The sequence below is a fragment of the Pseudomonas sp. GM79 genome (assembly GCF_000282495.1).
Classification (GTDB): domain Bacteria; phylum Pseudomonadota; class Gammaproteobacteria; order Pseudomonadales; family Pseudomonadaceae; genus Aquipseudomonas.
Genome location: NZ_AKJE01000004.1, coordinates 1 through 57671 on the forward strand (window position 1 = coordinate 1; position 57671 = coordinate 57671).

A 57671-nucleotide genomic window follows, 5' to 3' on the forward strand; every position below is an offset into this window, starting at 1 on the left:
TGGCATCCCGGGGGGGGGGGGGCGCGGCGACGGAAGCATCTTTGGCCGCGGGTGAGTTGTGGGGACTGGTTGACCTTTTCGCGGGAAAGTCGGATCGCCGCACTGCTCGCTCCTACAGGGGATGTGGACTGGCCTAAGATTTACCAAACCCCAGATGCAACAAAGCCCGCACTTGGCGGGCTTTGTCGTTTTCGGATTGGTGGAGCCGGGGGGATTTGAACCCCCGTCCGCCAGTACTCCGCTGTCGGTACTACATGCGTAGCCGTGTCTATTAAGTTAACCCTCAGCGACCCGACGGGCAGGGTGCTTTGGGCGAGTTGTGTAAGTTTTAGCCGCTTCGTCCACAACGTACTGCACGGCGATTCTGTTCTATATGACAATCACTTTGGGTTTACAGACATCCCCTGATGATTGCTGGACCCGAAGGTACCAGGAGGGAAGGGCTAAGGCTGCTTACGCAGCGAGAGCGTATTCCCCGTAGGTTTCGTCATTGGCAACTATAGAAAGTTGCAACAGTGGATTTACGAGTTCTGTTACCAACTCGGCATGCACCTAAAGTTTCGCAACCGGCGTCGAATCCTAAACGGCCCCGAACCTGCAGTGTGTAACCAGCAGGCAAGCGCAGTGTACGCCAATGCGCGCGGCGAGTCGACCTTCTGTCCGTGCTTGCGTGTCAGGGCCTCTGGTCAGGCCCTACTGACCGTGCGCGTGGCTTTGAATGTCCTGAAGCGCCTGCTGCGTCAGGGATACACACTCTCTGTCATTGTTCGCAGCGTGAGCCGCCTTGGCTTGTTCGGCTTTGGTGATGACGACACCTTTGGTGGCTGCGTCCAGCGTGGCTGTGCTGGACAGCTTGCTGTTGACTTCCTGCAGCTTCATTACGCATTGATCGCTATCGTTTGAGGCGTATGCGGAGGAGGCCAGCATTGTTGCAGCGATGAGCAGTCCAGCCAGGGCGGAACGCTTCATGGGTATCTCCTGGAACGGGGGTGGGGATTGGGCCACGCTGATTGGGGCTTAACAAATGGACTGTGATGGCGTGCAAGGGTTCTGTTTTTGCTGGCGATGGGGTGAAAGATTTTTCCGGGAGGCGGGTGCGAAAAAGGGACAAGAAACGCCTGATGTTCCGCAAGCTTAGGGATCTGAAGGCCAACCCGAAGGTTGGCCCTCAGTGGTTATCAGCCTTTATCGCCTTTGCCCGCGTTCTGTATTTCCTGCAAGGTTTGAGTGGTTTCGGAGATGCATTTTTTGGTGCCTTCCTCGGTGTTTTGCGCCTGGTAGGCCTTGGCCTGCTGGACACTGGCCTCGACGCGCGCACTCATTTCCGGCGCCAGGGTCTGGGTCTTGGCGTTGGCGATGGCTTGCAGGTTGGTTGCACAGAGATCATCGCCGGCGGCAAACGAGGAGGAGGCCAGCATTGAGGCAGTAACGAACAGACCTAACAGTACTGAGCGTTTCATGGGTATCTCCTTGAACTGAGGGGCCAGGCATCGCTGGCCATCAGGACGGGCTGCCAATTTTGGGAAAGGTCCCGCGTTTGCGGGACTTGATCGGTGGACTGCGACGGTGCGTCAGGGTTCTATTTTTCTTCAGGTCGCCCTGGCCTGGGTCACCCGATCCACCAGATAGACCAACCCGTGGTAGTCAATTCCGCCGTGTTGCGTCAGACCAATCTCACAGGTGCGGCTGGTGGAAATCCCTTCGCTGCATTGCTGTACCGCGTCCTTGAGCGTGCGCAACGAATGAGCATTCAATTCCGGGGTGGTGAAGCCCTTGTCTCCGGCAAAACCGCAGCAGTGAATGCCTTCCGGGATGACCACGTTTTTACTGCACTTGCGCGCAAGATCGATCAACGCCTGGCTCTCGCCGAGATGCTGAGTGCTGCACGTGACGTGCACCGCGATTGGCGCTTCCTGGGGGGTGAAATCGAGACGATCCATCAAGTGGGTGCGGATGAAGCGCACCGGGTCGTACAAGTCCAGTCGCACGTCGCCCAGGTCCTGAACCAGCCGCAAGGTGCAGGGGCTGGTGTCGCAGTAGATTGGATCGAGCCCGCCACGACTGGCGTGCAGCAGTGCGCCGATCAGTTCCTGGCGCTTGTGTTCGGCTTGTTCGGCGTAACCCTTGGAAGCGAATGGCTGGCCGCAGCAGAGGTTGTCCTGATTATCCGGAAAAACTACCTGGTAACCGGCCTTTTCCAACAAGCCACGGGTTTTTTCGTACAACGACATTTGCTCTTTATCACCCGCCGCCGGGCCCATGACCCGCGACACGCAGGCCGCCAGGTACACCACCCGAGGCCGCTCGTCCGACACTGTCGGGCTGAAGCGAATGGCCCTTTCCGGCTGCGGCATGGCGTTGGTCCATTGCGGGATTTGACCCTTGGATAACCGCGTCAGCGATGCCGAAAGCTTTGCCAAACGTGGTGCCCCCAGCAGCATCCGCGCACCGTTGGCCACGTGCAGAGTGAAGCGCGCGCCTTGCAACGCGGTGGCGAAATTTCCTTCAATCCAGTTAGCGGTTTTCGTATGCGTTGCCTGACGGCTGCGGAGTTTTTTCACCAGTTCGCCAGTGTTGATTCCTACAGGGCAACGTTGTGCGCACAGGCCTGTGGCGGCGCACGTATCGATGCCTTGGTATTCGTAAGCGGCTTCGAGCTCGGTGGTGTTGACGCCTGCGCGCTTCTTGGCCTGGATATCTCGCCAGATCACGATGCGCTGGCGTGGGCTCAACGTCAGGCCTTTCGATGGGCACACCGGTTCGCAGAAGCCGCACTCGATACACTTATCCACAATCTCATCGGCGGCCGGCAACGGCTTCAGATGTTTGAGGTGGATCTGCGGATCGTCGCTGAGCACCACGTCCGGGTTGAGAATGCCGTTAGGGTCGAGCAGGCGTTTGAGCTGCCACATCAACTGGTAAGCGTCGCTGCCCCATTCCAGTTCGACGAAGGGCGCCATGTTGCGACCGGTGCCGTGTTCAGCCTTCAGCGAGCCGCCGAATTCAACGGCCACCAACTGCGCCACGTCGTCCATGAACGCCTGGTAGCGTGCGACTTCTTCCGCACTGTTGAAGCCTTGGGTGAAGACGAAGTGCAGATTGCCTTCCAGGGCGTGTCCGAAAAGGATCGCTTCGTCGTAGTGATGTTTGTCGAACAGCTCGATCAAGCGATTCACGCCGATGGCCAGTTGGTCCACCGGGAAGGTGACGTCTTCGATAATCACCGTGGTTCCGGTTTTGCGCACCGCGCCGACGGCAGGGAAGGTGTCCTTGCGGATCGCCCAGAGCCGGGCGTTTTCCCCCGGGTCTTCGGTGAAGTCGACTTGCTTCTCCACCGGGAAGCCGGTCAGCGACGCCATGATTTGCGCCAGCTGTTCCTGAAGCAAAGAGGACGAAGCGGCGCGGGATTCGATGAGCAGGGCGCAGGCATTGTTCGACAGGTGCTGTACGAAAGCCGGCATGCCGGGTTTGTCCTGCACCGAGCGCAGGCTGCGACGGTCCAGCAGTTCCACCGCCGACACCGGTTGGCTTTTCAGCACGGTTACCGCGTTGCAGCAGGTTTCTACATCCGGGAACACGATCAGCGCCGACGCCTTGTTCGGGTGGTCGATCACCGTGTCGTAGGTTACCGCGCTGATGAACCCGAGCGTGCCTTCGGAGCCCACCAGCAAGTGGCTCAAGATATCCACAGGCTCGTCGAAATCCACCAGCGCATTGAGTGACAGCCCGGTGGTATTTTTCAGACGGTATTTGTGGCGAATTTTCGCAGCCAATTCAGTGTTTGCGCGGGTCTCGCGGCCCAAAGTCGCCAGTTGTTCCAGCAACTCGGCGTGGCTCTCACGGAAGGCCATCACACTGGCGGCATCTTCGGTATCGAGACGGCTGCCATCAGCCAACACCAGGCGAATGCCGGCCAATGTGTGATAGGTGTTCTGCGCTGTTCCGCAGCACATGCCACTGGCATTGTTGGCGACGATGCCACCGATTTTGCAGGCGTTGATTGACGCCGGGTCTGGTCCGATCTTGCGTCCGAACGGTGCCAGCCAGGCGTTGGCCTGGGCGCCAATTACGCCCGGTTGCAGACGGATTTGCGTGCCCTCACCTCGGATTTCGCGACCGTTCCAGTTATCGCCCAGCACGATCAGCACCGAATAGCTGATGGCCTGGCCAGACAGGCTGGTGCCGGCGGCGCGGAAGGTCACCGGGACCTGATCCCGTTGCGCCAGTTTGAGCAGCGCCACCACTTCGTCTTCGGATTCGACGCGTATCACCAGTTTCGGAATCAGCCGGTAGAAACTGGCGTCGGTGCCGAAGGCCAAGGTCGACAGCGGATCGTCGAAACGTCGTGCCTGAGGAATCAGTTGCTGTGCATCTTGCAGGAAAGCTGCCGGTAGACTCATTGGTCCTCCAGGATCAGAACGACCAGGTCTTTCGGGCCGTGGGCGCCGTAAGCCAATACTTGCTCGATGTCGGCAGTCTTCGACGGGCCGGACACCAGCAAGGCGTTGGTCGGCATGCCCTGGGCCCATTCGAACTCCTGCTGCACCTGATAAAAGTTATCGCGGATTTCACTGGCCTTGAGCAAGGCAAAATGCACCGGCGGCACCAGGCTCATCAGGCGCGGTTCTTCTCGCGTCGGCCAGAGAATCAGGCTACCTGTCGCGGCGATTGCGCCGAGGGTGGTGGTCAGGCTGGCCGGGGTGTCGTTGAACAGCTCGGCTTTCCACTCCTCGACCGGACAGTCGTAGGCTTTGAGCGCGGGCAGGCCAGAATTTTTCGCCCAATGCTGAGTGATGCGTTGACCGTGAGGTGTCGTCGGCGCAACCAACAGGCTGGGCAACTGGCGATCCTGCAGCAGTTTCGCCAGCAATTGGGGCCAGCCTTCTCCGGACGTCAGATGAATTTCGGTGTGCACCGCTTCCATCAGTTTGCGCAGTTGCGGGATGCGTTGTTCTGGCGTGTAGGTGTAGGGCTCGGTCACCAGTTCGACATCGAAGTTGTCAGGCACAGGCGTGGTGCCCGTCAGACTGGTGCGCAATTTGGCGAGGATATTTTGCTTGGCGCTCATCAGCGGTCTCCCTGTTTGGCCAGATGCTCGCGGGCCATGTCATGCAGTGAGCGGGCGGCGGGTTTCGGTGCGCTGTGGTTCTGGGTCCATGGACCGACGTTGCTCGGCGTCAGCGCTCGCAGGCGGGTGGCGAAGAAGCCGAACAGGCGATAGAGCGTTGGCGAGCTGTTGAGCTTCGCCCAGGCGTTCCAGATAAATCGTTCTTTGCGCGAGTACTTGCTGCCCTGGCCACGCATGACTTGATTGGGGCTGTCCGGGGCTTTGACGTTCTCTTCCCGTAGGCGACGCAGCAATGCGGGGATCGGAATTTTTACCGGGCAGACTTCACCGCAAGCGCCGCATAACGAAGACGCGCTCGGGTGGTCGGGGACTTTCGCCAGGCCGACCATGTGCGGGGTGATGATTTTTCCGATAGGCCCAGGGTAAACCTCCCCATAGGCATGGCCGCCGATTCGGGTATAGACCGGGCAATGATTCATACAGGCGCCGCAGCGGATGCAGTTCAGGGTCTGGCGCAATTCGCTGTCGGCAAACGCCTGGCTGCGGCCGTTGTCGAGCAATACCAGGTGCACTTCCTGCGGGCCGTCGAGTTCATGTTCCTTGCGCGGGCCGGAGATCATGTTGACGTAGGTGGTGATCGGCTGGCCGAGAGCCGAGCGGGTCAGCAGTGATAGCAGCGGCACCACATCGCGCAAGTTTTCCACGACTTTTTCGATGCCGGTGACGGCGATGTGCACCGGCGGCACGGTGGTGGTCATGCGCCCGTTGCCTTCGTTTTCCACCAGCAGCAAGGTGCCGGTTTCGGCCACTGCGAAGTTGACGCCGGAGACGCCGATGTCCGCTTCGAAGAATTTCTGCCGCAAGACCTTGCGACCGATCTGAATGAGTTGGTCAACGTCCTTGGTGTATTCCACGCCAAGTTTGTCGTGGAACAAGGACGCGACCTGACCGGCATTCTTGTGGATCGCCGGCATAATAATGTGTGAAGGCTTCTCGTGGTCGAGCTGGACGATGTACTCGCCCATGTCCGATTCCAGGCATTCAATGCCCTGTTCAGCGAGGAAGTGATTCATTTCCATCTCTTCGCTGACCATCGATTTGCCCTTGATCACTTGCCGCCCCTCGTGAGCGCGGATGATCGAGAGGACGATGCCATTGGCTTCGTCCACCGTTTCCGCCCAGTGCACTGTCACACCGTTGCGGGTCAGGTTCTGTTCAAGCTGCTCGAGCAGGTCGGGCAACCTGGATAAAGCACGGGCGCGGACAGCATTGCCCAGCACTCGCAAATGTTCTCTTTCATGGGCATCGCTGAAGGACGCTGCCCGTTTGCTCATCAGTGAATCCATCGCGCTGCGAAAGTTGTTTCGCAGTTGCGTGTCAGCCAAAGCCTTGTGAGCCCGGGCACGAAAGTCTTCTTCTACGGCAACCGTAGGAATAATCGTGGAAGTGCTCATTGAGCACCTCCGGTACGCTGCCACAGGAAACTGGCCAGATGCTGACCGCGCAACGCTTCCTGCTGTTTCTCCAGCGAGCCATTGATATTCATCAGGCAACCGCAGTCGGCACTGAGTACCTTGTGCGCACCGGATTCCTTCAACGACCGGGTCTTGTCAGCCACCATCGCGCCGGAAATATCTGGCATACGGACGCTGAAAGTCCCACCAAAGCCACAGCATTCACTTTCGTGGCTATGGTCGACTCGCTCCACGTTGCTTAGCTGCGCCAACAACTCACGGCCGTGCAGGTGGGTGTTCATTTCTCGGCGTGCCGAGCACGACGTGTGCAACGCCACTTTGACCGGCTCGCCGCTGTCCTTGAGCTGCACCTTGCAGACAAACAGCAGGAACTCCGCCAGTTCATAAGTCCGGGCGGCCAGGGCCTGGACCTGCTTCAGCGTTTGCGGCTCATCCTTGAACAAGTCGGCGTAGTGTTCGCGCAACATGCCCGCGCAGGACCCCGATGGCACCACCACCGGATAATCCCCGGCAAACAGCGCCAGTTGCGAGCGCGCCACGGTCCGGGCCTGTTCGGTGTAGCCCGAGGTGTAGGCCGGTTGCCCGCAGCAGCTTTGCCCTTGCGGGTAGTCGACACGAATGCCTTCGCGTTCCAGCAGGTGGATCGCGTCCATCCCGGCTTCCGGGTAGAACAGATCCACCACGCAAGTCCCGAACAGGTAGACCCGTGACGGTTTTTCGCTGGGGTATTGCCGAGGCTCGGGCAGTGGCGGGGCGACGCGGGTCGCATTCGGCACAGCGTTGTAAAAAAGCTCGCTCATCAGGCGTGTCTCCGGGTGGTCCCGGTTATCCGTCCGCTGAGGCTGCTGAATATAGTGAGGGAAGCTTTCAGCAGCCTTGCAGACCCGGTTGTGAATAGCTGACGCCGGGGGCGTAACCCGGCGTCGGTTTTTTCCGTGTCGCGTGTAGTTCTTAGTGCACCAGCATGCCGGTGAACCAGTAGGCCTGAGCCAACGTGATCAGGCCGACGATCGTTGCAAAGAATAGGCTGTGCTTGAGGGTAAAGCGGAACAGATCCGATTCCTTGCCCACCAACCCGGTCGCGGCACAGGCCACGGCGATCGATTGCGGCGAAATCATCTTGCCGGTCACGCCGCCGCTGGTATTCGCCGCCACCAGCAAGGTGTCGTTGACGCCGATCTGGTGCGCGGTGGTTGCTTGCAGTGAACTGAACAGTGCATTGGACGAAGTATCGGAACCGGTCAGGAACACGCCGAGCCAGCCGAGGAATGGCGAGAAGAACGGGAATGCCGCACCTGTGCCTGCCAGTACCAGAGCCATGGTCGATGACATGCCCGAATAGTTGGTGACGAAGGCGAAGGCCAGCACCATACCGATGGACAAAATCGGCCAGCGCAGTTCGTAGACGGTCTCTTTGAAAGTGGTAAGACCAATTTTGAGATTGATCTTCAGCACCAGCATCGAGATCAGCGCAGAGAAGAAAATCGCAGTGCCGGTCGCGGAAACCGGATCGAGTTTGAACACCGCCGGAATCGCCGTCGGGGCGGTCACGATCGGAGCGACCTTGATCACCATTTGATCCAGATGCGGGATCGCGAAGTTGAACACCCAGCTATACATCGAGCCACCCGCAGCGAACATCGCCTTGAACGGTTTCAGCGTCCAAATGGTGACCAGTACGGTGAGGATCAGGAACGGCGACCAGGCTTTGAAAATTTCCCCCAGGCTGTAAGGCGAAGCCACGGTGGTGCGCGGTTGGCCGAAACCACCGTGGCTGGCCACCACGGAAGCCGAGACGGCGCCGACGATGTGTTGGCCGGCGGCGCGTTTTGGTTGCCAGATTTTCAGGAACAGCGTCAGGGAAATCAGGCTGGCCAGTGCCGAGGTGATGTCTGGCAGTTCCGGCCCAATGAAGTTCGAGGTGAAGTACTGAGTGACCGCGAAACTCAAACCGGCCACCAGTGCCGCCGGCCAGGTTTCCCGAACGCCGCGCAGGCCGTCCATCATGAACACCAGCCAGAACGGCACGAACAGCGACAGCAATGGCAGTTGGCGGCCGGTCATGGCGCCGATCTTGAACGCGTCGATGCCGGTGACTTGCCCGGCGACGATGATCGGAATCCCCAAGGCGCCAAAGGCGACCGGCGCGGTGTTGGCGATCAGGCACAGGCCCGCGGCGTACAGCGGGTTGAAGCCCAGTCCCACCAGCAGCGCGGCGGTAATCGCTACCGGTGCGCCGAAACCGGCGGCGCCTTCCAGGAAGGCGCCGAAGCAGAAGCCGATCAGCAGCACTTGCAGGCGTTGGTCGTCGGTGATCGACAGCACCGAGCTGCGGATCACTTCGAACTGGCCACTTTTGACCGTCAGTTTGTAGAGAAATACCGCCGCCACGATGATCCACGCAATCGGCCACAAGCCATAGGCGAAGCCATATCCGGCTGCCGCGAAGGCCATATCGACCGGCATCTGGAACGCGAAGATTGCCACGGCAATCGACAGCGCGAGGGTAATGCTGCCGGCCACGTGGCCTTTGAGGCGGAACACGGCCAAGGCCAGGAAGAAAAATACGATGGGGATGACGGCCGCGAGTGCGGACACGCCGAGACTGCCGAGCGGGCTGTAGAGCTGTTGCCAGGTTTGCATATGGGGTGGCCCCTAATTGTTGTTGGTCAGGCACTGGTCAGCGTTCTTGGTTAATTGGTAATACCAATTTACAATCGCTGTTGGCTAGGGTAAAAGCCTTGTATGCGGTGTGTCAATTTGCCGCCCTAAAACTTTTGTCGAATGAGCGGTGCAGAACGCATCTGATCTGTTCGATCAAACGTCGTCTGGTAGGTGCTGGTACAGCGCCAATAGGCCAGAATAGAGAGCCCGGCGAGCCGCCGGGATCGTGGAGAATTGAGTGATGGGGTTTGATCAGATTCGGCAGCGCCGTTTGTCTGACGATATTGTCGAGCAGCTTGAGGGGATGATCCTCGAGGGCACATTGAAGGCTGGCGAACGCTTGCCGGCTGAGCGCGCGTTGGCCGAGCAGTTCGGCGTCTCACGCCCTTCGTTGCGCGAAGCGATTCAGAAACTGACGGCCAAAGGGCTGCTGGTCAGTCGTCAGGGCGGCGGCAACTACGTGGTGGAATCCCTGGGCTCGACGTTCAGCGATCCTCTGTTGCATCTGCTGGAAAGCAACCCTGAGGCCCAGCGCGATTTGCTGGAGTTTCGTCATACGCTGGAAGCCTCCTGTGCGTACTACGCGGCATTGCGCGCGACTGATGTGGATCGCGAGCGGCTGACGGCGGCATTCGACGAGTTGCAGGACTGCTATTCGCGTCATGACGAAGTGAGTCGGCTGGAAGAGGGTGCGGCGGACGCAAAATTTCACTTGGCAATCGCCGAAGCCAGCCATAACGCGGTGTTGCTGCACACCATTCGTGGACTGTTCGACCTTCTCAAGCGCAACGTGGTGACCAACATTGGCGGCATGTACAAACAGCGTTCAGAAACCCGCGACATGCTGATCGCGCAGCACAGAGAATTGTATCTGGCGATTATCGAAGGGCGGGCAGAGCAGGCGCGGGAGGTTTCCAGTCGGCACATTTTGTATGTGCAGGAAGTGCTGGAAGAGGTGCGTCAGGAAGTGCAGCGCGTGGCTCGGGCAGAGCGGCGCAAGGGGATGTAATCAGTTAGTTCTGTGGTGATTGGACGATTGCATTCGCGAGCAAGCCCGCTCCCACAGGTTCCAGGTCTGCCACATAAATGTCGGCATCCACGGATAATGTGGGAGCGGGCTTGCTCGCGAAAGCGATCTGAAGGCGAAAGAACTAGTCTTCCTTGCCTTTGTTTCGCACCGCCCGCTGCAACTCACGACCGGCGTCGCGCTCGCGTTCGGTATCACGCTTGTCGTATTCCTTCTTGCCCTTGCCCAGAGCGATCTCGCACTTGACCATGTGCTTGCTCCAGTACCAGGACAGGCATACGCAGGCGTAACCTTTTTGCTGCACGGCAGCGGCCAGCTTTTCCAGCTCCCGCCGGTTGAGCAGCAATTTTCGGGTGCGGGTCGGATCGGCGATGACGTGGGTGCTGGCAGTCATCAGCGGCGTAATGTGGCTGCCGAGCAGCCAGGCTTCGCCATCTTTGAGCAGCACGTAACTGTCAACCAGTTGTAGCTTGCTTGCCCGCAAACTTTTTACTTCCCAGCCGGCCAGGACCAGACCAGCCTCGAACTTATGCTCGATGAAGTAATCGTGTCGCGCCTTTTTGTTCTGCGCGATGGTCCCTGTTGGGTGTTTCTTCTGTTTAGCCATAGGGGCGGCATTATAGGGAGTTGCAAGCGAGTCGGCTACGGTGACGCTACGTGCTTGAGCAGGTTGATTGAATCCCGGACAATGCGGCCTCTTTTTTGAACGCTTGGGCGTGATAACGATGTCGACAGACAAGGTTTCTGTCCACGGCAGTTGGGCTAGCCGCTGGGTCTTCATACTCGCCGCGACCGGTTCGGCCGTGGGTTTGGGTAGTATCTGGAAATTCCCTTACATGGTCGGCGTCTACGGTGGCGGAGCCTTCGTGCTGATGTTCCTGGCCTGTATCGCGCTGATCGGTGTGCCCGTGATGCTGGCCGAAACCCTGATCGGCCGGCGCGCGCGGCAGAGCCCGGCCAATGCCTTGAAGGTCCTGGCGCTGGAAGCGGGGCATTCGGCGAAGTGGTCCTGGGGGGCATTCGCCGGGATGATCACGGCGCTGCTGATTCTGTCTTTCTATAGTGTGGTCGGCGGCTGGTCGCTGGATTACATCATCGACATGGGGCGTGGCGACTTCCAGGGCGCGACACCTGATCAGGTCGGCGCCTACTTCGGCAATGTGATCGCCGACCCATGGCGCCTGACACTTTGGCACACGATTTTCATGCTCCTCTCCGCTGTGGTGATCGCCAAAGGCGTGGTCGCGGGGCTGGAGCGCAGCCTGCGGATCATGATGCCGCTGCTGTTCGTGATGGTGATTGTCCTGCTGGGTTACAGCATGACCACCGGCCACTTCATGGAGGGCGTGCATTTCATGTTCGACTTCCACCCGGAAAAAGTGCTCGACGGCTTGCTGCCGGCCATGGGGCACGCGTTCTTCTCCCTGAGCGTGGGCGTCGGTTCGATCATGATCTACGGTGCTTATATGCCGAAGAGCTCGTCGATTTCCGGCACCATTGTCGGTGTGGCGCTGCTCGATACTTTCGTTTCCCTGGTGGCCGGTCTGGCATTGTTTCCGATTGTGTTCGCTGCCGGCCTGAACCCGAGCGAAGGCCCTGGCCTGATGTTTGTCAGCCTGCCATTTGCCTTTGGCAACGTAGCGTTCGGCCAATTGATGGGCGTAGTGTTCTTCGTGCTGGTAGCGATTGCGGCCTGGAGTTCGGCGATTTCCCTGCTCGAGCCAATGGTGGCTTACCTGGTTGAGCGCACGAAGATCAGTCGTGCCTGGGTTACCTTCTGGTTGGCATTCATCTGCTGGTTCGTCGGTCTGGGCACGGTGTTTTCCTTCAATATCTGGAAGCAAGCCAAGTTTTTCGTGAACGAAGGCGGGATGTTCCACCTCTATCAATGGGGAGCAGCCGGTGGTCTGGACTTCTTTGGTGTGATCGATTTCTTCACCTCGCGGATCATGTTGCCACTCGGTGGTTTGTGTTTCGTGGTGTTTGCGGGCTGGGTGATGGGGCGTGAAGCGGTGCGCGACGAATTGTCGATCCGCCGTCCGGTGCTGTTCGCCCTGTCCCTGTTCTTGATGCGCTATGTGGCGCCCATCGGCATTCTTGTAGTGTTTGCCGCTCAGCTGTGGAAGTAACGCTGACATGACGACACACATTCAACGTTCGGCCCTGCTGCCATATCCGGCACAAGCGCTGTATGACCTGGTCAACGACGTGGCCCGCTATCCGGAATTCCTGCCGTGGTGCTCGTCGGCGGAAGTCCTGGAAAGCACTCCTGAGCTTATGCGTGCCAGCGTCGGCGTGGCCAAGGGTGGCCTGAGTCAGCATTTCGTGACGCGTAATACCCTGGTGCCCGGGCATTCGATCGAGATGAACCTCGAAGAAGGCCCGTTCAGCCAGTTGCATGGCATCTGGGTGTTCAAGCCGTTGGGCGAGAAGGCCTGCAAGATCAGTCTGGACTTGTCATTCGACTATTCGGGGCCGCTGGTGCGTGCGACGTTGGGGCCTTTGTTCAATCAGGCGGCGAATACGCTGATGGATGCGTTTTGCCAGCGTGCGAAACAGATGCATGGTTGAGGCAATGATCAGGGTCGAAGTGGTGTATGCCGCTGTTGATCGTCAGGTATTGCTGACCGTAACGGTGCCGGTGGGTGCAACGGTGCGAGATGCGTTGCTCAAATCCGGCCTGAACAGCGAATTCCCTGAGCTGGATCTGGCCAGTTGTCCGGTTGGGATCTTTGGCAAAGTGATCGCTGAGCCGGCCAATCGTCCGGTTCAGGCGGGGGATCGCCTCGAGATTTACCGACCGTTGCTCGCCGATCCAAAAGAGGTTCGCCGGTTGCGCGCCGCCAAGGCGGCCGAGGCCAAAGCCCGGAATCAGTGATCCGGTTAAATACCAGACGATAAAAAACCCGGACATGCCGGGTTCTTTATTGCGTCGCAAATTATTGCGGCGAGGTTTCCAGCGGTTCTGGCGTCGGGACTGGAACGGTTTCCACGTTGTCCACATCCTTCTGGATCTGGTCCAGCAACGAACCTGGTTTGACCGGTTTTTCTGGCTTCGGCTTCTCGGCGTTTTCTGCAGGCGCGGTCACGGTAGTGCCACTGTCCTTGCCGAGAATGGCTTCGTCGCGGCTCACGCCCGGCATGAAATCGCCAGAGAGGCTGACAAGTTGATCATTTGGGTTGAAGATAACGCTAATGCGTTCCTGTTGGCGTTCACCGCCACCCGGTTGCAGGCTGTAGAGATAATCCCAGCGATCGGCATGGAACGTGTCGGTCAGCAGAGGGTTACCCATGATAAACCGTACTTGCCGGCGGGTCATTCCCGGGCGTAACTGGTCTATCATGTCCTGCGTGACGACATTGCCCTGCTGGATGTCGATTTTGTAAACCCCGGGGAATGAACAACCGGCGAGTGCGAGCAGTCCCACAAAGGTGAAACTGGTTAGCAAGAGCTTGGTGTTTTGCATCGGTGGGCGACTTCCACTATCTTGGCTGGGACAACGTAAACGCCGATCATACCCGCATTAAGAGAAGCTGCGAAGCAGCATCGCGAGAAAGCTGACCATGGTTGAAAATAGCGAACTACGCAAAGCCGGCCTCAAAGTGACCCTTCCACGGGTCAAAATTCTGCAAATGCTCGATTCCGCCGAGCAACGCCACATGAGTGCCGAGGATGTCTACAAGGCGCTGATGGAGGCTGGTGAGGACGTCGGTCTGGCCACGGTTTACCGTGTTCTGACCCAGTTCGAGGCAGCTGGCCTTGTGGTGCGGCACAACTTCGACGGAGGCCATGCGGTCTTCGAGCTGGACGACGGCAAGCATCACGACCATATGGTCAACGTCGAGACCAGTGAAGTGATCGAATTCTTCGACGAAGAAATCGAGCGGCTGCAGAAAGCAATCGTCGACAAGTATGGCTTCGAGATGGTTGATCACAATCTTGTGCTGTACGTACGCAAGAAAAAGTAAGCATGTCGCGCGAACTTCAGGTTCGCGAAACGAACGAAGGCGACCCCAGGGTCGCCTTCGTGCTTTCTGCAGTTCTTAAATTTTCGCGGTAACGACCATCTTTTTCGCGTGAGCCAGTGATTCCTTGGTGAGGTCGATGCCGCCCAGCATCCGTGCCACTTCTTCAACGCGATCGGTCTTGCTCAGTTTTGAGACGGCCGTATGTGTGGCGTCTTCACCGCGGACCTTGTGTACAAACAGATGTTGATGCCCCTGCGCCGCCACTTGCGGCAAGTGAGTCACGGTCAGAACCTGCCCACGCTCCCCGAGCCGTCGCAGCAACTGACCGACAATTTCGGCAGTCGGGCCGCCAATACCTACGTCCACTTCATCGAACACCAGGGTCGGTACGCGGGAGGTCTGTGCAGTGATCACCTGAATCGCCAGGCTGATACGCGACAGTTCGCCCCCCGACGCCACTTTTGCCAGGGCTTTCAATGGTTGTCCCGGGTTGGCGCTTACCAGCAGTTCTACTTGTTCGAGTCCATTGGGCAGCAGTTCGTCGCTGCTATTGGGGCGCAGCTCGATGGTGAAGCGGCCGCCGGGCATGCCCAGGCGCTGGATTTCCTGTTCTACGGCACTGGCCAGGCTGCTTGAGGCTTGATGCCGCAGGTCGCTCAGCTCCCGCGCCTTCTCCTGATAATGACGGGCGTAGGAGGCCAGCTCATCGCTCAGTCGTTCGATGGATTCGTCGTTGGCATTCAGGGTTTCGATTTCATCGAGTAGCTTCTGCTGCATCTCGGCGACCTCGGTCGGCTGGATACGGTGTTTGCGCGCCAGGGTGTAGATGGCATCGAGGCGCTCTTCCAGGTATTGAAGGCGGGCCGGATCGGCGTCGAAATTGTCGAGGAAACGGTTTAGCTCGCCTACGGCTTCTTCAACCTGAATCTGCGCGCTGGTCAGCAGGCTGCTGGCTTCGCCCAAGGCACCGATCGAATTGTTCACGCTCGATAGGCGATTAAGGCTGGCGGTGAGCGCGTTCAGTACGTTGCCGGAATCACTTTCGCTGCATTGTTCGACCACTTGCCGGCAAATGCCCAGCAGGGTTTCGGCGTTGGTCAGGTTCTTGTGTTCCTGTTCCAGCTGCTCCAGCTCGGTTTCGCCGAGGCCGAGGTTTTCCAGTTCTTCGAGTTGATAGCTGAGCAACTGATGACGAGCACGCTGTTCGTCGCCGGAGTTGGAAAGGCGTTCCAGTTCCTGGCGGGTCTGGCGCCAGCGTTGGGCGGCCAGTTGCACCTGGCGGGCGAGGTCCGTGGCGCCGGCATATTCGTCGAGCAGGCGGCGATGGGTATCGGTTTTGAGCAGGGATTGGTGTTCGTGCTGGCTGTGGATATCGATCAGCAACTCGCCCAGGGCCTTCAGGTCACCGAGGGGGCAGGGAGTGCCGTTGATGTAGCCGCGGGATCGCCCTTCAGCGGTGATCACTCGACGCAGAATGCACGGGCCGTCGTTCTCGAGGTCGCGCTCGGCCAGCCAGGCGCTGGCTTCCGGGATGTCGATCAGGTCGAAGGTGGCCAGGATATCGGCCTTGTCGGCGCCCGGGCGGACCACGCCGCTGTCGGCGCGATCGCCCAGGGTCAGGCCCAGGGCATCGAGCATGATCGACTTGCCGGCGCCGGTTTCCCCTGTGATCACGCTCATCCCGCGATCGAGTTCGAGATCGAGATGTTCAACGATGGCGTAGTTATGTACGGACAGGTGCACCAGCATAAAGGCCGCTCCCAGGCTTTAGGTCTGGTTATTTATACAGTGTTTTGTTTCAGGCTGACAATGCCCTCTCTTAGGTCGATTTGCTTGAATTGCGAAAATCCTTAGCGCAATGAGGAATGACAATGCAGCTGTTTTTTGTAGGGTTAATCATCAAATAGCCCTTGAAGCTGAATTTTGCGGCCCCATATACCGGGGCAGAAGCGCGAGTTGAGCTCGCGGACGATATTGGAAGGAGAAATCTATGGCTGACGAACAGACAGTGGATACGCAAAATCTAGACGCCAACCAGGGCCCCGAGGCTTCGGGTGAAGACCTGGCGGCTCGTGTACAAGTGCTCGAAGAGCAATTGGCTGGTGCGCAGGATCAGGCTTTGCGTGTAGCCGCCGATCTGCAGAACGTCCGCCGCCGTGCCGAGCAGGACGTTGAAAAGGCTCACAAATTTGCCTTGGAAAAGTTCGCTGGCGACCTGCTGCCGATCATTGACAGCCTGGAACGCGGCCTGGAGCTGTCCAACCCTGACGACGAAAACATTCGTCCGATGCGCGAAGGGATCGAGCTGACCCTGAAAATGTTCCAGGACACCCTGAAGCGCTATCACCTGGAAGCGATCGATCCTGAAGGCGAACCCTTCAATGCCTCGCATCACCAGGCAATGGCCATGCAGGAAAGCGCCGACGTCGAGCCAAACAGCGTGCTCAAGGTATTTCAGAAGGGCTACCAGCTTCATGGTCGCCTGCTGCGCCCGGCCATGGTCGTGGTCAGCAAGGCACCTGCACCGGTTTCGCCTTCGATTGACGAGCAGGCTTGAAATTAGCCGCAAGGCCCCCATTTAGAAGTCAAGCGTTTAAGTGCTACCGCAGTCAGCCACCACTACTGCGGCATCCAAATCCAAAGTTTCGGGAGAGTGAACATGGGCAAAATTATCGGTATCGACCTGGGGACTACCAACTCCTGCGTCTCCGTGCTGGAAAACGGCAAAGCCAAAGTTATTGAAAACGCTGAAGGCGCGCGTACCACGCCGTCGATCATCGCTTATGCCAACGACGGTGAAATCCTGGTTGGCCAGTCGGCCAAGCGTCAGGCAGTGACCAATCCGCATAACACCCTGTACGCGGTGAAGCGTCTGATCGGTCGTCGTTTCGACGAAGAAGTCGTACAGAAAGACATCCAGATGGTCCCTTACAAGATCGTCAAGGCTGACAACAATGACGCCTGGGTTGAAGTGAATGGCCAGAAAATGGCGCCGCCACAAATCTCGGCTGAAATTCTGAAGAAGATGAAGAAGACCGCCGAAGACTACCTCGGCGAGCCAGTGACCGAAGCGGTGATCACCGTTCCGGCCTACTTCAACGACAGCCAGCGTCAAGCCACCAAAGACGCCGGCCGCATCGCAGGTCTGGACGTTAAACGTATCATCAACGAACCAACCGCAGCCGCACTGGCCTACGGTATGGACAAGGCCAAAGGCGATCACACCGTGATCGTTTACGACTTGGGCGGCGGTACTTTCGACGTTTCCGTGATCGAGATCGCTGAAGTCGATGGCGAGCACCAGTTCGAAGTGTTGGCCACCAACGGTGACACTTTCCTGGGCGGTGAAGACTTTGACATTCGTCTGATCGACTACCTCGTTGACGAATTCAAGAAAGAAAGCGGCATGAACCTCAAGGGTGACCCGCTGGCCATGCAGCGCCTGAAAGAAGCCGCTGAGAAAGCCAAGATCGAACTGTCCTCGAGCCAGTCGACCGACGTGAACCTGCCGTACATCACTGCAGACGCTACCGGTCCTAAGCACTTGAACGTGAAAATCTCCCGCGCCAAGCTCGAAGCGCTGGTTGAAGACCTGGTTCAGCGCACCATCGAACCTTGCCGCATTGCGATGAAAGACGCCGGTATCGACGTTGGTTCGATCAACGACGTGATCCTGGTCGGCGGTCAGACCCGTATGCCACTGGTTCAGAAGCTGGTGACCGATTTCTTCGGTAAAGAAGCACGTAAAGACGTCAACCCTGACGAAGCTGTTGCCATGGGTGCTGCTATCCAGGGCGCGGTATTGGCTGGTGACGTGAAAGACGTTCTGCTGCTCGACGTCAGCCCGCTGACCCTGGGTATCGAAACCATGGGTGGCGTGATGACCGCGCTGATCGAGAAAAACACCACGATTCCTACCAAGAAATCGCAAGTGTTCTCGACTGCCGACGACAACCAGGGCGCAGTGACCATTCACGTACTGCAAGGTGAGCGTAAGCAAGCCGCACAGAACAAGTCCCTGGGCAAGTTCGACCTGGCCGAGATTCCACCAGCACCACGTGGCGTGCCACAAATCGAAGTGACCTTCGACATCGACGCCAACGGCATCCTGCACGTCGGCGCGAAAGACAAGGCTACCGGCAAGACTCAGTCGATCGTGATCAAGGCCAACTCCGGTCTGTCCGAGGAAGAAATTCAGCAGATGGTTCGCGATGCTGAAGTGAACGCTGAAGAAGACCGCAAGTTCGAAGAACTGGCCAGCGCCCGTAACCAAGGCGATGCCCTGGTTCACTCGACGCGCAAAATGGTCGCTGATGCTGGCGATAAAGTGAGCGCAGAAGAGAAGACTGCAATCGAAGCCGCTGTAGTTGCCCTGGAAACCGCCATCAAAGGCGACGACAAGGCCGCTATCGAAGCCAAGGTTGAAGAGCTGTCCAAGGTTTCTGCGCCAGTGGCTCAGAAAATGTATGCCGAACAGGCTCAGCCAGCTGAAGGCGCGGCACCGCACGACGAAAAAGCTGAAAAGGCTGACGACGTTGTTGATGCCGAGTTCGAAGAAGTCAAAGACCACAAGTAAGTTGTTGGTCGCCCGGTTGACTGCCTTCAGGCGGTGACTGGTAGGATGTCGCCGCGCGGGAGCTTGCTCCCGCGTTGGCGTGTCTGGAGTTAGCGAATTTTTACAGCATGCGACAACTGTTCGGGTGCTGATGGTATGGCCGGAAATGCTCCTGCTTTTCGAGCCAGAAGTACCGTATTGAATCAAAGACCAGGATCGTTGAATTGACGTGAGTTGGGTCCGGGCCTGTATTGGGGCTCAACGAGTTTGGCGAGGCTCAGGAGAGGTTTGCCGAACGTCCTTAAGAGTGCAAAGACTTATGGCAAAGCGTGACTATTACGAAGTATTGGGTGTTGAGCGTGGTTCAAGCGAAGCGGACCTGAAAAAGGCCTACCGTCGCCTGGCGATGAAGCATCACCCGGACCGTAATCCCGATGACAAAGCGTCGGAAGATATGTTCAAGGAGGCCAACGAGGCCTACGAAGTGCTGTCCGATTCCAGCAAGCGCGCGGCCTATGACCAATACGGTCATGCCGGTGTCGACCCGAGCATGGGTGGCGGCGGTGCCGGTTTTGGCGGTCAGAATTTCTCCGATATCTTTGGCGATGTCTTCAGTGACTTCTTCGGTGGCGGTCGCGGCGGTGCTCGTGGCGGCGCTCAGCGCGGCAGCGATCTGCGTTACACCCTGGAGCTGAACCTGGAAGAAGCGGTGCGCGGCACGACCGTGAATATCCGCGTTCCGACATTGGTCAACTGCAAGCCGTGCGATGGCTCGGGCGCCAAGAAAGGCTCCTCGCCGATCACGTGCCCGACGTGCGGCGGTATCGGTCAGGTACGCATGCAGCAGGGCTTCTTCTCGGTGCAGCAGACCTGCCCGCGCTGCCATGGCCAAGGCAAGATCATTTCCGATCCGTGCGATTCCTGCCGCGGCGAAGGTCGTGTCGAAGAGTACAAGACCCTGTCGGTGAAAGTGCCGGCCGGTGTCGATACCGGCGACCGTATTCGCTTGTCTGGTGAGGGCGAGGCGGGTGCGCAGGGTGGTCCGACCGGTGACCTGTACGTGGTAATCAACGTGCGAGAGCACGCGATCTTCCAGCGGGACGGCAAGCACCTGTTCTGCGAAGTGCCAATCAGCTTCGTCGACGCAGCGCTGGGTGGCGAACTGGAGATTCCGACCCTTGATGGTCGGGTCAAGCTGAAGATTCCGGAAGGGACTCAGACCGGTAAGCAGTTCCGTGTTCGCGGCAAAGGCGTCGCGCCGGTTCGTGGTGGCGGTGCTGGTGACCTGATGTGCCGCGTGGCGGTCGAAACTCCGGTCAACCTGGGTCGTCGTCAGCGCGAATTGTTGGAGGAGTTGCGCAGCTCCCTGGCGGGCGACAACAGTCATTCGCCGAAAACCACCGGTTGGTTCGAAGGCGTGAAGCGCTTCTTCGGCGATTTGTAAGGAGTCGGCATGCGACGTATAGCTGTGATGGGCGCTGCCGGGCGCATGGGCAAGATTCTGGTCGAAGCGGTGCAGCAGCGCGCGCCGCTGACCGGCCTGACAGCAGCCATCGTGCGCCCCGGCAGCACACTGATTGGCGTGGATGCTGGTGAGCTGGCATCGCTGGGGCGAATCGGTGTGCCGCTGTCCGGTAAGCTGGATGCGGTGGCTGATGAGTTCGATGTGTTGATCGACTTCACGCTCCCGGAAGTGATGCTGAAAAACCTGGAGTTCTGCCGTAAGGCGGGCAAGTCCATGGTGATCGGCACCACAGGGCTGGACGCGGCGCAGAAACAGTTGCTGGCCGAGGCGAGCAAGGATATTGCGATTGTGTTCGCGGCCAATTTCAGTGTTGGTGTAAACCTGTCGCTGAAGCTGCTCGATATGGCAGCTCGTGTGCTGGGCGATGAGGCTGACATCGAAATCATCGAGGCTCATCATCGGCACAAGATCGATGCGCCTTCAGGTACGGCTCTGCGCATGGGCGAGGTGATCGCCAGCGCGCTGGATCGTGATCTGCAGAAGGTTGCGGTCTATGGTCGTGAAGGTCACACCGGTGTGCGTGAGCGTGAAACGATCGGCTTCGCGACTGTTCGTGGTGGGGATGTGGTCGGTGATCATACGGTGCTGTTCGCCTGTGAAGGCGAGCGACTGGAAATCACTCACAAAGCATCCAGTCGCATGACCTTCGCCAAGGGTGCGGTACGTGCGGCTTTGTGGCTGGATGGTCGTGAGCCAGGCCTTTACGACATGCAAGACGTGCTCGACCTGCGGTAAGATGTGCCCGAAATCGGGTTCAAACTCAGTGTTTGGGCCCGGTTTTATTCCGCCAAGCGACGTCCTGTCGCATTCTCCGGCCTTTAGGGCTCATTGGCGGTAGACCAAAAATGCCTTTTTCTGTAAGCTACAGCTTTAGTGTGTCCACTAAAAGCGCGCAGAATAATTCGGTGAAGAAGCGGGGTGACGTGTCCATACGTCACTCCGCTTTTTTACAACCTGCGATCGCCCTTTCAGGCTTTATTTACGGGAGGTCTTCTTGACTAAGCCAGCCATACTCGCCCTTGCTGATGGCAGCATTTTTCGCGGCGAAGCCATTGGAGCCGACGGTCAAACCGTTGGTGAGGTGGTGTTCAACACCGCAATGACCGGCTATCAGGAAATCCTTACCGATCCTTCCTACGCCCAACAGATCGTTACCCTGACTTACCCGCACATCGGCAATACCGGCACCACGCCGGAAGACGCCGAGTCCGACCGCGTCTGGTCCGCTGGCCTGGTCATCCGTGACCTGCCACTGGTTGCGAGCAACTGGCGCAACACGATGTCACTGTCCGACTACCTGAAAGCCAACAATGTGGTGGCTATCGCCGGTATCGACACTCGCCGCCTCACACGCATCCTGCGTGAGAAAGGCGCGCAGAACGGCTGCATCATGGCCGGTGACAACATTTCCGAAGAAGCCGCCATCGCCGCCGCTCAGGGTTTCCCTGGCCTCAAAGGCATGGACCTGGCAAAAGTCGTCAGCACCAAAGAGAAGTACGAGTGGCGCTCGACTGTCTGGGATCTGAAAACCGACAGCCACGCAACTCTGGAAGCCTCCGAGCTGCCATACCACGTGGTGGCCTACGACTACGGTGTCAAGGTCAACATCCTGCGCATGCTGGTCGAGCGCGGTTGCCGCGTGACTGTGGTGCCTGCACAGACTCCGGCCGCCGAAGCGCTGGCACTGAAGCCTGACGGTGTGTTCCTGTCCAACGGCCCGGGCGACCCTGAGCCATGCGACTACGCGATCCAGGCAATCAAGGACGTGCTGGAAACCGAGATTCCGGTGTTCGGCATCTGCCTCGGCCACCAACTGCTGGCTCTGGCCTCCGGCGCCAAGACCCTGAAAATGGGCCATGGCCACCACGGTGCCAACCACCCGGTCCAGGATCTGGACAGCGGTGTGGTGATGATCACCAGCCAGAACCACGGTTTTGCGGTAGACGAAGCGACCCTGCCAGGCAACGTTCGGGCGATCCACAAATCGCTGTTCGACGGCACCCTGCAAGGCATCGAGCGTACCGACAAGAGCGCCTTCAGCTTCCAGGGTCACCCTGAAGCCAGCCCTGGCCCGAACGACGTAGCGCCACTGTTTGATCGCTTCATCAACGAAATGGCCAAGCGACGCTAATCGCTCGCCCTGATGTAGCGAAGCCTGAGGGCGGTCCCGAAACCGGTGGCCCCCTCAAGGCTTCAGAGATTGAACAAGACGGCTTGCCGACTGACCTGCGGATTTGAGTGACAACCCATGCCAAAACGTACAGACATTAAAAGCATCCTGATTCTCGGCGCTGGCCCGATCGTGATCGGCCAGGCCTGCGAATTCGACTACTCCGGCGCCCAAGCCTGTAAAGCCCTGCGCGAGGAGGGTTACCGCGTCATCCTGGTGAACTCCAACCCGGCGACCATCATGACCGACCCGGCCATGGCCGACGCCACCTACATCGAGCCGATCAAGTGGCAGACCGTTGCCAAGATCATCGAGAAAGAGCGTCCGGACGCGCTGCTGCCAACCATGGGTGGCCAAACCGCTCTGAACTGCGCACTGGACCTGGAGCGCGAAGGCGTTCTGGAGAAGTTCGGCGTAGAAATGATCGGCGCCAACGCTGACACCATCGACAAGGCCGAAGACCGTTCGCGCTTCGACAAGGCGATGAAATCCATCGGTCTGGACTGCCCGCGTTCGGGTATCGCCCACAGCATGGAAGAGGCCAACGCGGTTCTCGAGCGTCTGGGCTTCCCGTGCATCATTCGTCCGTCCTTCACCATGGGCGGCACCGGTGGCGGTATCGCTTACAACCGTGAAGAGTTTGAAGAAATCTGCGCTCGCGGTCTGGACCTGTCGCCGACCAAAGAGCTGCTGATCGACGAATCGCTGATCGGCTGGAAAGAATACGAGATGGAGGTTGTCCGCGATAAGAAGGACAACTGCATCATCGTCTGCTCCATCGAAAACTTCGACCCGATGGGCGTGCACACCGGTGACTCGATCACTGTTGCGCCGGCACAGACCCTGACCGACAAGGAATACCAGATCCTGCGTAACGCCTCCCTGGCGGTACTGCGCGAGATCGGCGTGGAAACCGGCGGTTCCAACGTCCAGTTCGGCATCTGCCCGAACACCGGCCGCATGGTCGTGATCGAGATGAACCCGCGGGTATCCCGTTCCTCGGCCCTGGCCTCGAAAGCCACCGGTTTCCCGATCGCCAAGGTCGCGGCAAAACTGGCCGTCGGTTACACCCTCGACGAGCTGTCGAACGACATCACCGGTGGCAAGACCCCGGCGTCCTTCGAGCCGTCCATCGACTACGTCGTCACCAAGCTTCCACGCTTCGCCTTCGAGAAATTCCCGAAAGCCGACGCGCGCCTGACCACTCAAATGAAGTCGGTCGGTGAAGTCATGGCGATCGGCCGGACCTTCCAGGAATCCCTGCAGAAAGCCCTGCGCGGTCTGGAAGTGGGCGTTTGCGGCCTGGACGAGAAGCTCGACCTGAGCAACCCGGAAAGCATGAGCATCCTCAAGCGCGAACTGACCGTGCCGGGCGCCGAGCGTATCTGGTACGTCGCTGACGCGTTCCGCGCCGGCCTGTCGGTCGAAGATATTTTCGGCATGAACATGATCGATCCGTGGTTCCTGGTGCAGATCGAAGACCTGATCAAGGAAGAAGAGAAGGTCAAGACCCTGGGTCTGGCCAGCATCGACCACGACGTGATGTTCCGCCTCAAGCGCAAAGGTTTCTCCGACATGCGTCTGGCCAAGCTGCTGGGCGTGACCGAGAAGGCTCTGCGTCGCCACCGTCACAAGCTGGAAATCTTCCCGGTCTACAAGCGCGTTGACACCTGCGCGGCCGAGTTCGCCACCGACACCGCTTACCTCTACTCCACGTACGAGGAAGAGTGCGAAGCCGCACCGTCGGGCCGCGACAAGATCATGATCCTCGGCGGCGGTCCAAACCGTATCGGCCAGGGCATCGAGTTCGACTATTGCTGCGTACACGCGGCACTGGCCCTGCGCGAAGACGGTTACGAGACCATCATGGTCAACTGCAACCCGGAAACCGTTTCCACCGACTACGACACCTCCGATCGTCTGTACTTCGAACCAGTGACCCTGGAAGACGTACTGGAAATCGTCCGCGTCGAGAAGCCGAAAGGCGTGATTGTCCAGTACGGCGGCCAAACCCCGCTGAAACTGGCTCGCGCCCTGGAAGAAGCCGGCGTGCCAATCATCGGCACCAGCCCTGACGCCATCGACCGTGCCGAAGACCGTGAGCGCTTCCAGCAAATGGTTGAGCGTCTGAACCTGCGTCAGCCGCCAAACGCCACCGTGCGCAGCGAAGACGAAGCGATTCGTGCCGCGGCCAAGATCGGTTACCCGCTGGTGGTTCGTCCGTCCTACGTACTGGGCGGTCGCGCGATGGAAATCGTCTACGAAGAAGAAGAGCTCAAGCGCTACCTGCGTGACGCGGTGAAAGTGTCCAACGACAGCCCGGTGCTGCTCGATCACTTCCTCAACTGCGCCATCGAAATGGACGTGGATGCAGTCTGCGACGGCACCGACGTGGTGATCGGCGCGATCATGCAGCACATCGAACAGGCCGGCGTTCACTCCGGTGACTCCGCATGCTCCCTGCCGCCGTACTCGCTGCCTGCTCACATCCAGGACGAGATGCGCGAACAGGTCAAGAAAATGGCCCTGGAACTGGGCGTTGTCGGCCTGATGAACGTTCAGTTGGCGCTGCAAGGCGAAGACATCTACGTCATCGAAGTCAACCCGCGCGCTTCCCGTACCGTACCGTTCGTGTCCAAGTGCATCGGTGTTTCTCTGGCAATGATCGCGGCTCGCGTCATGGCTGGCAAAACCCTGAAAGAAATCGGCTTCACCAAAGAAATCATTCCTAACTTCTACAGCGTGAAAGAGGCGGTGTTCCCATTCGCCAAGTTCCCTGGTGTGGACCCGATCCTGGGCCCAGAGATGAAGTCGACCGGTGAAGTGATGGGCGTGGGCGACACCTTTGGCGAAGCCTTTGCCAAAGCCCAGATGGGCGCCAGCGAAGTGCTGCCGACTGGCGGTACCGCATTCATCAGCGTGCGTGATGATGACAAGCCGCTGGTTGCAGGCGTGGCCCGTGATCTGATCAACTTGGGCTTCGAAGTGGTCGCCACTGCCGGTACTGCCAAGCTGATCGAAGCCGCAGGCCTGAAAGTGCGTCGTGTGAACAAGGTGACCGAGGGCCGTCCGCATGTGGTCGACATGATCAAGAATGACGAAGTCACCCTGATCATCAACACCACCGAAGGTCGCCAGTCGATCGCCGATTCCTACTCCATTCGTCGCAATGCCTTGCAGCACAAGATCTACTGCACCACTACCATTGCTGCTGGCGAAGCTATCTGCGAAGCGCTGAAGTTCGGTCCCGAGAAGACCGTGCGCCGCTTGCAGGATTTACACGCAGGATTGAAGGCATGATCAAATACCCAATGACCGTCCAGGGCGCGAAAGCCCTGGAAGAAGAACACGCTCACCTGACCAAGGTCGTCCGTCCGAAGCTCAGCCAGGACATCGGTACGGCCCGCGAGTTGGGTGACTTGAAGGAAAACGCCGAGTACCACGCTGCTCGCGAGCAGCAGGGTATGGTCGAGGCGCGGATTCGTGACATTGAAGGCCGGATTCAGAATCAGGTCATCATCGATGTCACGACCATTCCTCATACCGGCAAAGTGATTTTCGGCACTACCGTTGAAATCGCCAACGTCGAGACGGATGAGCGCGTCACTTACCACATCGTGGGTGAGGATGAGGCTGACTTCAAACTCGGCAAGATTTCGGTGGGTTCGCCACTGGCTCGCGCCTTGATCGCCAAGGAAGAGGGTGATGTGGTCGCCGTGAAAACGCCAGGTGGCGTTATCGAGTATGAGATTGTCGAAGTTCGCCACCTCTGAAAGAAGGCGCCCGCTACGTGCGGGCGCCATGCTTTGGCAGCTGACTCAAATGTTGTGGGTTGGCGGCCTGTGGCTGTTGCACATCGGTCTGCTGCCGGTGCTGGGACGAATAGGCCTGGCACCGCTGCTGATCGACGAAATTGCAGGCATGCTGAATACGCTGATGGTGGGATTTGCCGCAGCGTGTGTGATTTTTCAGGTTTTGGTGCTGGTTCAGGCCGAGGGCCTTGCCAGTCTATGGCGCGATATTCGTGGGCAACTGCTGCTGATGGCACTGTATGGGGGCGCGATGTATTTTGCGGTCCACGTCGGCTGGCCGCAGGCGGCGCATTGGCAGCTGTTCAGCTATCTTGTTCTGGGATTTTCCGGGCTGGTGCTGGTGATGCAACCGGTGCCGGGATGGAGTGTGAGGGTGCGCGAAGCACACCCTTGACCCTTGTCATCACTTGAAGCGATGGACGTTCGACAGCTGCTTGTTGACGCTGAAGTTCTTGCGGTAAATCAGTGCCATCTTGCCGATGACTTGAACCAGATCGGCTTTGCCGGCCTTGCAGAGTTCTGCAATGGCTGCCAGGCGCGATTCGCGATCGAGGATGTTGAGCTTGATTTTGATCAGCTCGTGATCCGCCAAAGCGCGTTCAAGTTCGGCTAACACACCTTCAGTCAAACCGTTGTCAGCCACAATCAAAACTGGTTTCAGATGGTGGCCAATGGATTTGTACTGTTTCTTCTGCTCTTGAGTGAGCGGCATAATCTGACCCTTTAGTCTGGATTCTGTAAAATGGCGGCCATTTTACCCGAGGGTTCGTGGATCCGCCCAATTAATCACGACCCTTATCATCGAGGTGCCCAATGGCGCGTTCCAAGACAAGCCTTGGTTGGCTGAAAAGACATGTCAATGATCCCTATGTGAAGCAGGCGCAGAAGGATGGTTACCGCTCGCGTGCGAGTTACAAGCTTCTGGAGGTCCAGGAGAAATACAAGCTGATCCGTCCTGGTATGAGCGTTGTCGACCTGGGTGCGGCGCCCGGCGGCTGGTCGCAGGTCACTAGTCGGCTGATCGGTGGTCAGGGGCGTCTGATCGCCTCGGACATCCTGGAAATGGACAGCATTCCGGACGTGACTTTCATTCAGGGTGACTTCACCCAGGACGAAGTGCTCGCTCAGATCCTTGAAGCCGTGGGTAATTCGCAGGTGGACCTTGTGATTTCCGATATGGCCCCCAATATGAGTGGTACGCCTGAGGTGGACATGCCAAAAGCCATGTTTCTATGTGAGCTGGCTCTTGATCTGGCGGCTCGGATACTCAAGCCGGGTGGTAATTTCGTGATCAAGGTGTTTCAGGGCGAAGGGTTTGATGCTTACGTGAAGGACGCTCGTCAGAAATTCGACAAGGTCCAGATGATCAAGCCGGACTCTTCCCGTGGCAGTTCCCGCGAGCAATACATGCTGGCTTGGGGCTACCGCGGCCGTAGTGAGTAAATCGAGGTTTTTTTGCGGGTCGATAGGTTTTTCGTATTTCGTCCCGTGAGCATTAGCGAATATTGTGTAGAAAGTGTTTCACAAAGGGTTACAGACGGCGCCTGCCAGAGCCGTAGGTAATGTAGTAAGTTAGGCCGGTGAATATCATGCGAAGCACGCGCCATTAGCGGAGCTTGCTTCAGAGGGTAGTTAATTGAACGATATGGCAAAGAATCTGATCCTGTGGTTGATCATCGCGGCTGTCCTGGTGACGGTGATGAACAACTTCTCCAGCCCTAACGAGCCGCAGACCCTCAACTATTCCGACTTCATCCAGCAGGTCAAGGATGGCAAGGTCGAGCGCGTAGCAGTTGATGGCTACGTAATTACCGGCAAGCGCAACGATGGCGACAGCTTCAAGACCATTCGTCCGGCAATCCAGGACAATGGCCTGATCGGCGACCTCGTGGATAACCACGTGGTAGTTGAAGGCAAGCAGCCTGAGCAGCAAAGCATCTGGACTCAACTCCTGGTCGCAAGCTTCCCGATCCTCGTAATCATCGCCGTGTTCATGTTCTTCATGCGGCAGATGCAGGGCGGTGCCGGTGGCAAGGGCGGGCCGATGAGCTTCGGCAAGAGCAAGGCGCGCCTGCTCTCCGAAGATCAGGTGAAAACTACTTTGGCTGACGTTGCCGGTTGCGACGAAGCCAAGGAAGAAGTTGGCGAGCTGGTCGAATTCCTGCGTGATCCGGGCAAGTTCCAGCGTTTGGGCGGTCGCATTCCTCGTGGCGTGCTGATGGTCGGTCCTCCTGGTACTGGTAAAACCTTGATCGCCAAGGCGATTGCCGGCGAAGCCAAAGTGCCGTTCTTCACCATTTCCGGTTCCGATTTCGTCGAAATGTTCGTCGGTGTCGGTGCCAGTCGTGTTCGTGACATGTTCGAGCAGGCGAAGAAGCACGCGCCATGCATCATCTTCATCGATGAAATCGACGCCGTCGGTCGCCACCGTGGTGCCGGCATGGGTGGCGGTCATGACGAGCGCGAACAGACTCTCAACCAGTTGCTGGTAGAAATGGACGGCTTTGAAATGAATGACGGCATCATCGTCATTGCAGCAACCAACCGTCCCGACGTGCTGGACCCTGCATTGCTGCGTCCGGGTCGTTTCGACCGTCAGGTCGTGGTCGGTCTGCCGGATATCCGTGGTCGCGAGCAGATTCTCAAAGTCCACATGCGCAAAGTGCCAATGGGTGACGACGTCGCTCCGGCCGTGATCGCGCGTGGTACTCCTGGTTTCTCCGGTGCCGACCTGGCCAACCTGGTGAACGAGGCGTCGTTGTTCGCAGCCCGTGCCGGCAAGCGCATCGTCGAGATGAAAGAGTTCGAACTGGCCAAAGACAAGATCATGATGGGTGCCGAGCGCAAATCCATGGTCATGTCCGAGAAAGAGAAGCAGAACACTGCTTATCACGAAGCTGGCCACGCTATCGTCGGTCGCGTCGTCCCTGAGCATGATCCGGTTTACAAAGTGTCGATCATCCCGCGCGGTCGTGCGCTCGGTGTGACCATGTTCCTGCCGGAAGAAGATCGCTACAGCCTGTCCAAGCGTGCACTGATCAGTCAGATCTGCTCGCTGTATGGCGGTCGTATCGCTGAAGAAATGACCTTGGGCTTCGATGGCGTCACTACCGGCGCATCCAACGACATCATGCGTGCCAGCCAGATCGCACGGAACATGGTGACCAAGTGGGGCTTGTCGGAAAAACTCGGTCCGTTGATGTACGCCGAAGAAGAGGGCGAAGTGTTCCTCGGTCGTGGCGGCGGTGGTCAACATGCCAGCTTCTCCGGCGAGACAGCCAAACTGATCGACTCCGAAGTACGCAGCATCATTGACCAGTGCTACGGCACGGCCAAACAGATCCTTACGGATAACCGTGACAAGCTTGACGCCATGGCGGATGCCTTGATGAAGTACGAGACGATCGATGCTGATCAGATCGATGACATCATGGCAGGTCGTGCTCCTCGCGAGCCTCGCGACTGGTCTGGCGGTAGTGATACTTCCGGCACGCCTCCGGCGGTGCAGGATGGGCGTCCGGAAACACCCATCGGTGGCCCGGCTGCTGACGTATAAGGTTTGAAATGACTTCTGTTCTGTCCTCGACCCGGTTGCCTTGCGGTAACCGGGTTCTTGATTTGGCCCAGACGCATGTCATGGGCATTCTCAATGTCACTCCCGACTCCTTTTCCGATGGTGGCCAATACAGTCAGCTCGATGCGGCCTTGCGCCACGCCGAGGCGATGGTGGCGGCTGGTGCGACGCTGATCGACGTTGGTGGCGAATCGACCCGGCCCGGTGCCAGGGCGGTTTCCCCCCTTGAAGAGATGGAGCGTGTAGCGCCTGTCGTCGAGCGGATTCATCGTGAACTCGATGTGATTATCTCGGTCGATACCTCCACGCCGGCAGTCATGCGTGAAACCGCAAGGCTGGGGGCGGGTTTGATCAATGATGTGCGTTCGTTGCGTCGAGATGGCGCTCTGGATGCGGCAGCGGCCACCGGCTTGCCGGTATGTCTGATGCATATGCTCGGTGAGCCGGGCGACATGCAGGACAATCCGCAGTACCAGGATGTGACGAAAGAGGTCGGCGAGTTTCTCGCTGAGCGCATGGTTCAGTGCGCGTCGGTGGGCATCCCCGCCGAGCGGATCATTCTCGATCCGGGCTTCGGCTTCGCGAAAACCTTGCAGCACAACCTGAGCCTGTTTAAGCGTATGGAGGCCTTGCATGCCTTGGGGCGGCCTCTGTTGGTCGGGGTTTCGCGAAAGAGCATGATCGGGCAAGCCTTGAATCGGCCTGTGGGAGAGCGCCTGTATGGCGGTTTGGCGCTCGCGGCACTGGCTTCAATCAAGGGGGCGCGTATATTGCGCGTCCATGATGTGGCCGAAACCGTCGATGTGGTGCGGATGATCGCCGCCGTAGAATCAGCCGAATAAGAATGATGGAGTACTTATGAGCAAAAAATACTTTGGCACCGACGGCATTCGTGGTCGAGTCGGTCAATACCCGATTACTCCTGATTTCATGCTCAAGCTTGGCTGGGCGGCAGGCATGGCATTTCGTAGCATGGGTGCCTGCAAAGTGCTCGTGGGCAAGGACACTCGGATCTCCGGTTACATGTTCGAATCGGCGCTTGAGGCCGGACTGACCTCGGCAGGTGCTGATGTGATGCTTCTGGGGCCGATGCCGACGCCGGCCATCGCCTATCTGACGCGGACTTTTCATGCCGAAGCCGGCATCGTGATCAGCGCCTCGCACAACCCTCATGACGACAACGGCATCAAGTTTTTCTCCGGGAAGGGCACCAAGCTTCCGGATGAAGTCGAGTTGATGATTGAAGAGTTGCTCGACACCCCGATGACCGTGGTTGAGTCGAGCAAGATCGGCAAGGTGTCGCGAATCAACGATGCCTCGGGCCGTTATATCGAATTCTGCAAGAGCAGCGTTCCTACCGGCACCAGTTTTACCGGGCTGAAGATCGTGATCGACTGTGCCCACGGTGCGACCTATAAAGTGGCGCCTAGTGTGTTCCGTGAGCTGGGGGCTGAAGTTGTTGTGCTTTCTGCTCATCCTGACGGCCTGAACATCAATGAAAACTGCGGTTCGACCCATATGGAACCGCTGCAAGCTGCCGTATTGGCCGAGCACGCCGATTTGGGTATTGCCTTTGACGGTGATGGTGACCGGGTCCAGATGGTCGATCACACGGGCGCTGTCGTCGACGGCGACGAGTTGTTGTTCATCATCGCTCGCGATCTGCAAGAGCGCGGCAAGTTGCAGGGTGGTGTGGTCGGTACGCTGATGAGTAACCTGGGGCTGGAATTGGCCCTGGCTGATCTGGCGATTCCTTTTGTGCGCGCCAACGTTGGCGACCGTTACGTGATCTCCGAGTTGCTGGGGCGTGATTGGCAGGTGGGTGGGGAAAATTCGGGGCACATTGTCTGCTTCAGTCACACCACCACCGGTGATGCAATCATTGCCGCGTTGCAGGTGTTGATGGCGCTGAAGAGGCGCGCAGAAGGCCTGGCTCAGTCCCGCCAGGCGCTGCGCAAGTGTCCTCAAGTGTTGATCAATGTCCGGTTTGGCGGTGGTGCGAGTCCGCTCGAGCATCCGAAAGTCAAAGAGGCCAGTGATCGTGTCACCCAGGCGATGGCCGGTCGTGGGCGCGTGCTGTTGCGCAAGTCCGGGACAGAGCCACTGGTGCGGGTCATGGTCGAGGGTGAGGACGAAACGCAGGTTCGCGGTTACGCCGAAGAGCTGGCAAAACTGGTAACTGAAGTTTCTGTCTGATTTCGGCTTGCCAGCCATGATTGTGTTGGGTAACATCTGCGCCCACTTTGACCGACGAGGTACAGCATGCGTCGCCCTATGGTAGCTGGTAACTGGAAGATGCACGGTACCCGCGCCAGCGTCGCTGAGCTGATCAATGGCCTTAGTCATCTGGCCTTGCCGAGCGGTGTTGATGTCGCGGTATTCCCGTCTTGCTTGCATATCAATCAAGTGATTGATGGCTTGAAAGGTAAGTCGATTTCGGTCGGCGCGCAGAATTCTGCAGTGGAATCCATGCAAGGTGCATTGACCGGTGAAATTGCGCCAAGTCAATTGGTGGATGCAGGTTGTTCCCTGGTGCTTGTCGGGCACTCCGAACGCCGCCAGATAATGGGTGAGCAGGATGGAATGCTGATTCGCAAGTTCGCAGCGGCGCAGGCATGTGGCTTGATTCCGGTGTTGTGCATAGGGGAAACCCGCGAAGAGCGCGAAGCTGGAAAAACTCTTGATGTTGTCGGGCGTCAGCTTGGCAGTATCATTGAGGAGCTGGGTGTAGGTGTCTTTGCAAAGGCGGTAATCGCTTACGAGCCGGTCTGGGCCATTGGCACCGGGCTGACTGCTTCGCCGCAACAGGCGCAGGATGTGCACGCAGCCATTCGCGCTCAGTTGGCGGCAGAGAATTCTGAAGTCGCGCAAGGTGTGCGGCTTCTATACGGCGGCAGCGTGAAGGCGGCCAATGCGGTCGAACTGTTCGGCATGCCGGATATCGATGGGGGGCTCATTGGTGGAGCTTCCCTGAATGCAGATGAGTTCGGTGCGATTTGTCGCGCCGCGGGAAACTGAAAAAATGCTGGAAACAGTCGTAGTCGTTTTTCATCTGCTGGGTGCATTGGGCGTAGTTGCTCTGGTTTTGCTGCAGCAGGGTAAAGGTGCGGATGCTGGCGCGTCTTTCGGAGCAGGTGCTTCAAATACTGTGTTCGGAAGCCAAGGTTCCTCTACCTTTCTTAGTAAGTTTACTGCTATACTTGCCGCCGGTTTCTTCATAACCAGCTTGGGGTTAGGTTACTTTGCTAAAGAGAAGGCTCATGAGCTGACTCAAGTAGGTTTGCCAAATCCAGCAGTGTTGGAAGTTCCAAAGCAACAACCGGCTTCTGATGATGTCCCGGTGCTTCAAGAGCAAAAGTCGGCTACTCCAGCGACTGACGTGCCTCCAGCTCAAGAGCAGAAGTAAGAAGGGTTTCAAACGTAGTATTGCCGAGGTGGTGGAATTGGTAGACACGCAACCTTGAGGTGGTTGTGCCCATAGGGTGTAGGGGTTCGAGTCCCCTTCTCGGTACCAATTATCAGGAGAGCCCGCTGTTGCGGGCTTTCTTGTAGGTGGAAGGTTACATTGACCCTGTCAGGGATCGGTCGTATACTTCCGCCCCAGCTTTGTCGCGGGGTGGAGCAGTCTGGTAGCTCGTCGGGCTCATAACCCGAAGGTCGTCGGTTCAAATCCGGCCCCCGCAACCAGTTTAAGGAGCCCCTTTTCAGGGGCTTTTTGTTAGCTGGACACTTTCAACGCCGCTGTTCAACGGCGTTTCAAGGATGGGCGTTTCGCCCATTTTTTTATTTTGCACAGCATGCACATACATGCACGAGGGGGTTCAGGTGTCGAGCAAGCTAGAAGAGTTGCAGGCCTTGCTGGCCCCGGTGGTCGTGGCCCTAGGCTATGAATGCTGGGGTATTGAGTTTTCGGCTCAAGGTCGCCACTCAATGTTGCGCGTTTATATTGATAAAGAGGGCGGCGTGCTGGTGGACGATTGTGCCATCGTCAGCCGTCAGATCAGCGGTGTACTGGATGTTGAAGATCCGATCGCCGTTGAATACACCCTTGAAGTTTCCTCGCCTGGCATGGAACGCCCACTGTTCACTATTGAGCAGTTTGCAAAATTTGCCGGTGAACAAGTGAAGATCAAGCTGCGCTCGCCTTTTGAAGGTCGGCGCAACTTTCAGGGCCTTCTGCGCGGTGTAGAAGAGCAGGACGTTGTGGTGCAGGTTGAAGACCATGAGTTCCTGTTGCCGATCGATATGATCGACAAGGCCAACATTATTCCCAGTTTTGACTGAGACGCGGATCCCGCGGATCCAATGGCTTGCGAAAGGCGAGGCGTACGATGAGCAAAGAAGTACTGCTGGTTGTTGAGTCGGTATCCAATGAAAAGGGCGTACCGGCAAACGTAATTTTTGAAGCGCTGGAGCTGGCTCTGGCCACTGCTACCAAAAAGCGTTTTGAGGACGAAGTCGATCTGCGTGTGGAAATCAATCGCCACACCGGTGCTTACGAGACATTCCGTCGCTGGACGGTTGTCGAAGAAGCAGACCTGGACGATCCGGCCATCGAAACCTGGCCGAGCAAGGTTGCAGAAACGCATCCTGGTGCCAAGGTCGGCGATGTTGTCGAAGAAAAGATCGAATCCATCGAGTTCGGCCGCATTGCTGCACAGACTGCCAAGCAGGTCATCGTGCAGAAAGTTCGCGAAGCCGAGCGTGCTCAAGTCGTCGACGCCTACCGCGAGCGCCTGGGGGAAATCATCTCCGGCACCGTGAAGAAAGTCACCCGCGACAACGTGATCGTCGACCTGGGCAATAACGCTGAAGCGTTGCTGGCCCGTGAAGACATCATTTCTCGCGAAACCTTCCGGGTTGGTGTGCGTCTGCGTGCGCTGCTCAAGGAAATCCGCACCGAGAACCGCGGCCCTCAGTTGATCCTGTCGCGTACCGCGCCGGAAATGCTGATCGAGTTGTTCCGCATCGAAGTGCCGGAAATCGCTGAAGGCCTGATCGAAGTAATGGCTGCGTCCCGCGACCCGGGTTCGCGCGCCAAGATCGCGGTCCGCTCCAAGGACAAACGCATTGACCCGCAAGGCGCTTGCATCGGTATGCGCGGTTCGCGCGTCCAGGCAGTGTCCGGCGAGTTGGGCGGTGAGCGTGTGGATATCGTCCTGTGGGACGATAACCCGGCGCAGTTCGTGATCAATGCAATGTCGCCGGCTGAAGTGGCGGCAATTATCGTTGACGAAGATGCCCATGCAATGGACATCGCCGTTGGCGCAGACAATCTGGCTCAGGCCATCGGTCGCGGTGGTCAGAACGTGCGTCTGGCTAGCCAGTTGACTGGCTGGACCCTGAACGTGATGACCGAATCGGACATCCAGGCTAAGCAGCAAGCAGAAACCGGCGACATCCTGCGCAACTTCATCGACGAGCTGGAAGTCGACGAAGACCTGGCACAGGTGCTGGTAGATGAAGGCTTCACCAGCCTGGAAGAGATTGCCTACGTACCGTTGGAAGAAATGCTCAACATCGACGGCTTTGACGAAGAAACCGTCAACGAGCTTCGCGCTCGCGCCAAGGATCGTTTGTTGACTAAAGCCATCGCTACTGAGGAAAAGCTGGCAGACGCCCATCCGGCCGAAGACCTGCTCTCGCTTGAGGGTATGGACAAGGATTTGGCGATGGAACTGGCGGTGCGCGGCGTAATTACCCGCGAAGACCTGGCCGAGCAGTCTATTGACGACCTGCTCGACATCGACGGCATTGACGATGATCGTGCCGGCAAGTTGATCATGGCCGCCCGAGCCCATTGGTTCGAGTAATTAGGCGCGGCCTGAGGAGAGAAGTGCATGACGCAAGTCACGGTGAAACAACTGGCCGATGAGGTCAAAACACCGGTAGAGCGCCTGTTGCAGCAGATGCGTGAGGCAGGTCTGCCGCACACCGCCGCCGATGAAGGTGTGAGCGATAGTGAGAAGCAGTCTTTGCTGACTCACTTGAAGAGCAGCCACAAGGCGAAAGTGGAAGAACCGCGCAAGATTACATTGCAGCGCAAAACCACCAGCACCCTGCGTGTTGCTGGTAGCAAGAGCATCAGCGTTGAAGTACGCAAGAAGAAAGTCTTCGTACAACGCAGCCCGGAAGAAATCGAAGCCGAGCGCAAACGCGAACTGGAAGAACGCCGCGCAGTAGAAAATGCTGCTCGTCAGAAGGCTGAAGAAGAAGCCAAGCGTCGCGCCGAAGAAGAAGCGCGTCGCCAGCCTGCGGCTGCGCAAACCGCTACTAACGACGCCGTTGCAGCGCCTGCTGCAGTAGCTGAGCCAGTACGTGAAAGCGCGCCGGTTGTTGCAGCTGCACCAGCACCTGCGGCCGACACTCGCAAACGCGACGAACAGCGTCGTCCGGACAAACCACGTGCCGACGATACCAATCGTCGTGGCAGTGGCGATGGCGAGCGCAAAAACGCTCCGCATCGTGCTTCGGTCAAGGAAAAAGCGCCTGCTCCACGTGTTGCGCCACGTACTACCGACGAAGAAAGCGATGGCTTCCGTCGTGGTGGTCGCGGCAAGGCCAAGCTGAAGAAACGCAACGCCCACGGTTTCCAGAGCCCAACCGGCCCTGTTGTGCGCGAAGTGAAGATCGGCGAGACCATCACTGTTGGCGATCTCGCCCAGCAGATGTCGGTCAAGGCTGCTGAAATCATCAAGTTCATGTTCAAACTGGGTACTCCAGCGACCATCAACCAGGTACTGGATCAGGAAACTGCCCAACTGGTTGCCGAAGAGCTGGGCCACAAAGTGACCCTGGTCAGCGACACCGCCCTGGAAGATTCCCTGGCCGAGTCCCTGAAGTTTGAAGGTGAAGCGTTCTCCCGTGCACCGGTTGTGACCGTAATGGGCCACGTTGACCACGGTAAGACTTCGCTGCTCGACTACATCCGTCGTGCCAAGGTAGCTGCTGGCGAAGCCGGTGGTATCACCCAGCACATCGGTGCGTACCACGTTGAAACCGAACGCGGCATGGTCACCTTCCTCGACACCCCTGGTCACGCCGCGTTTACCGCCATGCGTGCCCGTGGTGCCAAGGCGACCGACATCGTGATCCTGGTGGTTGCAGCGGACGACGGCGTAATGCCGCAGACCGTTGAAGCCGTTCAGCACGCCAAGGCTGCTGGTGTTCCGCTGGTTGTTGCAGTGAACAAAATCGACAAGCCGGGCGCCGATCTCGATCGCATCCGTAGCGAATTGTCGGTTCACGGCGTGACCTCGGAAGAGTGGGGCGGCGACACCCCGTTCGTATCGGTTTCGGCGAAAGTCGGTACTGGCGTGGACGAGTTGCTCGAAGCTGTTCTGCTGCAAGCTGAAGTTCTCGAACTGAAAGCGACCCCTTCGGCTCCTGGCCGTGGTGTTGTGGTTGAATCGCGTCTCGACAAAGGTCGTGGCCCGGTTGCAACCGTTCTGGTTCAAGACGGTACCCTGCGCCAAGGCGACATGGTGCTGGTCGGTTCGAACTATGGCCGCGTTCGCGCCATGCTCGACGAGAACGGCAAGCCAATCAAGGAAGCCGGTCCTTCCATCCCTGTCGAGATTCTCGGCCTGGACGGTACCCCGGACGCTGGCGACGAGATGAGCGTGGTTGCCGACGAGAAGAAAGCCCGTGAAGTGGCTCTGTTCCGTCAAGGCAAGTTCCGCGAAGTCAAACTGGCCCGTGCTCACGCCGGCAAGCTTGAAAACATCTTCGAGAACATGGGTCAGGAAGAGAAGAAGACGCTCAACATCGTCCTCAAATCCGACGTCCGTGGTTCGCTGGAAGCGTTGAACGGTGCCTTGAATGGCCTGGGTAACGACGAAGTGCAAGTGCGTGTGGTCGGTGGCGGTGTCGGTGGTATCACCGAATCCGACGCCAACCTGGCACTGGCCTCCAACGCTGTACTGTTCGGCTTCAACGTGCGTGCCGATGCTGGCGCTCGCAAGATCGTCGAGCAGGAAGGTCTGGATATGCGTTACTACAACGTGATCTACGACATCATCGAAGACGTCAAGAAAGCCCTCACCGGTATGCTGGGCAGCGATGTTCGCGAGAACATCCTGGGTACCGCTGAAGTGCGTGACGTGTTCCGTTCGCCGAAGTTTGGCGCGATCGCCGGTTGCATGGTTATCGAAGGTGTTGTTCACCGTAACCGTCCAATCCGTGTACTGCGTGAAGACATCGTTATCTTCGAAGGCGAGCTGGAATCCCTGCGCCGCTTCAAGGATGACGCTTCCGAAGTACGTGCCGGCATGGAATGCGGTATCGGCGTGAAGAGCTACAACGACGTCAAGGTCGGCGACAAGATCGAAGTCTTCGAGAAGGTGCAGGTTGCTCGCAGCCTCTAACTCGCGCACTTCAAGGGCCACGATGAGCCGCCGCATGCAGATGCGCGGCGCAACGTCCGGACTCTAAACGCAACGCCCGGTCTGGCTTTTGTCAGGCCGGGCGTTTGCCGCTTTCAGACCCCTCGGGTTTCACCGTGGGGCAGTAACAGGTAACAAGACATGGCAAAAGAATACAGCCGTACCCAACGTATCGGCGATCAGATGCAGCGTGAGCTGGCACAGCTGATCCGTCGTGAAGTCAAAGACCCGCGCGTCGGTCTGGTCACCATTACCGCTGTTGAAGTCAGCCGTGACGTCGGTCACGCCAAGATCTTCATCACCGTGATGGGCCAGGACAGCCGCGACGACATTGCGCAAAGCATCAAGGTGCTCAACTCCGCCGCAGGTTTCCTGCGTATGCAGTTGGCTCGCGAAATGAAGTTGCGCAGCGTTCCGCAGTTGCACTTCCATTACGACGAAAGCGTCGTGCGTGGCGCCCACCTGTCGGCCCTGATCGAGCGTGCGGTGGCTGAAGACAATCAGCACCCGGTAGCGGCTGAACCCGAAGACGCCAAGGAGTAATCGGTGGCTCAGGTCAAACGTATCCGTCGTAACGTCAGCGGCATCATCCTGCTCGACAAGCCGCTGGGGTTCACCTCCAACGCGGCATTGCAGAAGGTTCGCTGGTTGCTCAATGCCGAGAAGGCCGGGCACACCGGCAGTCTCGATCCGCTGGCCACCGGCGTGCTGCCGTTGTGCTTTGGCGAGGCCACCAAGTTCTCGCAATACCTGCTCGATTCCGACAAGGCTTATGAAACCCTGGCGCAACTGGGCAAGACCACCACCACGGCCGATGCCGAAGGTGAAGTTTTGCTGGAACGCCCGGTGACCGTTGGTCGCGCCGATATCGAAGCTGTGCTGCCGAAATTTCGTGGGCAAATCAGTCAGATACCGCCGATGTACTCGGCGCTCAAGCGTGATGGGCAGCCGCTGTACAAGCTGGCCCGTGCAGGCGAAGTAGTGGAGCGCGAACCGCGTTCTGTTACTATTGCACGCTTGGAATTACTGGCCTTTGAGGGTGATACTGCGCGGCTTGCGGTGGATTGCAGCAAAGGCACCTATATCCGCACCCTGGTGGAGGATATCGGTGAGCAACTCGGTTGTGGCGCTTACGTGGCTGAATTGCGACGTACCCAGGCCGGGCCTTTCACGCTTGCACAGACCGTCACTCTGGAAGAGCTTGAAGCGGTACATGCCGAAGGCGGCAACGAAGCGGTCGACCGCTTCCTGATGCCATCGGACAGCGGCCTGCTGGACTGGCCACTGTTGCATTTCTCGGAGCACAGCGCGTTCTACTGGCTTAACGGCCAACCGGTACGTGCCCCGGATGCACCGAAGTTCGGCATGGTACGGGTACAGGATCACAATGGTCGTTTCATCGGTATCGGTGAAGTGAGCGAAGACGGGCGCATCGCGCCACGTCGACTGATTCGGTCAGAATGACCGAAACCGGCCTGTGTAACAGCAGGTCGGCGAGTGTGGCTGTTAACAGGCACGGTCACTACTCATTTATAGATACAGGGATTTGTCCCTGGCCTGTTGAAGCTGTTTCTTTGAAACAGTTTCCTGATAAAAGGATTGCCTCATGGCTCTCGACGTTCAAGAAAAAGCTCAAATCGTAGCTGACTACCAGCAAGCTGTTGGTGACACTGGTTCGCCAGAAGTGCAAGTTGCACTGCTGACCCACAACATCAACAAGCTGCAAGGTCACTTCAAGGCCAACGGTAAAGATCACCACTCCCGTCGTGGTCTGATCCGCATGGTAAACCAGCGCCGTAAGCTGCTGGACTACCTGAAAGGCAAGGATCTGGGTCGTTACCAGACTCTGATCGGTCGCCTGGGTCTGCGTCGCTAATAAGCGATTGCGCTAGAGGTTGGTTGTCTGTCGTGCGTCAGTGGGTCTCCCGCTGGCGCATGTCAGGCTCCCAGCCTCAAGTTTTATCTGGATAGTCGTTTTACCCTGGACAGGCGTTGGGCCGATTCCCGACATTGCCCAAGAATTTCGCAAGAAGACAAGTTCCCCAAGAGCCACAAAAGAAGGTAGGACACCGTGAACCCGGTAATCAAAAAATTCCAGTTCGGTCAGTCGACCGTTACCCTCGAGACTGGCCGTATCGCCCGTCAGGCCTCCGGCGCAGTATTGGTCACCGTTGACGACGACGTCAGCGTATTGGTGACCGTTGTCGGTGCCAAACAAGCCGATCCAGGCAAGGGCTTCTTCCCTCTGTCCGTTCACTACCAGGAAAAGACTTACGCTGCCGGTAAGATCCCTGGCGGTTTCTTCAAGCGTGAAGGCCGTCCTTCCGAGAAAGAAACCCTGACTTCCCGACTGATCGACCGTCCGATCCGTCCGCTGTTCCCAGAAGGCTTCATGAACGAAGTGCAGGTTGTCTGCACCGTCGTTTCCACCAGCAAAAAGACCGATCCGGACATCGCTGCGATGATCGGTACCTCGGCTGCCCTGGCCATCTCCGGCATTCCTTTCGATGGCCCGATCGGCGCTGCCCGCGTTGCGTTCCATGAAAGCACCGGTTACCTGCTGAACCCGACTTACGAACAACTGAAAGCTTCGAGCCTGGACATGGTCGTTGCCGGTACTTCGGAAGCCGTGTTGATGGTTGAATCGGAAGCCAAAGAGCTGACCGAAGACCAGATGCTGGGCGCAGTACTGTTTGCTCACGACGAGTTCCAGGTGGTAATCAACGCCGTTAAAGAACTGGCCGCTGAAGCTGCCAAGCCAACCTGGACCTGGGCTCCTCAGCCAGAAGCCACCGCACTGCTGGGCGCTATCCGTGCCGAGTTCGGCGAAGCAATCTCCCAGGCTTACACCATCACCATCAAGGCCGATCGTTACGCTCGTCTGGGCGAACTGAAAGACCAGGTTGTTGCCAACCTGTCCGGTGAAGAAGGTCAGCCGACTTCCGCTGAAGTCAAAGCGGCTTTCGGTGAAATCGAATACCGCACCGTTCGCGAAAACATCGTTAACGGCAAGCCACGTATCGACGGTCGCGACACCAAGACCGTACGTCCGCTGAACATCGAAGTCGGCGTTCTGCCGAAGACCCACGGTTCGGCACTGTTCACCCGTGGCGAAACCCAGGCCCTGGTAGTCGCGACTCTGGGTACTGCCCGTGACGCACAGCTGCTGGACACCCTGGAAGGCGAGAAAAAAGACCCGTTCATGCTGCACTACAACTTCCCTCCGTTCTCGGTAGGTGAGTGTGGTCGCATGGGTGGCGCTGGTCGTCGCGAAATCGGTCACGGCCGTCTGGCCCGTCGTTCGGTTCAGGCGATGCTGCCTGCTGCCGACGTGTTCCCGTACACCATCCGTGTTGTGTCGGAAATCACCGAGTCCAACGGTTCGAGCTCCATGGCTTCGGTCTGCGGCGCTTCCCTGGCTCTGATGGATGCCGGCGTTCCGATGAAGGCACCGGTTGCCGGTATCGCCATGGGTCTGGTTAAAGAAGGCGAGAAATTCGCCGTCCTGACCGACATCCTGGGCGACGAAGATCACCTCGGCGACATGGACTTCAAAGTAGCCGGTACCGCCAAAGGTGTTACCGCGCTGCAGATGGACATCAAGATCAAGGGCATCACCGAAGAAATCATGGAAATCGCTCTGGGCCAAGCCCTGGAAGCGCGCCTGAATATCCTTGGTCAGATGAACCAGATCATTGGCCAGTCGCGTACCGAGCTGTCGGAAAACGCTCCGACCATGATCGCGATGAAAATCGACACCGACAAAATCCGTGATGTCATCGGTAAAGGCGGCGCGACCATTCGTGCAATCTGTGAAGAGACCAAGGCTTCGATCGACATCGAAGACGACGGTTCGATCAAGATCTTCGGCGAAACCAAGGAAGCTGCAGAAGCTGCGCGTCAGCGCGTTCTGGGCATCACCGCTGAAGCCGAGATCGGCAAGATCTACGTCGGTAAGGTTGAGCGCATCGTCGACTTCGGCGCATTCGTCAACATCCTGCCGGGCAAGGACGGTCTGGTTCACATCTCGATGCTGAGCGATGCTCGCGTTGAGAAAGTGACCGACATCCTGAAAGAAGGCCAGGAAGTGGAAGTACTGGTACTGGACGTGGACAACCGCGGCCGTATCAAGCTGTCCATCAAAGACGTAGCAGCAGCCAAGGCTTCGGGTGTTTAATCACTCCCACGCCTGACCGCTTCAACGTTATAAAAAATGCCCCGCCGTGAAAACGGCGGGGCATTTTTTTGTGTGCAGAAAGATCAAAAGATCGCAGCCTGCGGCAGCTCCTGCACGAGATTGTGTTCAACCACGATATGGCGGCGTACATCGAATCTGTAGGAGCTGCCGCAGGCTGCGATCTTTTGATTTTGCGGTGCGCCAAGTTGCCGGACCTCGAAGCCAGTGCTAGGTTTAGCCCACAGCCCGTGTAGCTCAGCCGGTAGAGCAGCGCACTCGTAACGCGAAGGTCGCAGGTTCGATTCCTGTCTCGGGCACCACCTCTCGCTTATTTCACCTTTCTGCTCAGATCCTCAACGGTGCGTTTGAGCTGATCCATCGCGCGATCCTGATCGCTGATCTCCCGTTTGAGACTGGAGATTTCGCTGTTGTTCGAGCTTGAGCTAGAGCCGCTATTGCGCTTTAGCTCTTCCACTTGCTTGCCAAGGTTGTTCAGATCGCGTTCCTGCTCATTGACCGTGCGCTTGAGATCGTCAATCTCCTTGCTGCTGGAGTTTGAGCTGGAACCGCTGTTGCGTTTGAGTTCTTCGATCTGACGGGTTTGTTCGCTGAGGGTGCGCTTCTGGCTTTCCAGTTCGATGGCATTGGCCTTCACGGTTTTTTGCAGGCTCTCCAGATCATCGATGCTGACGCTGGTTCTGACGAGTGTGTCCTTGCCGAATGAATTGTGGAGGGCGCAGATTTTGTCGGAGTACAACGCAGGGTCAGAGGTGACTTCGACAGCTGCTTGAGCGGCACTGGCCAATGTCAGGCTGCCGAGCAGCAGGGTAGCGGTCGCAAGCTGGGTAGACGAAAGCTTCGAAAAACTGCGCATCACTGGGTTCCTTGTGATGTGCCGATATGGCACATCGCTATTACTTTGGATTTCGGCTTATGTTCCCAAGGCCTCTCGCACCTTATGCACCTGGCTTTTTATGGGATAGATGTAAAGACCCGTGTAAATCATCGACAAAACGTCCTATATTCGTTGTCTGCATGAGCATCGCCCAGCAGTTTTCAGATGATCCCGAATGGTTCTGAAGGCCAGACAAACCGGGCTTCAAACGGTTTTTTGCGTCAGAGAGATCCTTGATGATCCAGATCCATCTTCCATTCCCCAGATCAGCGAGAACGCCATGACCGTTAAAGAATTGACCCAAGAAGCCAGACACGAAGAAGCCCTGAAAAAGTACGCGCTAGACGCGCACGAGTTGATGGAAGAGATCAAGGACTTGCCAGCCGACGATCAGAAAGACCAGATCCAGTGGGCATTTGAGGATGAGGCTGAATCCCAGGGCTTGCAGCCGTGGGAGCTGACGCTCAAGTACACCTCAAGCCCGGAAGAGTACGAGGCGGCGCGCCTGGCGCTGCACAAGGAGGCGGCCGAGGTATTGGGCGTCGAGTGGGAAGAGTACTGCGAGATGAATAATCTAGTCGTTTGACAGCGACAAGCTTCAGGCTTCAAGCCGCAAGCTACAGGCAAAGTGAAACCGCTTGTAGCTTGTAGCTTGTAGCTTGTAGCTTGTAGCTTGTAGCTTGTAGCTTATGGCTTACAGCTCCTCAGAGACTGAGGCGCATCGACAGGTCCACAGCCTTCACATCCTTGGTCATCGCACCAATCGAAATATAATCCACCCCGGTTTCGGCGATTGGCAGCAATGTACTTTCATTGATACCGCCGCTAGCCTCCAGTTTTGCCTTGCCGGCGTTCAAGCGCACAGCTTCGCGCATGTCATCCAGGCTCAGTTCATCGAGCATGATGATGTCGGCGCCCGCCGCCAGTGCTTCCTTCAGCTCCGCCAGACTTTCCACTTCGATCTCCACCGGTTTGCCCGGGGCGATCTTGTGTGCGGCATTGATAGCTTCAGGAATGCCACCGCAGGCGGCGATATGGTTTTCCTTGATCAGGAAGGCGTCATACAGGCCGATGCGGTGATTGTGGCAACCGCCGCAGGTCACGGCGTATTTCTGGGCCAGGCGCAGCCCCGGCAGGGTTTTGCGGGTGTCGAGCAACTTCACCTGGGTCTCGGCAACGAAATCGGCCAGGTACTGCGCGCGAGTGGCCACGCCGGACAGCAATTGCAGGAAATTAAGAGCACTGCGTTCACCCGTCAGCAGCGAGCGCGCCGGGCCTTCGAGATGGAACAACACCTGATTGGGTTTCACCCGTTCGCCGTCGCGCACCTGCCAATGAACGGCAACCCGAGGGTCCAATTGCCGGAAAACCGCATCCACCCACGCGGTACCAGCAATGACAGCCGCATCGCGAGTGATGATGGTGGCTTTGGCCAGGCGTTCGGCCGGGATCAGTTGCGCGGTGATGTCGCCGCTGCCGATGTCCTCGAGCAACGCACGGCGCACGTTGGCTTCGATTTCGGCGGTCAAATCGGCGAGACGTAGATTCGGCATAACGGGCTCCACAAACAAAGTGGCCCGATTATAGGGCCATGGTGCGAGGCAACCCAAGGCATCAACGCCCATTCCATCGTTCGCCCACCTGCATTTGGTCGATTCGTGCGAGCAATCGGTGTTAAGCAAGGGTCTCTCATAAACGTCTATTTCTTTGGGGCGGGCAGAGTCTGCTGGCACAAGGAGAGTCTTTTGCAGATAATTCGCCTTTCGTTTGACGTCATAGCTTTGACGTAACTTTGGATTCCTTATTATTGAATGACTACGGGTGATGACTGTCCCCATTGAGCGTCGGCTGTATGGCCTGCGTACGAACCGAAGAATCACCGTTTCAGGAGGCTTGGATGCACAACGACGGGAATGTAGTGCCTTTGCACAAGGCCGCTACCGACCAGGCGACTCACTCACCGCTCGCCCGCCTGCCCGTGATTCTGCTTCAGGTTCGCGACAAGGCCGCGCAACAGCTCAAGGAGGGTTTGCAGGCGCTGTTCGATAACGCCGACGACACCCTGTTCGAGATGGCCGACCGCGCCCGCAACGACGTCGAGCAAAACATCTTCTTCGAAGCCATGCGCGATTTGCGCCTCAAGCGCAAAAGCATCGAACGCGGTTTTCTCGAGCAATTCTCCGAGGCTTTCGTCGGCCTCATTCATCACGACACCTCTCAGGCTGCCTTTCCCCCGGCACTGGTTTTCGATGCCGCGGTGCCGTTAGACGACATGGAACGTAATGTGGCGGTGGAGGGCATGGTCGGCAAAGTGCTGAACCGCGACGGCTTCGCCCTCGACCAACTGACAGCCCGGCTCAGCATGCTGCTGGGCAAGGCGTTGATCGAACGGCAAAACCCCATGGGGCCGACGCTGCTCTGCGAGTATTTCTTGCAGGCCGGGCGCAACCTGGGGATGGAGATCAAGGTCAAGCTGATCATTCTCAAGCTGTTCGAGCGCTATGTGCTCAGCAATGCTGATCAGCTCTACGCCGAAGCCAATCAACTGCTGATCGCCACCGGCGTGCTGCCGGACCTCAAGCCCGCCCCGGCGCGGCGTGCCACTGATCGGGCGGCTGCGAGTGTTCATGCTGATCCCGCCGAGACAGGCGTGCGAACTGGCAATACGCAGATTGACGAAGGCGTGCAGGAAGTCTTCGCCGCCTTGCAGGAATTGCTGTTCCACGTGCGTGGCAGCGTTGCGCCGACCCTGGAGGTCAGCGCCCAGGCTCAACCCATCTCAACCCGCGACCTGTTGCGCCTGCTCTCGCATTTGCAGCAATACGTACCGGCGCTGGCGGCTCCAGATGATTTCGATCTGCGTAATCAGCTCGAACAACTGCTGACCCGGGGCAGCGTCAAAAGCGGCAAATCGCGTGTGGTGGGGGTGGCCGACGAAGACGTGATCAACCTGATCGCCATGCTCTTCGAATGCATCCTCGATGACCGCAACCTGCCGGACTCGCTCAAGGCGCTGATCGGCCGTTTGCAGATCCCGATGCTGAAAGTCGCGGTGCTCGACAAGAGCTTTTTCAGTCGCAGCAGCCATCCGGCCCGGCGTTTACTCAACGAAATCGCCGCTGCAGCCATGGGCTGGGGCGAGTGCGATGACCATGAGCGCGACAGCCTGTACCTGCGCATCGAGCAAGTGGTGCAGCGTTTGCTGAACGACTTTGTCGATGACCCGGCAATCTTTTCCGAATTGCTGGCCGATTTTCTCGCCTTCACCCATGACGAGCGCCGTCGCAGCGAATTACTCGAGCAGCGCACCCGTGACGCCGAAGAGGGCCGCGCCAGGACCGAACTGGCGCGTCAGCGCGTCGAGCAAGCGCTGAACCAGGCGTTGGTGGGCAAGGTGCTGCCGCACAGTGTGGTGGCGTTTGTCCAGGAGGCCTGGAGCAAAGTGCTGTTGCTGACCTGCCTCAAGCACGGTGATCAGTCCGCCGAATGGCACGCCGATGTGCAGACCATGGAGCAATTGATCTGGAGCGTGCAGCGCCATGATGAACCCGACGCGAGCGTGCGCTTGTTGGCGCTGGTGCCGGGGTTGCTCAAATCGTTGCGCGATGGTTTGAACAGCTCGGCATTCGATCCGTTCGCCACCGGCGAGTTTTTCAGCAAGCTGGAAGCTTTGCACGTCCAGCTGTTCGAACGTCCAGGCCAGAAAAGCATGGCCGTTGACGCACCGATGATGGTCGAAGTGCAGCAGCAAATCGTGCTTCGCAGCGCCGACGAAGGCCCGGTCGAGATCGCATCGATGTGTTTGCCGGAGGACGATGTCGCTTTGCTTCAAGTCGATCAGTTGCGCCTGGGCTGCTGGGTCGAGTTTCAGGAAGATGAGGAAAACACCCTGCGCTGCAAGCTGGCGGCGATCATTGAAGCCACCGGCAAGTACATCTTCGTCAACCGTACCGGGATGAAAGTGCAGGAGCACAGTCGCACCGGTCTGGCCCTGGAGTTCCGGCGTGGTGCGGTGCGAACGCTGGACGATACCTTGCTGTTCGACCGGGCGCTGGAGTCGGTGCTGGGCAACCTGCGGCGTCTCAATCGCGGCAAGTGATCGCGCGCCGAGGGTCTATCGCGGCATACTGGGCACCAACACAGTCGTCGTTGAAGGAACCTGTATGCAGTTGGACCCCGCGAGCGGTTGGTGTCAGGGCGTGCGCATATGCCCCTCGCCCAACTTCAATGCGCGCCCCGAGGGCGAAATCTCCCTGCTGGTGATCCACAACATCAGTCTGCCGCCAGCGCAGTTTCTGACCGGCAAGGTGCAGGAATTTTTCCAGAATCGTCTGGATGTCACGGAACATCCCTACTTTGCAGGAATCGCCGACCTGCGGGTGTCTGCGCACTTTTTGATCGAACGTGACGGCGCCGTCACTCAGTTTGTCTCTTGTCTTGAGCGCGCATGGCACGCTGGCGTCTCGTGTTTCGAAGGACGGGATACCTGTAACGATTTTTCCGTGGGCATCGAGCTCGAAGGCACGGATGATCTGCCGTTCACCGACGCCCAATATCAAGCGTTGACGGCCCTGACCCGACAGCTGCAAAGCGCCTTCACGGGTATCACTGCACAACGCATCTGCGGGCATAGCGACATCGCACCCGGGCGCAAGACTGATCCGGGACCGGCGTTTGACTGGGCACGCTATCGCGAGTCTCTGGCAAAAGCTGCTCTGGAAAAAAAGGAGTAACAATGAGTTTTCTGGTGCTGCTGTTGGCGGTTTGGATCGAGAAGTTCTCGGCCCTGCGCCATCGGGTTCAACGTGATGGCGGTTGGGTGCGCGAGCTGCACAAGCTTGAAGCCAACCCACGCATGACAAACCGTCCGTGGCTGATACTGGTGGTGCTGGTGTTGTTGCCGGTGGCGCTGCTGGGTTTGCTGTTGGTGGTGCTGGAACCGGTAGCCTACGGTTTGCTGGCGTTACCGGTGCACCTGCTGGTGGTGATTTACAGTCTGGGCCGTGGTGATCTGCTGGCCGGCCTCGGGCCGTTCCGCGATGCCTGGCGCCGGGAAGACCTGCAAGCCGCCGCTCATGTGGCCAAACGCGACCTGAATATTTGTGCCGACAGCGGCGAGCAACTGCTGGAGCGAGTTGAAGGGCATCTGCTGTGGCAGGCCTATCAGAGCTTTTTCGCGGTGATCTTCTGGTACTTCCTGCTGGGCCCGGTTGCCGCGTTGAGCTATCGACTGCTGGCGCTGGCCGAGGAGCACGGGCAGAACCCGGCCGTGGTCGAGCGAGCGGCACAGCTGCGTCATGCGTTCGATTGGGTACCGGTGCGACTGTTAGCGGCGAGTTTTGCGCTGGTCGGCAACTTTGTCGCGGTCGGCCGGGTGATGCTGCACGAGTTGCTGAACTGGAACATCAGCGCCGCCCAACTGATCGAGAAGGTCGGGTTGGTCGCCGGTGAAATTCCGGCGCCGATGGTCGGGCCGGACGGCATCAACAGCCTGGACCGGATCTGGGAACTGCTGCTGCGCGCGGCGGTGCTTTGGTATGCCGGGTTTGCGTTGTGGACTGTTTTGTCCTAAGCAACAACACATGTGGCGAGGGCGCTTGCTCCCGTTGGGTCGCGAAGCGGCCCCCGGCGCCCGTCCAGACAGACTAAGTTGTCTGGATTTTACGACTGCTTCGCAGCCGAACGGGGGCAAGCCCCCTCGCCACAAGGTGCTCACCCGCTCCAACAACGGCACCCCGCCGTTAACCTTAAGTTACAAAACCCTCCGCCGATTTAGGCTATACAGAGATAGCGCCAATAGTGGCTATCTGCTGTCTCTGCGCGCCTGCCATAAAAATAAGAATTCAAAAGGGAGACTTCACAGTGAAGAGCTTGCTCTATCCCGCCGTCGCGCTGATGAACCGCCTGAGTTTCGGCATGAAGTTCAGCCTGATCAGCGTGCTGTTCCTCGTGCCGATGCTGGTGACCAACTTCTATCTGGTGCGCGATTCCTATCGCGAATTCCAGGGCACACGGGTCGAGCTGCAGAGCCTCGACCTGCTGGGCAGCGGCCTGAGCCTGCGCCGGGATCTGGAAACCCTGAACAACCTGGTGCAGATCAACGTCACCCTTGGCCAGTCCGGCAAGGCCGGTCATGTCGAGTCGAACATCAGCGCCCTGGAGCAAAGTGTTCTGACCCGTTTGCAAGGGCTGGCGGCGATGACCACTGACCCGGAACAAATCATGTTTTTCGATGGCAAGCGCGATGAAATGATCGCCGCGTTCAAGGCCCAGCAAACGGAAACCTCCCTGCAAAGCAAAAGTGCGCTGATCGGCAAGTTGCTTGGCAACGCGCAGATTTTCAGCCAGATCATTGCCAGTCAGGCCGGCCTGAGCCGCGACAGTCAGAGCGACATGCGTCAGCTGAGCGAGCTCATTACCAACGTCACGCCAGCCGTCACCCAGACGCTTGGCGAAGGCCGGGCGATGGGCTCTTACTCGTTGGGACAGGGCTTTCTCAATTCGTCGTCGAGCACCCGGTTCGATGAATTGCTGGCGCAGATCGAAAAGCTTCAAGCTGAATACGGTCTGAAATTGCAGGATGCTCTGGGCTCCAGTAAAGCAGCGCACGAAACCCTGGCCGCTCAGGCTGAAAGCAGCAAGGCCTCTCTGAAAAAGGCCAGTGAACTGTTCGAAGAACAGGTGGTGATGGCTGACACCCTCGATGCACCGTGGCAGGCCTTTTACGATCAGGTCACGGGCCTGATCGACCAGACTTACCAACTCAATGAAGCCACCCTGAAGTTTCTCGGTACCCAGTTGCAGCAGCGGCTGGAGCAGCATCGCACCCATATGATCTTGCAGGTGGTGGCATTGGCGGTGGTGTTTGTGTTGATTTTTTACCTCTATGGCGGTTTCTACGCTTCGACCCGCACCACCCTCAAGCGGCTTGGCGCGGTGATGGATAAAGTGGCGGCCGGCGACATGACCGTGACCTTCAGCGCTAACAGCCGCGATGAACTGGGCGAGCTGGGCGAGGTATTCACCGGCACCGTGAAGAAGATCCATGATCTGATCGAGCGGGTGGGCCAGACCGTTGGTGAGGTCGAGCGTCAGGCCGGCCAGGTCGAGAACGTGTCCGCCCAGAGCAATCAGGCGGTGGCGGGGCAACGCACGCAGATCGAGCAGGTCGCCACCGCGATGAACCAGATGTCAGCCACGTCTCTGGAGGTGGCGCGCAGTGCCGCAGCGGCCGTCAGCAGCGCCCATAGCGTCAACGACGAGACCATCAGCGGGCGCGGCCTGGTGGAGTCCCAGCAGGGCAGCATCGCTGCACTGGCCAGTGAGATCGATCAGTCGGTGCGGGTGATCAATCAACTGGCCAGCGACAGCCAATCCATCAGTCGTGTGCTGGAAGTGATCAAAAGCATTGCCGAACAGACCAACCTGCTGGCCCTCAACGCGGCCATCGAAGCTGCGCGCGCAGGCGAGCAGGGCCGTGGTTTTGCGGTGGTGGCGGACGAGGTCAGGACCCTGGCCAAACGCACCCAGCAATCGACCGAAGAAATCGAGCAGATGATTGCCAAACTGCACAGCGGTGTCGGTGCGGCGGTCAAGGCGATGGGCACCAGCCATCAGATGGCCAACGGCACGGTCGGGCAGTCGGAAAAGGTTCAGCAGGCGCTGGAAAACATCCTCGGCGCCGTCGGCATGATCGTCGACCAGAACCAGCAGATCGCCGCCGCGGTTGAGCAACAGACTGCCGTGGCTCACGACATCGACCAGAATATCGTCGAGATCAACCGTGCCGGTGAGCGCACCGCTGACGGCGCGCACCAGACCGAAAATGCCAGCCGAGCGTTGTCGGCGCAGGTGGTGGAACTCAAGCAATTGATCAGCGCGTTCCGGGTTTAAAAATCACCTCGGAACCAATGTGGGAGCGGGCTTGCTCGCGAAAGCGGTCTATCAGTCACATAAATTTTGAATGTGACGGCCTCTTCGCGAGCAAGCCCGCTCCCACAGGGTATGCGTGTGACTACCAGTTGAACAACTCGCAGGCGTTAGCCGTGCTGGCGGACGCCAGTCGTTCGGGACTGACTGCCATGATGGCAGCCAGTGCCGCGCAGATTGCCGGCAAATGGCTCGGGCTATTACGTTGGCCGGGAAACATGGCAGGGGCCATGTCCGGTGAGTCGGTTTCCAGTACCACCGATTCAAGGGGTAAACCGGCGAGCACGCGGTGCATGCGCAGGGCCTGCGGCCAGGTCGCGGCGCCGCCGAGGCCGAGTTTGAAACCCAGCTTGATGTATTCGCGAGCCTCTTCCTGGCTACCGGCGAAGGCGTGAATGATTCCCGCGCGCTTCAAGCGAAACCGTTTGAGCGTGGCAATCACCGCCGCATGGCTGCGTCGCACGTGAATCAGTGCCGGCAGATTGAAGTCCGCCGCTAGCTGCAGTTGAGCGTCGAACAGCGCTTGCTGGCGTTCACGATCCAGGGTTTCGATGAAATAATCCAGACCGATCTCACCCACCGCGCATAGCTGTCGATGGCCCGCCAGACGCGTCAGCCAATCACCGAGTTCGGTCAGATCCTCAGGGCGATGGTCATCCAGATACACCGGGTGCAAACCGAACGCCGCATACAGATCGGGATCGCTTTGCACCAGGTCCCAGACCCGCTGCCAATTGGCCTGATAAACCCCCAGCACCACCATCCGCCGCACGCCGAGGGCGCGGCTCTCGGCCAGCAGCGCCTGACGATCCACGTCGAAATCCGGGAAATCCAGATGAGTGTGGGTGTCGATCAGTTCCACGGCTCAGTCCTGATGAATTCGCTGCTTGAAGGTTCGCGCGATGGCCTGCACGCCGGGCTGGTAATCGGCTTGTTCAATGGCCGCCAGGGCCAGTTGCAGCGCCTTGTCGGCGATCAGCTGGTGCTGCTGGGACATGGCGTTGACCGGCAGCGGCAGGAAGTCCAGCAACTGCGTATCACCGAAGGTGCCCAGGCGTAGCGGGCGGGTTTTCAGCGGGAAGTCATGCAAGGCATCGAACACGCCCTGAAGCAGCACGTAGGAGGTGGTTACCAACGCATCCGGCAAATGGCCCAGGCGCTGAAGCAACTCTTCCATCAATTGCTTGCCGCACTCACGGCTGAACGACTCGCCGTGTTCGATCAACGCCTCGCCTTTGAAGCCATTCAGCGCTTCCTTGAAACCCGCCGCCCGTTCCTGGCTGATACTCAATTCGGGACGGGCACCGATCAAGGCGATCTGCTTGGGCAACGGGTCCAGCAGGCTGCGGGTAAGCTGCAGACTGGCTTCGCGGTCGTCACTGATCACCGAGCAAAAGTGCTCAGGCTCCATCACCCGGTCGATGGCGATGATCGGAATGCCTTTGGCCTGCAACTGGCGGTAACTGTCATCGCCGGCCGGCAGGCAACTGGCGACGATCAGTGCATCGCAGCGGCGGGCGCGGAACAGTTGCAGCAATTGCCGTTCGCTGTCTGGCGCATCGTCGGAGCTGGCGATCAGCAGCTGATAGCCGCGAGCCCGGGCGCCTTGTTCCAGCAGTTTGGCGATTCGCGCGTAACTGGGGTTTTCCAGGTCCGGCAGAATGAACCCCAAGGTGCGGGTGTGCCGACTGCGCAGTCCGGCGGCCTGAGGGTTGGGTGTGAAGCCATGCTGTTCGACAACTGCTCGCACGCGCTCGACGGTGGCGCTGCTGATACGTTGCTGTTCGGCCTTGCCGTTGATGACATAACTGGCGGTGGTCACGGAGACGCCGGCCAACTGTGCAATATCACTGAGTTTCAACCCGGTATTTCCTTGTTTATTCGAGCGTGCCCGGCATTTTCGCCAATCCTACCCGATTCGGCAGGCGATCATTGTGGCAGCACATCCGACAATTGGACTTCAAGGATGAGACATTATCGAGTAACGTGCCTAACATTCTAGATTAAACGTTTCAGCAGGCGTATTTTCTACGTTCCAGGTCGCTTTGGTCGGTTCTGCCGTGAAACCGCCAAAACTGCCCCTGAAAAGGCGCTCCCAAAGAGCCTAAGCTGAATCAATCAAAACAATACCTGGCGTCACACGGCGCCAAAAAGGAGAAAGCATGCTCGAGCTCACCATAGAGCAGATATCCATGGGCCAGTCGGCTGTGGATAAAGCCACCGCCCTGCAATTACTCGCTGACCGACTCGTGACCGATGGCCTGGTGGCGGATGGTTACCTTGCGGGCTTGCAGGCCCGGGAAGCCCAGGGCTCGACCTTTCTCGGTCAAGGTATTGCCATCCCCCACGGCACCCCGCAAACCCGTGATCTGGTGTTCTCCACCGGCGTGCGGCTGATGCAGTTTCCTGACGGCGTGGACTGGGGAGATGGCCAGATCGTTTATCTGGCCATCGGTATCGCCGCCAAATCCGATGAACACCTGCGCCTGCTGCAACTGCTGACCCGCGCCCTCGGTGAAACCGATCTGGGCCAGGCCCTGCGTCGCGCCAGCACCGCCGAAGCCTTGCTGAAACTGCTGCAAGGCGCGCCGCAAGAATTGGCGCTGGACGCACAGATGATCGGCCTCGGAGTCTCAGCCGATGACTTCGAAGAGCTGGTCTGGCGCGGTGCCCGCTTGCTGCGTCAGGCCGATTGCGTGAGCAACGGTTTTGCCGGCGTCTTGCAGCAGGTCGACGCGCTGCCGCTGGGCGATGGCCTGTGGTGGCTGCACAGTGAACAAACGGTGAAGCGTCCGGGCCTGGCGTTCGTTACCCCGGACAAACCCATGCGCTACCTCGGTCAGCCATTGAGCGGTCTGTTCTGTCTGGCCAGCCTCGGTGAAGCCCATCAGGCATTGCTCGAACGCCTTTGCGCGTTGCTGATCGAAGGCCGTGGTCATGAGCTGGGCCGTGCCACCAGCAGCCGCGCGGTGCTGGAAGTCCTCGGCGGTGAAGTGCCGGCGGATTGGCCGAGCGCACGCATTGCCCTGGCCAACGCCCACGGTTTACATGCGCGCCCGGCGAAGATCCTCGCGCAACTGGCGAAAAGTTTTGAAGGCGAAATCCGCGTGCGCATCGTCGACGGTCACGACAGCGCGGTGTCGGTGAAGAGTTTGAGCAAGCTGCTCAGCCTCGGCGCCCGTCGCGGTCAGGTGCTGGAATTCATCGCCGAACCCACCATCGCTGCCGATGCCTTGCCCGCCTTGCTGGCGGCCATCGAAGAAGGCCTCGGTGAAGAAGTCGAGCCGCTGCCGGCAGTGAGCCAACATCGCGAAGTGATCGCCGATGTTGCCGAAGTGCTGCTTGCACCGGCCTCCGGCAGTTTGATTCAGGCAATTGCTGCTGCCCCAGGGATCGCCATCGGCCCGGCGCATATTCAAGTGCTGCAAGTCATCGATTACCCGCTGCGCGGTGAGTCCGCCGCCATCGAGCGCGAACGTCTCAAGCAAGCGCTGGCGGATGTGCGTCGCGACATTGAAGGCCTGATCGAGCGCAGCAAGGCCAAAGCGATTCGCGAGATTTTCATCACTCACCAGGAAATGCTCGACGACCCGGAACTGACCGACGAAGTCGACACCCGCCTCAAGCAAGGCGAAAGCGCCGAAGCAGCATGGATGGCGGTGATCGAAGCTGCCGCCAAACAACAGGAATCGCTGCAGGACGCCTTGCTCGCCGAACGTGCCGCCGACTTGCGCGACATTGGCCGTCGGGTGCTGGCGCAATTGAGTGGCGTCGAAACGCCAGCCGAGCCAGAACAGCCGTACATTCTGGTGATGGACGAAGTCGGCCCGTCCGACGTGGCGCGTCTTGATCCGACGCGCGTGGCCGGCATCCTCACCGCTCGCGGTGGCGCCACGGCCCACAGCGCCATCGTCGCTCGTGCCCTGGGTATTCCGGCGTTGGTGGGCGCCGGTGCCGCGGTGTTGCTGTTGAAGCCGGGCACACCGCTGTTGATCGATGGCCAACGTGGTCGCCTGCACGTGGACGCCGATGCCGCGACCTTGCAGCGCGCCACCGAAGAACGCGACACCCGCGAACTGCGCTTGAAAGCTGCCGCCGAACAACGCCATCAACCGGCGCTGACCACCGATGGTCACGCGGTGGAAGTATTCGCCAATATCGGTGAAAGCGCCGGCGTCACCAGTGCGGTGGAGCAGGGCGCCGAAGGGATTGGCCTGCTGCGCACCGAGCTGATTTTCATGGCCCACTCGCAAGCGCCGGACGAGGCGACTCAGGAAGTCGAGTACCGTCGTGTGCTCGATGGCCTGGCCGGGCGACCGCTGGTGGTGCGCACCCTCGACGTCGGTGGTGACAAACCGCTGCCGTACTGGCCGATCGCGAAAGAAGAAAACCCGTTCCTCGGCGTGCGTGGCATTCGCCTGACCCTGCAACGTCCGCAGGTCATGGAAGCGCAGTTGCGCGCCTTGTTGCGTGCGGCTGACAACCGTCCATTGCGGATCATGTTCCCGATGGTCGGCAGCGTCGATGAGTGGCGTCAGGCGCGGGACATGACCGAACGTCTGCGCCTGGAAATCCCGGTTGCGGACCTGCAATTGGGGATCATGATCGAAGTGCCGTCGGCTGCTTTGCTGGCGCCGGTGCTGGCCAAGGAAGTGGATTTCTTCAGTGTTGGCACCAACGACCTGACGCAATACACCCTGGCCATCGACCGTGGTCATCCGACCTTGTCCGCCCAGGCTGACGGCTTGCATCCGGCGGTGCTGCAACTGATCGACATCACCGTGCGTGCGGCTCATGCTCATGGCAAATGGGTCGGCGTGTGCGGTGAACTGGCGGCCGATCCGCTGGCGGTACCGGTGCTGGTGGGCCTGGGTGTGGATGAGTTGAGCGTGTCGGGCCGCAGCATTGCCGAGGTCAAGGCGCGCATTCGTGAACTCAGCCTGACCCAGACTCAAACCCTTGCCCAACAGGCCCTGGCCGTGGGCAGCGCGAACGAAGTTCGTGCATTAGTGGAGGCCCTGTAATGGCCAAGATCTTAACCCTGACCCTTAACCCGGCGCTGGACCTCACCGTTCAGTTGCCGCTACTTACCCCCGGTCAGGTCAATCGCAGCGACGAAATGCACACCCACGCCGCCGGCAAAGGGGTGAACGTGGCGCAGGTGCTGGCCGACCTCGGGCATCAGCTGACCGTCAGCGGTTTTCTCGGGGAAGACAACCTTCAGGCGTTCGAAACCCTGTTTGCCAAACGCGGTTTTACCGACGCGTTTGTCCGCGTCCCCGGCGAGACCCGCAGCAATATCAAACTGGCGGAAAGCGATGGGCGCATCACCGACATCAACGGCCCGGGGCCGAGGGTCAGTGAAGCGGCGCAGCAGGCCTTGCTCGATCGACTCGACCAGATTGCTCCAGGGCATGACGCGGTCGTCGTGGCCGGTAGTTTGCCCCGTGGCGTGAATCCTCAGTGGTTGCGCGAGTTGATTCAGCGCTTGAAAAAGCGCGGTTTGAAAGTGGCGCTCGACACCAGCGGTGAAGCCTTGCGCGCAGGTCTGGCGGCTGGCCCGTGGCTGATCAAACCCAACACCGAAGAACTGGCTGATGCGCTGGGTTGTGAGGAGGTTTCGGTCACCGCCCAAGCCGAGGCGGCGAGCCGTTTGCATGCACATGGTATCGAGCACGTGGTGATTTCCGACGGTGCCGACGGGGTGAACTGGTTCAGTGTCGGCTCGGCCATGCACGCCACGCCGCCCAAGGTCAGCGTGATCAGCACCGTTGGGGCAGGGGATTCGTTGCTGGCGGGCATGCTGCATGGTTTGCTCAGTGCCGATACGCCCGAACAAACCTTGCGCACCGCCACCGCGATTGCCGCCATGGCCGTGACCCAGATCGGTTTTGGTATCGGCGACACCGCGCAACTGGCGCACCTCGAACAGGGCGTGCGCCTGCGCCCCCTGACAGAACAATAAGAGGGTTTGTAATGAAGTTAGCCATTGTTACGGCCTGCCCGAACGGCATGGTCACCAGTGTGCTGTGCGCTCGTCTGCTCGATGCAGCGGCCCAGCGTCAGGGCTGGAGCACCAGTGTCGAAGTCGTTGATGCGGCCCATCCGGAACGTCAACTGTCGGCTGCGACCATCGAGGCCGCCGAGTGGGTGTTGCTGGTCACCAGCGCGCCGGTGGATATGTCGCGATTCGTCGGCAAACGGGTGTTCCAGAGCACCCCGGCCCAGGCCCTGCAAGATGTCGAAGCGGTGCTGCGTCGCGGGGTGGAAGAGGCCCAGGTGTACGTCGCCCCCGAAGCTGTCGCCGAGCCGGCTGCCGTGGTTAAAAATGCGCCACGCCTGGTGGCTGTCACCGCGTGCCCGACCGGCGTCGCCCACACCTTCATGGCCGCCGAAGCCTTGCAGCAAGCGGCCAAGCGTCTGGGCTACGACCTGCAAGTGGAAACC

Annotated in this window: 49 protein-coding genes, 3 tRNA genes and 1 other RNA gene (1 of these 53 running past the window's edge); 37 read left to right on the forward strand and 16 right to left on the reverse strand. The window is 58.7% G+C overall.

The genetic code is table 11. The annotated features are described in order from the left end of the window. Positions 1-197: 197 nt before the first annotated feature. The 8 genes from ssrA to PMI36_RS28420 all read right to left on the reverse strand — a co-directional run bounded on the left by ssrA (position 198) and on the right by PMI36_RS28420 (position 9186). Positions 198-591, reverse strand: a transfer-messenger RNA (tmRNA) gene (gene ssrA, locus PMI36_RS30160). Positions 592-693: 102 nt separating this feature from the next. Continuing rightward, entirely contained in the window at positions 694-969 is a 276-nt protein-coding gene (locus PMI36_RS28450; protein ID WP_008067173.1) for a hypothetical protein, read from the reverse strand. A 209-nt stretch (positions 970-1178) separates the two neighbouring features. Beyond that, positions 1179-1460, reverse strand: coding sequence for a hypothetical protein (locus tag PMI36_RS28445; protein ID WP_008067174.1), 282 nt, complete (start codon positions 1458-1460; stop codon positions 1179-1181). 129 nt (positions 1461-1589) lie between these two features. Then, positions 1590-4400 carry an FAD-binding and (Fe-S)-binding domain-containing protein gene (locus PMI36_RS28440; protein ID WP_008067175.1) on the reverse strand — a complete coding sequence of 937 codons (2811 nt, stop codon included), beginning with the start codon at positions 4398-4400 and terminating at the stop codon, positions 1590-1592. Then, complete coding sequence (locus PMI36_RS28435) at positions 4397-5068, reverse strand: LutC/YkgG family protein (protein WP_008067178.1); 672 nt, start codon at positions 5066-5068, stop codon at positions 4397-4399. The genes PMI36_RS28440 and PMI36_RS28435 overlap by 4 nt, the downstream gene beginning before the upstream one ends. Next, on the reverse strand, positions 5068-6522 hold the full coding sequence (locus PMI36_RS28430) for a LutB/LldF family L-lactate oxidation iron-sulfur protein (protein WP_008067180.1): 1455 nt from the start codon (positions 6520-6522) through the stop codon (positions 5068-5070). The genes PMI36_RS28435 and PMI36_RS28430 overlap by 1 nt, the downstream gene beginning before the upstream one ends. After that, the gene (locus tag PMI36_RS28425) at positions 6519-7343 is read right to left on the reverse strand and encodes a (Fe-S)-binding protein (RefSeq protein WP_008067182.1); all 825 of its coding nucleotides are present in this window, start codon (positions 7341-7343) and stop codon (positions 6519-6521) included. The genes PMI36_RS28430 and PMI36_RS28425 overlap by 4 nt, the downstream gene beginning before the upstream one ends. A gap of 151 nt (positions 7344-7494) precedes the next feature. After that, complete coding sequence (locus PMI36_RS28420) at positions 7495-9186, reverse strand: lactate permease LctP family transporter (protein WP_008067184.1); 1692 nt, start codon at positions 9184-9186, stop codon at positions 7495-7497. A 262-nt stretch (positions 9187-9448) separates the two neighbouring features. On the opposite strand from PMI36_RS28420, the gene PMI36_RS28415 reads away from it, so the two are divergent. Beyond that, complete coding sequence (locus PMI36_RS28415; RefSeq protein WP_008067187.1) at positions 9449-10216, forward strand: GntR family transcriptional regulator; 768 nt, start codon at positions 9449-9451, stop codon at positions 10214-10216. Positions 10217-10358: 142 nt separating this feature from the next. On the opposite strand, the gene smpB is transcribed toward PMI36_RS28415, so the two are convergent. Continuing rightward, positions 10359-10841: an SsrA-binding protein SmpB gene (smpB, locus tag PMI36_RS28410; protein ID WP_007900551.1), complete on the reverse strand. Its 483-nt coding sequence runs from the start codon at positions 10839-10841 to the stop codon at positions 10359-10361. Positions 10842-10959: 118 nt separating this feature from the next. Here smpB and PMI36_RS28405 point away from each other — a divergent pair, with 118 nt between their 5' ends. From PMI36_RS28405 to PMI36_RS28395, 3 genes are read left to right on the forward strand one after another with little or no spacing between them, the layout of a single operon-like run. After that, positions 10960-12363, forward strand: coding sequence for a sodium-dependent transporter (locus PMI36_RS28405; RefSeq protein ID WP_008067189.1), 1404 nt, complete (start codon positions 10960-10962; stop codon positions 12361-12363). 7 nt (positions 12364-12370) lie between these two features. Then, positions 12371-12805, forward strand: coding sequence for a type II toxin-antitoxin system RatA family toxin (locus tag PMI36_RS28400; RefSeq protein WP_008067191.1), 435 nt, complete (start codon positions 12371-12373; stop codon positions 12803-12805). Further along, positions 12798-13112 carry an RnfH family protein gene (locus tag PMI36_RS28395; RefSeq protein WP_032830056.1) on the forward strand — a complete coding sequence of 105 codons (315 nt, stop codon included), beginning with the start codon at positions 12798-12800 and terminating at the stop codon, positions 13110-13112. The genes PMI36_RS28400 and PMI36_RS28395 overlap by 8 nt, the downstream gene beginning before the upstream one ends. 61 nt (positions 13113-13173) lie before the next feature. Here the strand turns inward: PMI36_RS28395 and PMI36_RS28390 are convergent, their stop codons facing one another. Next, entirely contained in the window at positions 13174-13701 is a 528-nt protein-coding gene (locus PMI36_RS28390; protein ID WP_008005485.1) for an outer membrane protein assembly factor BamE, read from the reverse strand. 97 nt (positions 13702-13798) lie between these two features. Here PMI36_RS28390 and fur point away from each other — a divergent pair, with 97 nt between their 5' ends. After that, the gene (gene fur, locus PMI36_RS28385) at positions 13799-14203 is read left to right on the forward strand and encodes a ferric iron uptake transcriptional regulator (RefSeq protein ID WP_003197684.1); all 405 of its coding nucleotides are present in this window, start codon (positions 13799-13801) and stop codon (positions 14201-14203) included. Between the two features lie 75 nt (positions 14204-14278). Here the strand turns inward: fur and recN are convergent, their stop codons facing one another. Then, entirely contained in the window at positions 14279-15952 is a 1674-nt protein-coding gene (gene recN / locus PMI36_RS28380; RefSeq protein ID WP_008067195.1) for a DNA repair protein RecN, read from the reverse strand. A gap of 241 nt (positions 15953-16193) precedes the next feature. Between recN and grpE the strand changes: the two genes are divergently transcribed. The 8 genes from grpE to PMI36_RS28340 all read left to right on the forward strand — a co-directional run bounded on the left by grpE (position 16194) and on the right by PMI36_RS28340 (position 26659). After that, entirely contained in the window at positions 16194-16760 is a 567-nt protein-coding gene (grpE, locus tag PMI36_RS28375) for a nucleotide exchange factor GrpE (protein WP_007900531.1), read from the forward strand. Between the two features lie 102 nt (positions 16761-16862). Beyond that, positions 16863-18779 carry a molecular chaperone DnaK gene (gene dnaK, locus PMI36_RS28370; RefSeq protein WP_008067196.1) on the forward strand — a complete coding sequence of 639 codons (1917 nt, stop codon included), beginning with the start codon at positions 16863-16865 and terminating at the stop codon, positions 18777-18779. Between the two features lie 298 nt (positions 18780-19077). After that, the gene (gene dnaJ, locus PMI36_RS28365; protein WP_008067198.1) at positions 19078-20202 is read left to right on the forward strand and encodes a molecular chaperone DnaJ; all 1125 of its coding nucleotides are present in this window, start codon (positions 19078-19080) and stop codon (positions 20200-20202) included. A 9-nt stretch (positions 20203-20211) separates the two neighbouring features. Beyond that, positions 20212-21018 carry a 4-hydroxy-tetrahydrodipicolinate reductase gene (gene dapB, locus PMI36_RS28360; RefSeq protein WP_008067200.1) on the forward strand — a complete coding sequence of 269 codons (807 nt, stop codon included), beginning with the start codon at positions 20212-20214 and terminating at the stop codon, positions 21016-21018. 259 nt (positions 21019-21277) lie between these two features. Further along, positions 21278-22414: a glutamine-hydrolyzing carbamoyl-phosphate synthase small subunit gene (gene carA, locus PMI36_RS28355; protein ID WP_008067202.1), complete on the forward strand. Its 1137-nt coding sequence runs from the start codon at positions 21278-21280 to the stop codon at positions 22412-22414. 117 nt (positions 22415-22531) lie between these two features. Next, positions 22532-25753 carry a carbamoyl-phosphate synthase large subunit gene (gene carB, locus PMI36_RS28350; RefSeq protein WP_008067204.1) on the forward strand — a complete coding sequence of 1074 codons (3222 nt, stop codon included), beginning with the start codon at positions 22532-22534 and terminating at the stop codon, positions 25751-25753. After that, positions 25750-26226 carry a transcription elongation factor GreA gene (greA, locus tag PMI36_RS28345; RefSeq protein ID WP_007942892.1) on the forward strand — a complete coding sequence of 159 codons (477 nt, stop codon included), beginning with the start codon at positions 25750-25752 and terminating at the stop codon, positions 26224-26226. Before carB ends, greA begins: the two co-directional genes overlap by 4 nt. 28 nt (positions 26227-26254) lie before the next feature. Beyond that, a complete protein-coding gene (locus PMI36_RS28340; RefSeq protein ID WP_008067206.1) occupies positions 26255-26659 on the forward strand; it encodes a hypothetical protein in 405 nt (134 codons plus the stop codon). 9 nt (positions 26660-26668) lie between these two features. On the opposite strand, the gene PMI36_RS28335 is transcribed toward PMI36_RS28340, so the two are convergent. Beyond that, complete coding sequence (locus PMI36_RS28335) at positions 26669-26977, reverse strand: YhbY family RNA-binding protein (RefSeq protein WP_007900503.1); 309 nt, start codon at positions 26975-26977, stop codon at positions 26669-26671. A 101-nt stretch (positions 26978-27078) separates the two neighbouring features. On the opposite strand from PMI36_RS28335, the gene rlmE reads away from it, so the two are divergent. From rlmE to PMI36_RS28265, 16 genes are all read left to right on the forward strand, one after another. Beyond that, entirely contained in the window at positions 27079-27708 is a 630-nt protein-coding gene (gene rlmE, locus PMI36_RS28330; RefSeq protein WP_007900501.1) for a 23S rRNA (uridine(2552)-2'-O)-methyltransferase RlmE, read from the forward strand. 202 nt (positions 27709-27910) lie between these two features. Next, on the forward strand, positions 27911-29821 hold the full coding sequence (gene ftsH / locus PMI36_RS28325) for an ATP-dependent zinc metalloprotease FtsH (RefSeq protein ID WP_030128083.1): 1911 nt from the start codon (positions 27911-27913) through the stop codon (positions 29819-29821). Positions 29822-29829: 8 nt separating this feature from the next. Then, positions 29830-30681: a dihydropteroate synthase gene (gene folP, locus PMI36_RS28320; protein WP_008067208.1), complete on the forward strand. Its 852-nt coding sequence runs from the start codon at positions 29830-29832 to the stop codon at positions 30679-30681. Positions 30682-30697: 16 nt separating this feature from the next. Beyond that, positions 30698-32035, forward strand: a complete 1338-nt coding sequence (glmM, locus tag PMI36_RS28315; RefSeq protein ID WP_008067210.1) for a phosphoglucosamine mutase — start codon at positions 30698-30700, stop codon at positions 32033-32035. A gap of 66 nt (positions 32036-32101) precedes the next feature. After that, entirely contained in the window at positions 32102-32857 is a 756-nt protein-coding gene (gene tpiA, locus PMI36_RS28310) for a triose-phosphate isomerase (RefSeq protein WP_008067211.1), read from the forward strand. A 4-nt stretch (positions 32858-32861) separates the two neighbouring features. Further along, entirely contained in the window at positions 32862-33245 is a 384-nt protein-coding gene (gene secG / locus PMI36_RS0129290) for a preprotein translocase subunit SecG (RefSeq protein ID WP_030128079.1), read from the forward strand. A 22-nt stretch (positions 33246-33267) separates the two neighbouring features. Then, a tRNA-Leu gene (locus PMI36_RS28305) sits at positions 33268-33353 on the forward strand. 96 nt (positions 33354-33449) lie between these two features. After that, positions 33450-33526, forward strand: a tRNA-Met gene (locus PMI36_RS28300). A 138-nt stretch (positions 33527-33664) separates the two neighbouring features. Then, on the forward strand, positions 33665-34123 hold the full coding sequence (gene rimP, locus PMI36_RS28295; RefSeq protein ID WP_010463487.1) for a ribosome maturation factor RimP: 459 nt from the start codon (positions 33665-33667) through the stop codon (positions 34121-34123). A gap of 47 nt (positions 34124-34170) precedes the next feature. Next, a complete protein-coding gene (nusA, locus tag PMI36_RS28290) occupies positions 34171-35652 on the forward strand; it encodes a transcription termination factor NusA (RefSeq protein ID WP_007900474.1) in 1482 nt (493 codons plus the stop codon). A 27-nt stretch (positions 35653-35679) separates the two neighbouring features. Beyond that, positions 35680-38205: a translation initiation factor IF-2 gene (gene infB / locus PMI36_RS28285; protein WP_008067212.1), complete on the forward strand. Its 2526-nt coding sequence runs from the start codon at positions 35680-35682 to the stop codon at positions 38203-38205. Between the two features lie 159 nt (positions 38206-38364). Further along, entirely contained in the window at positions 38365-38766 is a 402-nt protein-coding gene (rbfA, locus tag PMI36_RS28280; protein ID WP_007900467.1) for a 30S ribosome-binding factor RbfA, read from the forward strand. Between the two features lie 3 nt (positions 38767-38769). Further along, a complete protein-coding gene (gene truB / locus PMI36_RS28275) occupies positions 38770-39687 on the forward strand; it encodes a tRNA pseudouridine(55) synthase TruB (protein ID WP_008067213.1) in 918 nt (305 codons plus the stop codon). Positions 39688-39829: 142 nt separating this feature from the next. Next, the gene (gene rpsO / locus PMI36_RS0129295; protein WP_003177875.1) at positions 39830-40099 is read left to right on the forward strand and encodes a 30S ribosomal protein S15; all 270 of its coding nucleotides are present in this window, start codon (positions 39830-39832) and stop codon (positions 40097-40099) included. A 195-nt stretch (positions 40100-40294) separates the two neighbouring features. Continuing rightward, positions 40295-42400 carry a polyribonucleotide nucleotidyltransferase gene (pnp, locus tag PMI36_RS28270; protein ID WP_008067214.1) on the forward strand — a complete coding sequence of 702 codons (2106 nt, stop codon included), beginning with the start codon at positions 40295-40297 and terminating at the stop codon, positions 42398-42400. Between the two features lie 244 nt (positions 42401-42644). Beyond that, positions 42645-42720 (forward strand) — tRNA-Thr (locus PMI36_RS28265). An 8-nt stretch (positions 42721-42728) separates the two neighbouring features. Here the strand turns inward: PMI36_RS28265 and PMI36_RS28260 are convergent. After that, positions 42729-43274 carry a hypothetical protein gene (locus PMI36_RS28260; protein ID WP_008067216.1) on the reverse strand — a complete coding sequence of 182 codons (546 nt, stop codon included), beginning with the start codon at positions 43272-43274 and terminating at the stop codon, positions 42729-42731. A gap of 301 nt (positions 43275-43575) precedes the next feature. Here PMI36_RS28260 and PMI36_RS28255 point away from each other — a divergent pair, with 301 nt between their 5' ends. Then, entirely contained in the window at positions 43576-43881 is a 306-nt protein-coding gene (locus PMI36_RS28255; RefSeq protein WP_008067218.1) for a DUF6388 family protein, read from the forward strand. 118 nt (positions 43882-43999) lie between these two features. On the opposite strand, the gene nadC is transcribed toward PMI36_RS28255, so the two are convergent. Then, entirely contained in the window at positions 44000-44848 is an 849-nt protein-coding gene (gene nadC / locus PMI36_RS28250) for a carboxylating nicotinate-nucleotide diphosphorylase (RefSeq protein WP_008067221.1), read from the reverse strand. A 344-nt stretch (positions 44849-45192) separates the two neighbouring features. Here nadC and PMI36_RS28245 point away from each other — a divergent pair, with 344 nt between their 5' ends. The 4 genes from PMI36_RS28245 (at position 45193) to PMI36_RS32355 (ending at position 51188) form a co-directional block, all read left to right on the forward strand. Further along, positions 45193-47394, forward strand: a complete 2202-nt coding sequence (locus tag PMI36_RS28245) for a DUF1631 domain-containing protein (protein WP_008067222.1) — start codon at positions 45193-45195, stop codon at positions 47392-47394. A gap of 64 nt (positions 47395-47458) precedes the next feature. Next, the gene (ampD, locus tag PMI36_RS28240; protein WP_008067224.1) at positions 47459-48028 is read left to right on the forward strand and encodes a 1,6-anhydro-N-acetylmuramyl-L-alanine amidase AmpD; all 570 of its coding nucleotides are present in this window, start codon (positions 47459-47461) and stop codon (positions 48026-48028) included. A gap of 2 nt (positions 48029-48030) precedes the next feature. Then, positions 48031-48867, forward strand: a complete 837-nt coding sequence (gene ampE, locus PMI36_RS28235) for a regulatory signaling modulator protein AmpE (protein ID WP_008067226.1) — start codon at positions 48031-48033, stop codon at positions 48865-48867. Positions 48868-50483: 1616 nt separating this feature from the next. Next, a complete protein-coding gene (locus tag PMI36_RS32355) occupies positions 50484-51188 on the forward strand; it encodes a methyl-accepting chemotaxis protein (RefSeq protein WP_401175982.1) in 705 nt (234 codons plus the stop codon). A 121-nt stretch (positions 51189-51309) separates the two neighbouring features. Here the strand turns inward: PMI36_RS32355 and PMI36_RS28225 are convergent, their stop codons facing one another. Beyond that, positions 51310-52086 (reverse strand): TatD family hydrolase, encoded by a 777-nt coding sequence (locus PMI36_RS28225; protein WP_008067229.1) that lies wholly within the window; start codon positions 52084-52086, stop codon positions 51310-51312. 3 nt (positions 52087-52089) lie between these two features. Beyond that, positions 52090-53085 (reverse strand): catabolite repressor/activator, encoded by a 996-nt coding sequence (cra, locus tag PMI36_RS28220; RefSeq protein WP_007900424.1) that lies wholly within the window; start codon positions 53083-53085, stop codon positions 52090-52092. Between the two features lie 301 nt (positions 53086-53386). Here cra and ptsP point away from each other — a divergent pair, with 301 nt between their 5' ends. The 3 genes in view from ptsP to PMI36_RS28205 are tightly spaced (at most 11 nt apart) and all read left to right on the forward strand, a layout consistent with a single transcriptional unit that may run on beyond the window. Continuing rightward, positions 53387-56248 carry a phosphoenolpyruvate--protein phosphotransferase gene (gene ptsP, locus PMI36_RS28215; protein ID WP_008067231.1) on the forward strand — a complete coding sequence of 954 codons (2862 nt, stop codon included), beginning with the start codon at positions 53387-53389 and terminating at the stop codon, positions 56246-56248. After that, a complete protein-coding gene (pfkB, locus tag PMI36_RS28210) occupies positions 56248-57189 on the forward strand; it encodes a 1-phosphofructokinase (protein ID WP_008067233.1) in 942 nt (313 codons plus the stop codon). Before ptsP ends, pfkB begins: the two co-directional genes overlap by 1 nt. A gap of 11 nt (positions 57190-57200) precedes the next feature. After that, positions 57201-57671, forward strand: partial view of a PTS fructose-like transporter subunit IIB gene (locus PMI36_RS28205; RefSeq protein ID WP_008067241.1) — the 5' end (the start) only. 1269 nt of this gene lie beyond the right edge of the window; the window shows 471 of its 1740 coding nt (coding positions 1-471); its start codon is at positions 57201-57203; its stop codon lies beyond the right edge, outside the window.

Bases quoted from the DNA above. Each gene is read 5' to 3' on its own strand.
- PMI36_RS28420 (WP_008067184.1), bottom strand. From the start codon at position 9,186: ATGCAAACCTGGCAACAGCTCTACAGCCCGCTCGGCAGTCTCGGCGTG.
- infB (WP_008067212.1), top strand. From the start codon at position 35,680: ATGACGCAAGTCACGGTGAAACAACTGGCCGATGAGGTCAAAACACCG.
- dnaJ (WP_008067198.1), top strand. From the start codon at position 19,078: ATGGCAAAGCGTGACTATTACGAAGTATTGGGTGTTGAGCGTGGTTCA.
- ftsH (WP_030128083.1), top strand. From the start codon at position 27,911: ATGGCAAAGAATCTGATCCTGTGGTTGATCATCGCGGCTGTCCTGGTG.
- tpiA (WP_008067211.1), top strand. From the start codon at position 32,102: ATGCGTCGCCCTATGGTAGCTGGTAACTGGAAGATGCACGGTACCCGC.
- PMI36_RS28405 (WP_008067189.1), top strand. From the start codon at position 10,960: ATGTCGACAGACAAGGTTTCTGTCCACGGCAGTTGGGCTAGCCGCTGG.
- secG (WP_030128079.1), top strand. From the start codon at position 32,862: ATGCTGGAAACAGTCGTAGTCGTTTTTCATCTGCTGGGTGCATTGGGC.
- pfkB (WP_008067233.1), top strand. From the start codon at position 56,248: ATGGCCAAGATCTTAACCCTGACCCTTAACCCGGCGCTGGACCTCACC.
- nusA (WP_007900474.1), top strand. From the start codon at position 34,171: ATGAGCAAAGAAGTACTGCTGGTTGTTGAGTCGGTATCCAATGAAAAG.
- rpsO (WP_003177875.1), top strand. From the start codon at position 39,830: ATGGCTCTCGACGTTCAAGAAAAAGCTCAAATCGTAGCTGACTACCAG.
- PMI36_RS28440 (WP_008067175.1), bottom strand. From the start codon at position 4,400: ATGAGTCTACCGGCAGCTTTCCTGCAAGATGCACAGCAACTGATTCCT.
- PMI36_RS28435 (WP_008067178.1), bottom strand. From the start codon at position 5,068: ATGAGCGCCAAGCAAAATATCCTCGCCAAATTGCGCACCAGTCTGACG.
- PMI36_RS28415 (WP_008067187.1), top strand. From the start codon at position 9,449: ATGGGGTTTGATCAGATTCGGCAGCGCCGTTTGTCTGACGATATTGTC.
- PMI36_RS28395 (WP_032830056.1), top strand. From the start codon at position 12,798: ATGGTTGAGGCAATGATCAGGGTCGAAGTGGTGTATGCCGCTGTTGAT.
- PMI36_RS32355 (WP_401175982.1), top strand. From the start codon at position 50,484: ATGTCAGCCACGTCTCTGGAGGTGGCGCGCAGTGCCGCAGCGGCCGTC.
- PMI36_RS28340 (WP_008067206.1), top strand. From the start codon at position 26,255: ATGCTTTGGCAGCTGACTCAAATGTTGTGGGTTGGCGGCCTGTGGCTG.
- PMI36_RS28390 (WP_008005485.1), bottom strand. From the start codon at position 13,701: ATGCAAAACACCAAGCTCTTGCTAACCAGTTTCACCTTTGTGGGACTG.
- PMI36_RS28260 (WP_008067216.1), bottom strand. From the start codon at position 43,274: ATGCGCAGTTTTTCGAAGCTTTCGTCTACCCAGCTTGCGACCGCTACC.
- fur (WP_003197684.1), top strand. From the start codon at position 13,799: ATGGTTGAAAATAGCGAACTACGCAAAGCCGGCCTCAAAGTGACCCTT.
- PMI36_RS28450 (WP_008067173.1), bottom strand. From the start codon at position 969: ATGAAGCGTTCCGCCCTGGCTGGACTGCTCATCGCTGCAACAATGCTG.
- folP (WP_008067208.1), top strand. From the start codon at position 29,830: ATGACTTCTGTTCTGTCCTCGACCCGGTTGCCTTGCGGTAACCGGGTT.
- PMI36_RS28245 (WP_008067222.1), top strand. From the start codon at position 45,193: ATGCACAACGACGGGAATGTAGTGCCTTTGCACAAGGCCGCTACCGAC.
- recN (WP_008067195.1), bottom strand. From the start codon at position 15,952: ATGCTGGTGCACCTGTCCGTACATAACTACGCCATCGTTGAACATCTC.
- greA (WP_007942892.1), top strand. From the start codon at position 25,750: ATGATCAAATACCCAATGACCGTCCAGGGCGCGAAAGCCCTGGAAGAA.
- nadC (WP_008067221.1), bottom strand. From the start codon at position 44,848: ATGCCGAATCTACGTCTCGCCGATTTGACCGCCGAAATCGAAGCCAAC.
- PMI36_RS28255 (WP_008067218.1), top strand. From the start codon at position 43,576: ATGACCGTTAAAGAATTGACCCAAGAAGCCAGACACGAAGAAGCCCTG.
- ampD (WP_008067224.1), top strand. From the start codon at position 47,459: ATGCAGTTGGACCCCGCGAGCGGTTGGTGTCAGGGCGTGCGCATATGC.
- PMI36_RS28425 (WP_008067182.1), bottom strand. From the start codon at position 7,343: ATGAGCGAGCTTTTTTACAACGCTGTGCCGAATGCGACCCGCGTCGCC.
- dnaK (WP_008067196.1), top strand. From the start codon at position 16,863: ATGGGCAAAATTATCGGTATCGACCTGGGGACTACCAACTCCTGCGTC.
- ptsP (WP_008067231.1), top strand. From the start codon at position 53,387: ATGCTCGAGCTCACCATAGAGCAGATATCCATGGGCCAGTCGGCTGTG.
- glmM (WP_008067210.1), top strand. From the start codon at position 30,698: ATGAGCAAAAAATACTTTGGCACCGACGGCATTCGTGGTCGAGTCGGT.
- PMI36_RS28445 (WP_008067174.1), bottom strand. From the start codon at position 1,460: ATGAAACGCTCAGTACTGTTAGGTCTGTTCGTTACTGCCTCAATGCTG.
- rbfA (WP_007900467.1), top strand. From the start codon at position 38,365: ATGGCAAAAGAATACAGCCGTACCCAACGTATCGGCGATCAGATGCAG.
- PMI36_RS28335 (WP_007900503.1), bottom strand. From the start codon at position 26,977: ATGCCGCTCACTCAAGAGCAGAAGAAACAGTACAAATCCATTGGCCAC.
- PMI36_RS28400 (WP_008067191.1), top strand. From the start codon at position 12,371: ATGACGACACACATTCAACGTTCGGCCCTGCTGCCATATCCGGCACAA.
- ampE (WP_008067226.1), top strand. From the start codon at position 48,031: ATGAGTTTTCTGGTGCTGCTGTTGGCGGTTTGGATCGAGAAGTTCTCG.
- carB (WP_008067204.1), top strand. From the start codon at position 22,532: ATGCCAAAACGTACAGACATTAAAAGCATCCTGATTCTCGGCGCTGGC.
- rlmE (WP_007900501.1), top strand. From the start codon at position 27,079: ATGGCGCGTTCCAAGACAAGCCTTGGTTGGCTGAAAAGACATGTCAAT.
- dapB (WP_008067200.1), top strand. From the start codon at position 20,212: ATGCGACGTATAGCTGTGATGGGCGCTGCCGGGCGCATGGGCAAGATT.
- grpE (WP_007900531.1), top strand. From the start codon at position 16,194: ATGGCTGACGAACAGACAGTGGATACGCAAAATCTAGACGCCAACCAG.
- PMI36_RS28430 (WP_008067180.1), bottom strand. From the start codon at position 6,522: ATGAGCACTTCCACGATTATTCCTACGGTTGCCGTAGAAGAAGACTTT.
- smpB (WP_007900551.1), bottom strand. From the start codon at position 10,841: ATGGCTAAACAGAAGAAACACCCAACAGGGACCATCGCGCAGAACAAA.